The sequence below is a fragment of the [Flexibacter] sp. ATCC 35103 genome (assembly GCF_001975985.1).
Classification (GTDB): Bacteria; Bacteroidota; Bacteroidia; order Flavobacteriales; family Flavobacteriaceae; genus Flavobacterium.
This window is the reverse complement of record NZ_MTQF01000006.1, coordinates 57672-115342: the sequence shown is the minus strand read 5'-3', so window position 1 is coordinate 115342 and position 57671 is coordinate 57672. Positions and strand designations below refer to the sequence as shown.

Annotated in this window: 28 protein-coding genes (2 of these 28 cut by a window edge); 21 read left to right on the top strand and 7 right to left on the bottom strand. The window is 35.8% G+C overall.

Annotated elements, in window-relative coordinates:
• The 16 genes from BXU01_RS13885 to BXU01_RS13810 form a co-directional block, all read left to right on the top strand.
• On the top strand, positions 1-1651 hold the 3' portion of the coding sequence (locus BXU01_RS13885; protein ID WP_255373770.1) for a DUF6298 domain-containing protein. It extends 1508 nt beyond the left edge of the window; the window shows 1651 of its 3159 coding nt (coding positions 1509-3159); its start codon lies beyond the left edge, outside the window; it ends in the stop codon at positions 1649-1651.
• Between the two features lie 131 nt (positions 1652-1782).
• Positions 1783-3189 (top strand): glycoside hydrolase family 140 protein, encoded by a 1407-nt coding sequence (locus BXU01_RS13880; RefSeq protein ID WP_083693973.1) that lies wholly within the window; start codon positions 1783-1785, stop codon positions 3187-3189.
• 156 nt (positions 3190-3345) lie between these two features.
• Positions 3346-4920, top strand: a complete 1575-nt coding sequence (locus tag BXU01_RS13875; RefSeq protein ID WP_083693757.1) for a glycoside hydrolase family 28 protein — start codon at positions 3346-3348, stop codon at positions 4918-4920.
• Positions 4921-4977: 57 nt separating this feature from the next.
• Complete coding sequence (locus tag BXU01_RS13870; protein ID WP_083693756.1) at positions 4978-5895, top strand: glycoside hydrolase family 43 protein; 918 nt, start codon at positions 4978-4980, stop codon at positions 5893-5895.
• Positions 5896-6089: 194 nt separating this feature from the next.
• Positions 6090-7955, top strand: coding sequence for a six-hairpin glycosidase (locus BXU01_RS13865; protein WP_083693755.1), 1866 nt, complete (start codon positions 6090-6092; stop codon positions 7953-7955).
• 161 nt (positions 7956-8116) lie between these two features.
• Entirely contained in the window at positions 8117-10861 is a 2745-nt protein-coding gene (locus tag BXU01_RS13860; protein WP_083693754.1) for a glycoside hydrolase family 78 protein, read from the top strand.
• 114 nt (positions 10862-10975) lie between these two features.
• Positions 10976-12403, top strand: coding sequence for a S9 family peptidase (locus BXU01_RS13855; RefSeq protein WP_083693753.1), 1428 nt, complete (start codon positions 10976-10978; stop codon positions 12401-12403).
• Positions 12404-12783: 380 nt separating this feature from the next.
• Positions 12784-15249, top strand: a complete 2466-nt coding sequence (locus BXU01_RS13850) for a glycoside hydrolase N-terminal domain-containing protein (protein WP_083693752.1) — start codon at positions 12784-12786, stop codon at positions 15247-15249.
• Positions 15250-15534: 285 nt separating this feature from the next.
• Positions 15535-17103: a glycosyl hydrolase family 65 protein gene (locus BXU01_RS13845; RefSeq protein WP_083693751.1), complete on the top strand. Its 1569-nt coding sequence runs from the start codon at positions 15535-15537 to the stop codon at positions 17101-17103.
• 240 nt (positions 17104-17343) lie between these two features.
• Entirely contained in the window at positions 17344-20103 is a 2760-nt protein-coding gene (locus BXU01_RS13840; protein WP_083693750.1) for a glycoside hydrolase family 78 protein, read from the top strand.
• A gap of 137 nt (positions 20104-20240) precedes the next feature.
• On the top strand, positions 20241-21386 hold the full coding sequence (locus BXU01_RS13835) for an exo-alpha-sialidase (protein WP_083693749.1): 1146 nt from the start codon (positions 20241-20243) through the stop codon (positions 21384-21386).
• 174 nt (positions 21387-21560) lie between these two features.
• The gene (locus BXU01_RS13830) at positions 21561-22457 is read left to right on the top strand and encodes a sugar phosphate isomerase/epimerase (protein ID WP_083693748.1); all 897 of its coding nucleotides are present in this window, start codon (positions 21561-21563) and stop codon (positions 22455-22457) included.
• A gap of 86 nt (positions 22458-22543) precedes the next feature.
• Complete coding sequence (locus BXU01_RS13825; RefSeq protein WP_083693747.1) at positions 22544-25276, top strand: glycoside hydrolase family 20 zincin-like fold domain-containing protein; 2733 nt, start codon at positions 22544-22546, stop codon at positions 25274-25276.
• Positions 25277-25441: 165 nt separating this feature from the next.
• Positions 25442-28972, top strand: a complete 3531-nt coding sequence (locus BXU01_RS13820; RefSeq protein ID WP_083693746.1) for a malectin domain-containing carbohydrate-binding protein — start codon at positions 25442-25444, stop codon at positions 28970-28972.
• 215 nt (positions 28973-29187) lie between these two features.
• A complete protein-coding gene (locus BXU01_RS13815) occupies positions 29188-31596 on the top strand; it encodes a sugar-binding domain-containing protein (protein WP_083693745.1) in 2409 nt (802 codons plus the stop codon).
• Between the two features lie 268 nt (positions 31597-31864).
• Positions 31865-33091, top strand: a complete 1227-nt coding sequence (locus BXU01_RS13810) for a DUF4272 domain-containing protein (RefSeq protein WP_083693744.1) — start codon at positions 31865-31867, stop codon at positions 33089-33091.
• A 190-nt stretch (positions 33092-33281) separates the two neighbouring features.
• Here the strand turns inward: BXU01_RS13810 and BXU01_RS13805 are convergent, their stop codons facing one another.
• From BXU01_RS13805 to BXU01_RS13780, 6 genes are all read right to left on the bottom strand, one after another.
• Positions 33282-34613, bottom strand: a complete 1332-nt coding sequence (locus tag BXU01_RS13805; RefSeq protein ID WP_083693743.1) for a hypothetical protein — start codon at positions 34611-34613, stop codon at positions 33282-33284.
• A 30-nt stretch (positions 34614-34643) separates the two neighbouring features.
• Positions 34644-37040 (bottom strand): TonB-dependent receptor domain-containing protein, encoded by a 2397-nt coding sequence (locus tag BXU01_RS13800; RefSeq protein ID WP_083693742.1) that lies wholly within the window; start codon positions 37038-37040, stop codon positions 34644-34646.
• Between the two features lie 320 nt (positions 37041-37360).
• A complete protein-coding gene (locus BXU01_RS13795; protein ID WP_083693741.1) occupies positions 37361-38365 on the bottom strand; it encodes an FAD:protein FMN transferase in 1005 nt (334 codons plus the stop codon).
• Between the two features lie 13 nt (positions 38366-38378).
• On the bottom strand, positions 38379-40577 hold the full coding sequence (locus BXU01_RS13790; protein ID WP_083693972.1) for a PepSY domain-containing protein: 2199 nt from the start codon (positions 40575-40577) through the stop codon (positions 38379-38381).
• 128 nt (positions 40578-40705) lie between these two features.
• Positions 40706-41188 (bottom strand): DUF2271 domain-containing protein, encoded by a 483-nt coding sequence (locus BXU01_RS13785; protein WP_083693740.1) that lies wholly within the window; start codon positions 41186-41188, stop codon positions 40706-40708.
• 71 nt (positions 41189-41259) lie between these two features.
• Positions 41260-42756 (bottom strand): ankyrin repeat domain-containing protein, encoded by a 1497-nt coding sequence (locus tag BXU01_RS13780; RefSeq protein ID WP_083693739.1) that lies wholly within the window; start codon positions 42754-42756, stop codon positions 41260-41262.
• A gap of 1119 nt (positions 42757-43875) precedes the next feature.
• Here BXU01_RS13780 and BXU01_RS13775 point away from each other — a divergent pair.
• The 5 genes from BXU01_RS13775 (at position 43876) to metQ (ending at position 56604) form a co-directional block, all read left to right on the top strand.
• Entirely contained in the window at positions 43876-52509 is an 8634-nt protein-coding gene (locus BXU01_RS13775) for an MBG domain-containing protein (RefSeq protein ID WP_083693738.1), read from the top strand.
• Between the two features lie 54 nt (positions 52510-52563).
• Positions 52564-53487, top strand: coding sequence for a PorP/SprF family type IX secretion system membrane protein (locus BXU01_RS13770; RefSeq protein WP_083693737.1), 924 nt, complete (start codon positions 52564-52566; stop codon positions 53485-53487).
• A 593-nt stretch (positions 53488-54080) separates the two neighbouring features.
• Positions 54081-55112, top strand: a complete 1032-nt coding sequence (metN, locus tag BXU01_RS13765; RefSeq protein ID WP_083693736.1) for a methionine ABC transporter ATP-binding protein MetN — start codon at positions 54081-54083, stop codon at positions 55110-55112.
• Positions 55105-55758 carry a methionine ABC transporter permease MetI gene (gene metI / locus BXU01_RS13760; protein WP_083693735.1) on the top strand — a complete coding sequence of 218 codons (654 nt, stop codon included), beginning with the start codon at positions 55105-55107 and terminating at the stop codon, positions 55756-55758. The genes metN and metI overlap by 8 nt, the downstream gene beginning before the upstream one ends.
• Positions 55759-55785: 27 nt before the next feature.
• Positions 55786-56604 carry a methionine ABC transporter substrate-binding lipoprotein MetQ gene (gene metQ / locus BXU01_RS13755; RefSeq protein WP_083693734.1) on the top strand — a complete coding sequence of 273 codons (819 nt, stop codon included), beginning with the start codon at positions 55786-55788 and terminating at the stop codon, positions 56602-56604.
• A gap of 109 nt (positions 56605-56713) precedes the next feature.
• Here the strand turns inward: metQ and BXU01_RS13750 are convergent, their stop codons facing one another.
• Positions 56714-57671, bottom strand: the 3' portion of a protein-coding gene (locus tag BXU01_RS13750) for an MFS transporter (protein WP_083693733.1). Its footprint extends 269 nt past the window's final position; only the last 958 of its 1227 coding nucleotides appear in the window; the start codon falls outside the window, past its right edge — the gene reads right to left on this strand; the stop codon is at positions 56714-56716.

Sequence of the window (57671 nt, the reverse complement as noted above, 5' to 3'; positions counted from 1 at the left end):
AACTCGTTTAGGAGAACTTCCTGTAAAACCGTTTATTTATGATTTAGGCTCAGAACCTTCATCAAGTCCAGCTGTTGAAGTGGCACAGGAATTAACCAAAAATTCACATGAACCAAAAAAAAGTTTATTAGAATGGATTGCCGAAGTTTCAAAATCAAATCCAATTGATACGAACAATTCAGGTCTGAAAAACGCCAATGATTTAAAATTAAATACGACACAAAATAGTGTTTCAGAAAATAAAGTAATCACTAAAAATGGCTGGCTGACTTATGATAATAAAGTAATTGCCGGAAATAGATTAAGCGTGCCGTGGTGGCGGGGAAGTCTTAGAGATAGTGATATTTCTAAAGCATTGCCAGATGTTACAAGATTTGTTCCGGGAAGAACAGGAACCGGATTTACAGATAATATCAGCGAAGTCACAGATTATTTGAATGCCAATAATATGGTGGCTTTAGAACATAATTACGGATTATGGTACGAAAGAAGAATGGACGATCACGAAAGAGTCCGCCGTTTTGATGCCGATGTCTGGCCGCCATTTTACGAACAGCCGTTTGCAAGAAGCGGTCAGGAATTTGCCTGGGATCAGCTGAGTAAATATGATCTGACAAAATTTAATGATTGGTATTGGGAACGCTTATCACTTTTTGCTGATTTGGCAGAAACCAAAGGACAATTGTTAGTCAATCAACAATATTTTCAGCATAATATTATCGAAGCCGGAGCACATTGGGCGAGTTCACCGTGGCGTTCTGCAAATAATATAAACAGTACAGGTTTTCCGGAACCACCGCCATATGCAGGTGACAAACGTATTTTTATGGCAGAACAGTTTTATGATGTGACCAATCCGGCAAGAAGAAAATTACATCAGGGATTTATCCGTAAATCGTTAGAAAACTTTCAGGAAAACAGTAATGTAATTCAGTTAACAAGTGCCGAATATACAGGACCACTTCACTTTATGCAGTTTTGGATAGATGAAGTTCAAAAATGGAAAGACGAAACCGGTAAAAAAGCAATCATTGGATTAAGCGCCACAAAAGATGTTCAGGATGCTATTTTAAATGATGCACAAAGAGCTAAAACAGTAGACGCAATTGATATTCGTTATTGGTATTATAAAGAAGATGGATCTGCATATGCACCGCAAGGCGGAGTAAATCTGGCACCAAGACAACACGCTAGAAAATTAAAAACCGGAAAAGAAACAGACGATCAGGTGTATCGTGCTGTTAGGGAATATCGCGAAAAGTATCCTGAAAAAGTCATTTTATATTCAACAGACGGATCTTCAAGATTTTGTTGGCCGGTATTAATGGCGGGAGCTTCTTTGCCAAATATTCCAAAAATTGAACTTCCTGTATTTTATTCCGCTTTAAGCGAAATGAAATTAGTTGCCGGAAATACGTTTTCAGACAATATATGGACATTAGAAAATAGCGGAAAAAGTTATCTTTTCTACATCAAAAATGAAAAAGAAATTTCAGTTGATCTTTCTGATTTCAAAGGAGATTTTGAAGTATACGCAATCAACGCCACAACAGGAAATTTTACTAAAAAAGCAAACATAAAAGGAGGAAAAACAGTAGTAATTCCACAATCTGAAATAAAAGAAAAAGTACTTTTTGTAGTCAAGAAATAAAAAGTTTGATAGCCACGAATTCACGAATTAAATCTGCAAAATCTGCGTGAAATAAAGACAAAGATTATAAAAAAATAATTCGTGAATTCGTGGCAAATAAAACAAAAAACATAATTCAAAACCAAACCAAAATGAATCTGAAAATTAAATATCTATACACCCTTTGTATAAGCTTTTTGCTAACAGCGCAAAGCGGATATTCTCAATCTGCGGAAAAAACAAAAGGCACTTTGCCGAAAATTAAAGTTTCAAAAAACCAGCATTATTTCGTAACCGGAGATGAAAAACCATTTTTCTGGCTAGGAGATACAGGTTGGTTAACATTTGGAAAATTAGACAGAGCAGGAGTAGAGAAATATTTTAAAGATAGAAAAGATAAAGGATTCAATGTTGTTCAGGTCATGGTTTTGCATACCTTGAATGTGACCAATGTTTATGGCGATATGGCTTTGATTAGTGAAGATGTTTCTAAACCATTGATAACAGCAGGAAATAATTTTAAGAACCCGCAAGAATACGATTATTGGGATCACGTTGATTATACTTTGGATGTGGCACAGAAAAACGGAATCTATGTTGCAATGGTTCCGGTTTGGGGAACAAATGTTTCAAAAGGAAATAAAGTAAGCAAAGAACAAGCAACAGAATATGCTAAGTTTTTAGCAAACCGATATAAAAACAGAACCAATATTATCTGGCTTAACGGAGGAGATACACACGGAAATGAATTCATGGACATCTGGAATGCTATAGGAAGTACCTTGAAAACAAATAATCCGGATCAATTAGTAACATTTCACCCTTTTGGAAGAACAGATTCTTCTGAGAATTATCACAATGCTGCTTGGCTTGATTTTAATATGTTTCAGTCCGGTCACAGAAGATACGATCAGGATACATTGAAAAATTCTTTTAAAGAAGACAATTACAAATTCGTTCAGAGAGATTTAACTTTAAAACCAAAAAAACCAACACTTGACGGAGAGCCATCATACGAAGGAATTCCGCATGGACTACACGATACTTTACAACCAAAATGGACATATAACGACGTAAGACGTTACGGATATTGGTCGGTTTTTGCAGGAGCTGCAGGATATACTTACGGACATAATGCTGTAATGCAAATGTTCAGAAAAGGCGATAAACCGGCTTACGGAAACAAGGAATTATGGACAAATGCGATTCATGCACCAGGAGCAAAACAAATGGTTTACTTTAAAAAATTAATGTTGAGTTTTTCTTATTTAGACCGAGTTCCGGATCAATCTTTAATCGCAAATCAAGGCGAAAAATACGATTATCTAATAGCAACAAGAGCAAATAATTATGCGCTCATTTACACTTATACAGGTAGAAAAATTGCTGTAAACATGGCAAAAATTTCCGGTGACAAAGTAGCCGCAAGCTGGTACAATCCAAGAAACGGAAAAGAGACAAAAATTGGCATTGTTGCTAATAAAGGAGTTCAGGAATTTCAGCCTTCAGGAGATAAAAAAGATGGAAATGACTGGGTTTTGATATTGAAATCGAAGTAACAACAAAGTATGTCATTGCGAGGAACGAAGCAACCTCACTAAAACAAGCCACAAAGATTGATATTGCAAATGTGGTTGCTTCGTTCCTCGCAATGACATAAAAAGAGAATAAAAAATCCGCGCAATCTGCCAGATCTGCGTGAAACAAAAAATACAATGAAAATCAAATCAATAATAATCATAATCTGCTTCATCACAGGATTCAACACCGCTTTTGCAAACGATGGCTGGTTGAATATCCTAAACGAAGGCGGAAACAACAAAGGAATAAAATGCACCGAAGCTATTCAGAATGCGATTGAAAAGGCTTCTAAAAATGGTGGAGGAACAATTTTTTTTCCTGCAGGAGAATATCTAACAGGCGCTTTAAAACTAAAAAGTAATATTACGATTCATTTAGATTCAGGCGCATTATTAAAATTTTCAGACAATTTTGATGATTATTTGCCTTATGTAGAAATGCGTTATGAAGGATTGGTAATGAAATCTTTCTCCCCATTATTTTATGCAAAAGATGCAGAGAATATTACCATAAAAGGAAGAGGCGTAATCGACGGACAAGGAAAAGCATGGTGGAATGAAGTATACCGAATCGAAACCGCAAAAGGACCAATCGCCCTAACGAAATATCAAAAAATGTGGGACGAACAAAATCAGGGAATTGTTTATTCTGATTATTACAAAAGAACGATTGATAAAAAGTTTTTCAGGCCCTCTTTTTTTCAGGCATACGGCTGTAAAAATATTTTGATCGAAGGCGTTACATTCCAAAACTCTCCATTTTGGACCATAAATCCTGAATTTTGTGATAATGTAACCGTAACAGGAGTCACCATTTTTAATCCGCATTCGCCAAATACAGACGGAATAAATCCTTCTTCGTGTAAAAATGTTCACATTTCGAATTGTCATATTAGTGTTGGTGATGATTGTATTACGATCAAATCCGGCAGGGACGAAGACGGCCGTAAATATGCAAGACCCACAGAGAATGTTACGATTACCAATTGTACAATGTTAAGCGGTCATGGCGGAGTTGTAATTGGAAGTGAAATGTCTGGCGGAATCAAAAAAGTAACGATTTCAAATTGTGTTTTTGACGGTACAGATCGCGGAATCCGTATAAAAGCAGCTCGTGGACGCGGTGGTGTTGTAGAAGATATTCGAATAGATAATATTGTAATGAAAAATATTAAGGAAGAAGCAATTGTATTGAGTCTTTTTTATGATAAAGATACCAAAGTAGAACCCGTAACTGAAAAAACCCCTATTTTCAGAAATATTCATATGAGTAATATTACGGGTTCGAATGTTAACAAAGCAGGACAAATTTTAGGAATTACAGAAATGCCAATTCAAAACATAACTTTCTCAAATATCAATATGGATGGTAAAGAAGGTTTTACTTTAAACACAGCAACAGAGGTAGAATTTCATGATGTAAAAGTAAATGCCACAATAGGTTCTTCTTTTAAAATATCAGATTCTAAAAATATTATTTTAGATAATGTAGGTTCCTCAACTCCGGTAAAAGGAATTCCGGTGATTAAGCTGGAGAACGTTTCGAATATGATGATTAATAATAATTTTCCATTTAATGCAACTGATATTTTTATTGAAGCCGATGGAAAAGAAACAAAGAATATTTTCCTGAAAAACAATGTCTTTAACAACGTAACAACGACAGTTAAAAAAGGAAAAGATTTAGATAAAAAAGCAATTTCAGAATAAAAATTGGTGGGACATCTTTTAAAGTTTTAAACTTTGAAAGATTAAAGAGAATACAACATGAAAAAAACATTCATCATAATAATCCTTTTTGTTTTTGCAATTTCTTATTCGCAGAAAAAGAAAGAAATTTATCTGTTCACGTCTTTCAGAGAACCTGCAACCGAAGGTTTATATCTGGCGTACAGCGAAGACGGTTACAACTGGAAAGGACTTGAAGGATCTTTTTTGAAACCTGAAATTGGTGCAAGCAAAATCATGCGAGATCCTTCTATCACAAAAGGAGCTGACGGAATATATCACATGGTTTGGACGACAGACTGGAAAGGTGGAAACGGTTTTGGATATGCCAGTTCTAAAGATTTGATTCATTGGTCACAACAAGAATATATTCCCGTAATGAAAAATGAACCGGAAGTCGTAAATGTTTGGGCACCGGAAATTTTTTATGATGATGTCGAAAAAGAATACATTATTATTTGGGCATCAACGATTCCGTTTCGATTTGAAAAAGGAGTAGAAGAAGAGAAAAACAACCACAGAATGTATTATGTAACGACGAAGGATTTTAAAACTTTCTCAGATACGAAATTATATTACGAACCTGGTTTTAGTGTCATCGATTGTGTGATTGTAAAAAAAGGCAAAAAAGAGTATGTTTTGGTTTTAAAAGACAACACAAGACCCATGCGAAATATAAAAGTAGCTTTTGGAAAATCACCTTTAGGACCATTCAGTAAAAGTTCAGAACCATTAACAGAATATTTATCAGAAGGACCAACAGTAGTAAAAGTGGGAAAAAATTGGCTGTTATATTATGATAATTACGGTTCAAAAAATTATAAAGCTTTAAGCACATCAGATTTTGCACATTTTGAAGATGTTTCCTCAAAAATAAGTCTTCCAGAAGGTCATAAACACGGAACGATTACCACAATCTCTGAAGAAGTTTTAAAAGGATTAATAGAAAACAAATAAAAAAAAATCTGCCAAATCGGCTAAATCTGCGAGAGTAAATTTTTTTCACGCAGATTTAAATTGATTAAAGCAGATCAAACTGATTTTTTAATTTTAGTGTGTATTAAATAAAAGAAGATTAGATTTTTTTTTTAAATATCTGCATCCATCAGCTAAAATTTGCAAAATCTGCGTGAAACAAAAAAAATAAAACAATGATTGCTTTCCAAAACATAAAAACCAACTTATTAATTACAGCCACAATTCTATTGACTTGTACAGCTGCAATTGCGCAAAATGATACTGTGCGTTATGTTGGTAAAACGCTTTCAAATGTCGATTATCATCACGGTCAATTAAGTCCGGCAGTTGGCGTTCATGCAACGCAAATTATGCGTGCAAGCCGTGAACATCCTGAAAAAGCTGATGGTTTTGGCTGGACATACAACCACCAACCTACAATGGCATATTACAATGATACTTTTTATCTTCAATATCTGAGTGATCCTGCGGGAGAACATATTCCGCCGAGCCAGACCTTGATTATGACTTCAAAAGATGGTGTGACGTGGAAAATGCCAAAAGTAATTTTTCCTATTTATCACATTCCTGACGGATGGAAAAAAGAAGGTGTAGAAGGAGTTGCTAAAAATCTGGATGCGATTATGCACCAAAGAATGGGCTTTTACACGTCTAAAGACAAACGACTATTTGCTTTGGCGTATTATGGAATTGCGATGGATGAAAAAGACGATCCAAACGACGGAAAAGGAATTGGACGCGTAATTCGTGAAATCAAAAAAGACGGAACTTTTGGCGAAATCTATTTCATCAGATATAATAAATCGTGGGATAAATCGAAATCATCTTTTCCTTTTTACACACAGGCAAAAGACAAAGGATTAAAAAAAGCGTGCGAAGAAATCCTTTCAGATCCTTTGATTTTACAGCAATGGGTTGAAGAATCAGATCGCGATGATGAATTGATTCCGCTAAAAAAGCCCTATAAAGCTCTAAGTTCTTATCATTTACCAAACGGAAATGTAGTAGGTTTATGGAAACACGCTTTGACTTCGATCAGTAAAGATGGTGGAAAATCATGGGAATATATACCCGTTCGTGCTCCCGGTTTTGTAAACAGCAATGCTAAAATCTGGGGCCAAAAAACATCTGATAACCGTTATGCAACCGTTTACAATCCATCAGAATATCGCTGGCCTTTGGCTATTTCAACAAGTGATGACGGGTTGAATTACAAAGACTTATTATTAGTTCATGGCGAAATAAGTCCAATGCGTTACGGCGGAAATTATAAATCTGCAGGACCTCAATATGTTCGCGGAATTTCAGAAGGAGACGGAACTCCGCCTGACGGAAAACTTTGGGTAAGTTACAGCGTAAACAAAGAAGATATTTGGGTCGCGTCAATTCCTGTTCCGATTGTAAGCGCGGTTAGTGAAGATGTAAATGATATTTTTAATAATCTACCTGACGGACAAGAATTGAAATTATGGAATACCTATGATTTGTCCTGGGCATCTGCCAAAATAGAAAAGAAAACTGACGGTAAAAAATGGCTGACCTTAAGAGATCAGGACTTTTTTGATTATTCGCGTGCAGAACGTGTTATTCCGTTTGCAGAAAAAATGGAAGTAACTTTTACCGTAAAACCAGAACAAAATAATCACGGTTTATTACAGGTTGAATTTCAAAATAAACAAGGATTACCGGCTGTCAGACTAACTTTTGACTCAGACGGACAATTAAAAACAAAAACAGGAGCCCGTTCTAATACCATTGCGAAATACGAAGCAGGAAAAGAGTATAAAGTAACCTTGAAACTAAACGTTAAAACCCGTTCATACACCATAAAAGTAAACGACGAGAAAGAATCGACCAGAATATTCTATGCTCCGGTAGATGGTTTTGAGCGAATTATGTTCCGTACAGGCGAACAAAGATATTCGCCAAATCCGGATACGGCGCCAGATACAGATGATTATGATGATCTGCCTCAAACCGGAAAATTAATCCCGGAAGCCGTATTTAATATTCAATCGTTGATTACGAAAAAGTTATAAAAATAGAACGCGGATGATACGGATTCGTTAAAGCGAAGACGCAGATTTACACAGATTTTTTACTATTTATTATTGATATTAAAAAACAAATAATCCATTTTTATCCGCGTTTTTACGAAGTGAATCCGCGTCATCCGCGTTCTAAATCTCAACAATAAGAAATGAAGAATTTAAAATATATATTGTTCCTCTTTTTAACAACATTAGTTTCTAATGGACAAATTTCTGTCGTGCATCTAACCTGCGAAATGACTGAAAACCCGTTAGCTGTAATTCAGAATCAACCAAGATTAAGCTGGCAATTGATCTCAAATGAATCAAATATCTCTCAAACAGCATATCAAGTTTTAGTTGCTTCTTCTGAAGAAAAATTAAAGAAAGACGAAGCAGATGTTTGGGATAGCAGAAGAGTAAATTCAGATAAAAATCTTCGAATAACTTACGGCGGAAGCCCATTAAAAAGTGAAACCAAATATTTTTGGAAAGTAAAAGTTTGGGATCAGAATTATAAAATTTCGAAATGGAGCAAAATAGCTTCTTTTAGAATTGCACCTGTAGATGCAGATTTAAGTCCAATCTGGATTGGAGCAATTACAAAAGCAGATAGTCATTTGCAGGAAGGTAGAAATTACCATTCGGCAACTTACAAAAGAGAAAAAAAAGATGCCATAATAAATGCTTCAGATTCATTGTCTCGCAGAAGTATTATGCTTCGTAAACCATTTTCGGTTAAAAAAGAAATTAAAGAAGCGGTTGTTTATATTTCCGGATTAGGGCATTATGAATTAAGGATAAACGGAAAGAAAATAGGCAACAGCGAGTTTGCCCCTTTATGGACAGATTACGATAAAACGGTTAATTATAATACTTATGAATTATCTGGAAAGCAATTAAAAAATGGTGAAAATATAATTGGCGTTCTTTTAGGAAACGGAATGTACAATACGCTTGCCGAAAGATATACTAAGTTTTTTGTGAGTTTTGGTCCGCCAACTTTATTTTTCAAAATGAAAGTAACTTATAAAGACGGTTCTGAGGAGATTATAAAATCTGATCAAACCTGGAAATACAGCAAAAGTCCCATTATCTATAACAGTATTTTTGGAGGCGAAGATTATAATGCCAATTTAGAGCAAAAAGGCTGGGATTCGAAAGGATTTAATGATTCGAACTGGAAAAAAGTTGTTATTCAGGAAGCACCAAAAGGAATTTTACGAGCTCAGACAGCTCCACCAATTACGATTCAGAAACAATATAATATTAAAGAAGTAAAAGAGCTAAAACCGAACTTTTATGTTTTTAATATGGGACAAAATCTTTCGGGATTTCCAACCATAAAAGTAAAAGGTAAAAAAGGGCAAACCGTTCGGGTTTGGGTTGGCGAAGGTCTAAATGATGACGGAACTATTAGTCAGGGAAGATCAGGAAAACCGTATTATTATGACTATACTTTAAAAGGCGAAGGCGTAGAAGAATGGCAGCCAAAATTTAGTTATTACGGATTTCAATATGTTCAGATAGAAAACATTAATTATAAAGAAACGAAAGATCAGAATTTACCAACATTGGTAGATTTAAAATCGAATTTCATTTATAATTCAGCTGGAGAAGCAGGAACTTTTGAATCTTCGAATGTAATTTTTAATAAAGCACACGAACTGATTAATAATTCTATAAAAAGTAATTTTCAAAGTGTTTTCACCGATTGTCCGCAACGCGAAAAATTAGGTTGGTTAGAAGAAATTCACTTAAACGGGCCGGGACTAATGTTCAATTATAATCTCGAAAGTTATATTCCGGCAACGATGCAAAATATCGCAGATGGACAAAGAGAAAATGGTTTGATCCCCACAATTGTTCCAGAATATGTAGTTTTTGGAGGCGATTTTACCGATTCACCAGAATGGGGCGTAACCGGAGTAATTCTGCCTTGGATGTATTATGAATATTACGGAGACACTTCTTTATTGGAGAAATATTATCCGGTCATGAAAAAGTACGTTGATTATTTAAGCACAAAAGCAAAAGATCATATTGTTTCGCACGGTTTGGGCGATTGGTACGATTACGGAACGCATGCAGCAGGATATTCAAAAAATAGCCCAATTGCACTTTCGGCAACTTCACATTATTTTTATGGAGCAAGTTTAGTGGCAAAAGCAGCAAAATTATTGAACAAAACAGAAGATATTTCGAAATATGAAATCCTTACTGCAGATATAAAAACTACTTTTAATAAGGAGTTTTTTAATCCGGAAACCAAACAATACGGGACCAACAGTCAGTTTAGTAATGCCGTTCCTGTTTTTATGGATATCGTAGAACCGCAATATAAAGCTGCAGTTATGGATAATTTATTGAAAGATATAAAAGCAAAAGGAGACAGATTAACCACGGGTGATGTTGGAAACCGTTATTTATTTCAGGCTTTGGCACAAAATGGCGAAAACGAAATGTTGTACAAAATGAACAATCATTATGACGCGCCGGGTTATGGTTTTCAGATCAAATTTGGCTTGACCACTTTAACCGAACAATGGGATCCGCGAAAAGGAAATTCATGGAATCATTTTATGATGGGACAAATCGAAGAATGGTTTTATAAAAGCTTAGCCGGAATTGTGCCAGATGATAAAAATCCGGGTTTCAAACATTTCTTTATTCAGCCGGAAGTTGTAGGCGATATGACTTTTGTAAAAGCGACTTACAAATCTATTTATGGAAATATTGCTTCTGAATGGGAAAAGAAAGACGGAAAATTAATCCTGAAAGTGGAGATTCCGGTGAATACATCAGCAACAATAAAATTGCCAGTTTCGGTAAATTCAGAAATAAAAGTGAACGGAAAAACAACTAAAAATTTAAATTTAGGTTCAGGAAAATATACAATTGAATGTAAAATATAAATAAAATAGCCCACGAATTAAACGGATTAAAACAGATTAGCACAGATTATTTAAATAATATAATTAAAATCCGCTCAACCCGCGTCATCCGTGTGCCATGTCAACAATAATAAAATGAAGAATATTACAAACATAAAATTCGCTATTCTGCTCTCAATCTTTGTATTGACATTCTCAAATGCGCAAATAACTTCTGATGAAAATTACAGAAAACCAGTTTCAGAAACCCTCAAAAAGATTGAAACTATTTTTCATGTCACAATCAATGACGACAGAGGTTTATTGAAGGGAAAAGAATTAGATTATGCCGATTGGAGAATTGAGCCGGGAAATTTGCCCATTTCTTTAACGAACATTTTAGCTCCTTTTGAATTGATGTATTTTAAACAGCCGGACGGAACGTATATCATCAGAAAATATGAAAACCATAAAGTTTCTGTTGATAAAGGAAAAGAACGTCTGGATTATTTAACGACTTTATATTCGAATGTAACCGAATGGGAAACTCGTAAAAAAGAAATAAAAGCGTGTATGATTACGTCTTTTGGATTGGATAAAGCACCAGGAATGCCAAAGTCAAAACCTATTTTAACGCCAAAAAGAGTTTATAAAGATTACAGTATCGAAAATATCGGATTGGAAATTCTGCCGGGAGTTTATGTAACAGGTTCAATTTACAAACCATATCCTTTTAATAAAAAAGCTCCGGTAATTTTAACTCCGGACGGACATTTTGGTGACGGAAGATATCGAAAAGACGAACAATATCGTTGTGCAATTATGGCTAAAATGGGCGCAATTGTAGTAAGTTATGATTTGTTTGCATGGGGAGAATCTTTGCTTCAGTTTCCTGAACAAACACACAGAAATAGTATTGCATCGACGGTACAAGTTTTAAGCGGAATTCGATTATTGGATTATTTATCAACTCAAAAAAATGTTGATATGTCTCGCGTTGGCGTTACAGGCGGTTCCGGCGGAGGATCGCACACGATGTTTTTGGCGGCAATTGATGACAGAATTACTGTTTCTGCTCCGGTTGTAATGGTTTCTTCTCACTTTTCCGGTGGATGTCCTTGCGAAAGCGGCCGCGGAATACACCTTTGTGGAAACGGAACCAATAATGCAGAAATCTCAGCGATGATGGCGCCAAAACCACAATTAATAGTTTCTGACGGAAAAGACTGGACTTTGGCAGTTCCTGAATTGGAGTTTCCTTTTATTCAAAGAACCTATGAACTTTACGGTAAAAAAGATTTAGTAGAAAATGCGCATTTTGCAAAAGAAGGACACGATTTCGGGGTTTCAAAACGTATGGCTTTGTATCCGTTTATGGCAAAATATTTAGGTTTGGATTTGAATAAAGTAAAAAATGAAAAAGGCGAAATCGACGAATCGACTTGCGTGATAGAACCTTATGATAAATTATATGTTTTTGGTAATAAAGCTGAAAATTTACCTAAAAATGCGTTAAAAGATATCGACAAATTATATGAAATGTTTGGCGAGAAGAATAATAAGATTTACGAGGTTAAAAAATAGCCACGAATTCACGAATTATTTTTTATCTCTATAATCTGCTAAATCTGTGAGAGTAATTTTTTCACGCAGATTTAGCAGATCTGACAGATTTTAATTAGTAAAAATACTTTAATCCATGACTAAATAATTAGAGAAAAACAATAAAGTTTGTAGTTAAGAAATAAGAAAAGTTGCCACGAATTCAAGAATTATTTTGTCACAGGTTACAATGATTAGAAGAATTTTTTTATCTCCATAATCTGCTAAATCTGCGAGAGTAATTTTCACGCAGATTTAGTAGATTGAGCAGATTTTCAATAATTTACAAAATAAATTTGAGAAATTAAACACAAAGATAAATTAGAGTTAATTCGTGAATTCGTGGCAAAAAAAACATAAGCATGAAATTAAAAATTAAAATTACAGCGATTTGTATTGGACTTTTTTCGCTTACAGCAATGGCGCAAACCAATAACGAATTAAAACTCTGGTATGATAAACCAGCTGCAATCTGGAACGAAGCTTTGCCTTTAGGAAACGGACGTTTGGGCGCTATGGTTTTTGGTGATCCGGCAGTAGAGCGTTTGCAATTGAACGAAGAAACGATTTGGGCAGGTTCACCAAACAGTAACGCGCACAACAAATCAATAAAAGCGTTGCCAATTGTACGTCAGTTAATTTTTGATGGAAAATTTGATGAAGCTCAGGAATTGGCTACGCAGGATATTATGTCGCAAACCAACGACGGAATGCCATATCAGACTTTTGGAAGCGCTTATATTTCGTTTCCGGGACATCAAAAATATACCAATTATTACAGAGATTTAGATATTGAGAATGCTACGGCAAAAGTAAAATATACGGTTAATGGAGTTGAGTTTACAAGAGAAGTTTTAACCTCATTTTCAGATCAGGTAATTGTTGTGAAACTTTCGGCAAGTCAGCCGGGACAAATTACTTGTAATGTTTTTATGAATAGTCCGCTTGATAAAACGGTTTCCGCTTCAGATGGAGATCAGATTTTGCTTTCGGGAATTGGAAGTAATTTTGAAAACCAAAAAGGAAAAGTAAAATTTCAGGGAAGATTAACGGCTAAAAATAAAGGCGGAGACGTTTCTTCAAGCAACGGAATCATTAGTATAAATAAAGCAGATGAAGTAACGCTTTATATTTCGATCGCGACGAATTTCAAAAATTATCAGGATATTTCAGAAGACGAAGTGGCGAAAAGCAAAGCATATTTGGCGAAAGCGGAAACTAAAGATTTCGATAATATCAAAAAAAATCATACTGCATATTATCAAAAATTCTTCAACAGAGTTTCTTTTGATTTAGGAACAAATGAATTGGCAAAGAAACCAACAAATGAAAGAATTAGGGATTTCTCTAAACAATTCGATCCGCAATTGGCGAGTTTATATTTTCAGTTTGGGCGTTATCTTTTAATTTCTAGTTCACAGCCTGGAGGACAACCGGCTAATTTACAAGGTATTTGGAATGATATGGTGACGCCGCCGTGGGATAGTAAATACACCACAAACATAAATGCCGAAATGAATTATTGGCCGGCAGAAGTCACCAATCTTTCAGAAATGCACGAGCCTTTTATTCAAATGGCAAAAGAGTTGAGCGTTACCGGACATGAAACGGCAAAAATAATGTACAACGCAAACGGTTGGGTTTTACATCATAACACTGATATTTGGCGAGTAACAGCTCCGGTAGATTATGCAGCATCAGGAATGTGGCCTACGGGCGGAGCCTGGGTTTCTCAGGATTTATGGGAAAGATATTTGTATACAGGAGATAAAAAATATCTTGCAGAAGTTTATCCAATTATAAAAGGAGCAGCAGATTTTTTTCTTGATTTTATGGTCTTGGATCCCAATACAGGTTATTTGGTAGTTGTGCCGTCAAGTTCGCCAGAAAACACACATGCCGGAGGAACAGGAAAAGCAACAATAGCTTCGGGAACTACAATGGATAATCAATTGGTATTTGATTTATTTACCCACGTTATTGAAGCTTCAAAATTGGTTGCTCCGGATGAAGCTTACGCCAAAAAAGTAAGTGAAGCTTTGGCAAAAATGGCTCCAATGAAAGTAGGACAATACAGTCAGTTGCAGGAATGGCAAACCGATTGGGATAATCCGGAAGATAAACACAGACATATTTCGCATTTGTATGGCTTGTTTCCGAGTAATCAGATTTCGTCAATCAAAACGCCTGAATTATTTGAAGCTGCCAAAAACACATTGAATTACAGAGGCGATGAATCTACAGGTTGGTCGATGGGCTGGAAAGTATGCTGGTGGGCAAGATTGCAAGACGGGAATCACGCTTATAAATTATTACAGGACCAATTGCATTTGGTAACTGCTGAACAAAGAAAAGGTGGCGGAACGTATCCGAATATGTTAGATGCGCACCAACCATTTCAAATTGACGGTAACTTTGGCTGTACTGCCGGAATCGCCGAAATGCTGATGCAAAGTCAGGAAGATGCGATTCATTTATTGCCTGCTTTACCAAGTGTCTGGAAAGACGGAAGTATAAAAGGTTTGGTTACAAGAGGTGGTTTTGTAATTGATATGACTTGGAAAAACAATAAAATTTCTGAACTGAAAGTGTATTCTAAAATAGGAGGAAATTGTCGATTGAAGTTAGAAAATAGCTTAAAAGCAGGTAAAGGAATTTCGATGAAAAAGGCAAAAGGTAAAAATGTAAATCCGCTGTTTTATGATGTTGAAGTTAAGAAACCAATTATCTCAGATAAAGCCAGTTTAAAGAAAGTGGTTTTGCCAAAATATAATGAATATGATATTGCAATGAAAGCAGGACAGACGTATATTTTTTATGGAAATTAATTTAGCGCAATTAGACCTGACAGGTTTTTAAAACCTGTCAGGTCTCGATATAAATAAAGTTTAATTTTTCATTCTGAGGAACGAAGAATCTTCGTTGCCAGATCGACATAATTGGCGATTTTGATTGCGAGAATGGATTGAAATCTATTACTATAATATAAACCGTTCCTATGAACTTTATCTTCTTTGTGAAAATTCCGGAGGAATGATTCATATTGTAGCAACGGATTTTAATCCGTTGAAAAGATGTGTTGAAAAAAGAATTTTAAAAATAATAATTTGAATATGTTACATCATTTTAAATACAAAATAATTGCTTTTATAATCTTGATTTCAACTTTAAACATAAGTTGTAAATCAGGAATAAATTCATCTAAAAAAAGTTTGGCAGTTGTCTTAAAAGAAGAAAATTTCAAACATTATGTTGATTATTTCAACACGATGGAAGATGAGAATATAAAAGGAGCAATTCCGAATGATTCTGCGTGGGTTTGGATGGAAAAGAATATTCCGTTGTTTGAATGTCCGCAGCAAAATTTTGAAGAGATTTATTATTTCCGTTGGTGGAGTGCGCGCAAACATATCAAGAAAACGCCTCAGGGATTTGCGATTACAGAGTTTTTGGTAGATCGTTCTTATGCCGATAAATACAATATGATTAGTTGTGCTTTGGGACATCATATTAATGAATTTCGATGGATTCATAATCCGGAATATTTGGAGCAGGATGTTCATTTGTGGTTTAGAGGAAATGACGGCAAACCAATGAAAAAGCTCAGAACTTTTAGCAGCTGGACGTCTGATGCATTGTACAACAGATATTTAGTAAATAAAGACGATAAATTTTTGTTGGATATGTATCCTGATTTGGTCGCAGAATATGCGGCTTGGGAAGGTGATAGAAAACGTAAAGACGGATTGTTTTGGCAATTTGATGTAAAAGATGGAATGGAAGAATCTTTAAGCGGAGCCAGAAAATTTAGAAATGCGCGCCCAACGATTAACAGTTATATGTTTGGAAATGCAACAGCTTTGGCGAAAATAGCAAAGCTAAAAGGCGATACAAATCAGGAAACTTATTTTGAAGCTAAAGCAGATACACTTCAAAAATTGGTTGAAACAAAACTGTGGAATACTAAAAGTGAGTTCTTTGAAACGTTTACTGAAAAAGATACATTAGCACAAGTTCGGGAAGCGATTGGTTTTATTCCGTGGTATTTTAATCTGCCTCAGAAAGACAAAGGTTTCGAAAAAGCGTGGGAACAAATTAAAGATGAAAAAGGATTTTCGGCCCCATTTGGGTTAACAACGGCAGAGAGAAGAAGTCCGCGTTTTAGAACACACGGAACTGGAACTTGCGAATGGGACGGCGCTATTTGGCCTTTTGCGAGTTCACAAACATTGACGGCTTTGGCTAATGTTTTGAATAATTACGATCAGAATTTTGTTGCCAAAAGCGATTATTTCAAACAAATGGATTTGTATGTGCAATCACAATATTACAGAGGAAAACCCTATTTGGGAGAATATCTGGACGAAACAACAGGATATTGGTTAATGGGCGACAGAGAACGCAGCCGTTATTACAATCATTCGACTTTTAATGATCTGATGATAACTGGAATAGTTGGTTTAAGACCAAGAGCTGATGAAAAAATTGAAGTAAACCCATTGATTCCGCAGGAAAAGTGGGATTGGTTTTGTTTAGATAATGTTTTGTATCACGGTAATATTATTACTATTCTTTGGGATAAAACCGGAGAGAAATATCATAAAGGAAAAGGATTTAGGATTTTTAAAAATGGTAAGGAAATTGCTGTTTCTGAGAAATTGGAGAAGTTAGTTTCGGAGTAAATTATTGGCCCACGGATTTTGCGGGTTTAACGGGTTAGCGCCGGTTTTTCGTTTGGTTTGTCATCCTGAGCGAAGTCGAAGGACACGCAAGAAACTCTACTATCAAAATCGCCAATCTTTATCGATCTGCGTGTGTCCTTCGACTTCGCTCAGGATGACATAAAATGAGAATAAAACCTGCGTCAATCCGTCAAATCTGCGGGCAAAAAAACAGTATAGCATACCACTAAAACACAAAACATGAAAAAGTTTTTTTTACACATAACATTCATCATTATAATACTGATTTCAATTTCGGCGAAAGCCCAAAATAAAATCAGCGTTACCAATTTGCAATGCGAAATGCTGAACAATCCGGAAGGAATTGACGTTGTGAAACCAAGATTGAGCTGGCAAATAAATGCAGATATCAACGATGTAAAACAAACGGCGTATCAAATTATTGTGGCTTCTACTTTAGAAAATTTAAATTCGAATAAAGCTGATTTATGGGATAGCGGAAAAATTGAAAGTGACGCATCGGTAAATATTATTTATAGCGGAAAAAAACTGGACGACAGACAAAATGCGTTTTGGAAGGTAACGGTTTTTACCAATAAAGGAGAAATTCAATCGAAAGAAAATGCTCATTTTAGTATGGGAATTTTAAATTATGCCGATTGGAAATCAACCCGATGGATTGGGTATGAAAAAGCTTCGGTAGGAGACAGTATTTCTCAGTATTCGAAATTGTCTGCCAGATATTTAAGAAAAGAAATCAACTTAAAAAAACAAATCAAAAATGCCAAGGTTTATATCATGGGCATGGGTTTGTATGAATTATATATCAACGGAAATAAAATTGGTGATCAGGTTTTAGCGCCGGTTCCAACGGATTATACCAAGAATGTCAAATACAATGTTTTTGATGTGACTTCGCAATTGAAAGAAGGTAAAAATATGTTGGGAACAATTTTAGGAAACGGACGTTTTTTTACCATGCGTCAGGATTATAAACCGTATAAAATTAAAACTTTTGGGTATCCAAAAATGGCTTTGCAATTGTTCGTTGAATATACCGATGGAACAAAAGATATCATTAGAACTGACGACACTTGGAAAGTAACCACAAACGGACCTATTTTATCGAATAACGAATATGACGGCGAAGAATATGATGCCCGCAAGGAAATGAAAAATTGGAATACGATCAATTTTGATGATAAAACTTGGTTAACGGCAGAATATGTTCAGGAACCGGGAGGTTTTTATGAAGCCCAAATGACGCCAAATATGAAAATTATGGGCGAAGTAAAACCCATTTCTATCAAACAAACTCTTAAAGGAACTTACATTCTGGATATGGGACAAAATATGGTGGGATGGCTGCAATTAAAAGTAAAAGGAAAAAGCGGTGATAAAATTACCTTGAAATTTGCCGAATCATTACAAGCAGACGGATCTTTATATATCGAAAATTTACGCGACGCCAGAACTACTGATGTTTATACTTTAAAAGGCGAAGGTGAAGAAATTTGGGAACCAAGATTTATATTTCACGGATTTCGTTTTGTAGAAGTTTCAGGATTTCCGACAAAACCAACTTTGGATGATTTTGTTGGAAAAGTAGTTTACGATAATATCAAAACCATTGGAACTTTTGAATCATCTGACGCAACTATGAATCAGATTTTTAAGAATGCCTATTGGGGAATCAGAGGTAATTATAAAGGAATGCCAATCGATTGTCCGCAACGTAATGAACGTCAGCCCTGGTTAGGCGATCGTACAACGGGTGCATATGGCGAAAGTTTTTTATTTGATAATCAGACTTTGTATGCCAAATGGCTGGATGATATCAAAAATGCTCAAACAGCAGATGGCGGAATTCCGGATGTTGCACCGGCTTTCTGGCGTTATTACGGTGATAATGTGACTTGGCCCGGAACATATATTACGGTAGCAGATATGCTGTATCAGCAATTTGGTGATAAAAAAGTGATTGAAAAACATTATTCCTCCATGAAAAAATGGGTGGTGTATATGGAAGAAAATTATCTGGTTAAAGATTTAATGACCAAAGATAAATACGGAGATTGGTGCGTTCCACCGGAATCTTTAGAATTAATTCACTCAAAAGACTCTGCAAGAACTACCAATGGAGAATTAATTGCCAGTGCTTTTTATTATCATTTACTGCAAAAAATGAAAAAGTTTGCAGCAATTAATGGAACAAATTCTGAAGATATTCAATATTACGATTCCCTTTCTGAAAAGATAAAAACGGCTTTTAATGCGAAGTTTTTTGATCCAAAAACAAATAAATACGCAAACAATACGGTAACAGCAAATTTGCTTCCGCTGGCATTTGGGATGGTTCCTGAAAACCTGAAATCAAAAGTGTTTGATAATATTGTGCATGAAGTCGAAGTCACATACAAAGGGCATATAAGTACCGGAGTTATAGGAACTCAGTTTTTAATGCGAACATTATCTGAATACGGACGACCAGATTTGAGTTATAAACTGGCATCGAATAATACGTATCCAAGTTGGGGATATATGGCTAAAAATGGCGCGACGACAATCTGGGAATTATGGAACGGGAATACGGCTGATCCTAAAATGAATTCTCAAAACCATGTCATGTTATTAGGGGATTTGTTGATTTGGTATTATGAAAATATTGCCGGAATCAAAAGTAATCCTCAAACTCCGGGTTTCAGGGAAATCATCATGAAACCTGATTTCGAAACGGGATTAACATTCGTTAATGCTTCATATGAATCGATTTATGGAACCATAAAAAGCAACTGGAAAAAATCTAAAAACAATTTGCAATGGAATATTACAATTCCTGCCAATACTGCTGCAAAAGTGTATTTGCCTGCTACAAATGCTTCAGATATAGTTTTGAATGATGAAAAGCTGACTAAAATAGTCATATCTTATAAAATAGAAAATAATAAACAAGTCTTGACATTGCCTTCAGGTTCTTATGCAATAAGCGTTAAACGTTAATTTTAAATAATTCGGGATAGTACAGGATACATCTTTAATTTTTTAGTGTTATTTTTACACTTAATAAATAATTTTGCTTTAAAAATTATTAGGAATGCATTAAAAATCAAAAATTTTAATTCAAAATAAAATTAAGAATGAAGATAATAAAGTTAACATTTGTCTTGTTTGGGGTTTTGCTTTTTGTGAGCTGCAAACCCACTTTACAGAATAAGACCTGGAAAGAAGGTATTTTAGTTGATGAATTTATTTATGATAAAGCGCCATATCCTTCTTGCCACGCTGTTACGATTGTCGAAGCTTCAAATGGAGATTTAGTTTCCTCCTGGTTTGGCGGAACTCACGAAAGACATCCTGACGTTTGTATCTATGTAAGCATCAAACCAAAAGGGAGTGATAAATGGAACGAAGCCACTAAAGTTGCTGATGGAGTAATGAAAGAAGGCCCGAGATTACCAACATGGAATCCGGTTTTGTATCAAATTCCTGGTGGAGACTTAATGCTTTTCTATAAAATAGGACCTAAACCATCTGAATGGTGGGGCGTGATCAGAACTTCATCTGATAACGGAAAAACATGGTCTGAGGCACAAAAAATGCCTGATGGTTTCTTGGGACCAATCAAAAATAAACCAGTTTTATTAAGCAACGGAACTTTATTGTGTCCGTCAAGTATCGAAGGCGACGGCTGGAGACTTCGAATGGAAAGCACGCCTGATTTTGGAAAAACATGGATTATGGGCGATACTTTACCTAGAGGAAAACAAAAAATAAACGCGATTCAGCCTAGTATTTTATTCCACAAAGATGGCCGTATTCAGGCAATTGGAAGAACCAGAAACAGAGCCATTTTTAGCACATTTTCTAAAGATAACGGAAAAACCTGGTCAGATGTAGAATTAATTGGTTTACCCAATAACAACTCAGGAACTGATGCAGTAACTCTAAAAGACGGAAGGCATTTATTAGTTTACAATCATGTTCTTCCTCCGGGAACAGAGGCAAAAGGCCCAAGAACTCCTTTGAATGTTTCAGTTTCGAAAGATGGGATTCACTGGAATGCAGCCTTAGTTTTAGAAGATTCAAAAATCAGTCAATATTCTTATCCGTCCATGATTCAGAGTTCTGACGGAATGGTACATATCGTTTACACCTGGAGAAGGGAAAAACTGAAATATATAAAAATCGATCCTGATAAATTGAAAACACTCCCAATCAAAAACGGAATCTGGCCCGGAGACGAAAACAAAGTCGTAACGGCTGTTAAGGCAGAAGAAGAGTAATTTGAAAAAAAAATATTTACCACAGATTAAAAAGGATTAGAATGATTTTTATTTTATTTAATCTCCAAAATCCGCCAAATCTGCGAGAGTTAATTTTTCTCGCAGATTTGGCGGATTAGCAGATTTTTTAATCAATTAAATCCTTTTTAATCTGTGGCAAAAAAATAAACAATTATGAAGTCAACTAACATTCAGAAAAAATTAATTATTGCAATACTTGTTGTTTTATCAGCTACGTTCAATAGTTGTGCAACGGCTCAGTCTTCTAATAAAAAGCAACAATACAAAGTTGCGGTTTGCGACTGGATGATTTTAAAAAGACAAAAATTAGGTGCTTTTGGTTTAGCCGCTGAGATAAAAGCTGACGGTATAGAACTGGATATGGGAGGTTTGGGTAACAGACCTACTTTTGACAGTAAATTAGGAGATCCGGTAGAAAGACAAAAATTTCTTGATAAGTCGAAAGAATTGAATGTGGGAATAAGTTCAATTGCCATGTCCGGATTTTATGCACAGTCTTTTGCAAAAAGAGAAACTATTGTGCCTATGATCGATGATTGTGTAAAGGCAATGAAAGACATGAAAGTGAAAGTGGCTTACCTTCCGTTAGGAACAGAAAGTGATTTGGTTAAAAATCCGGAATTACGTCCTGTAATTATCGAAAGATTAAAATGGGCTGGAAAACAAGTCGGTAAAATTGGCGGTGTAATTGCCATTGAAACGTCATTAAATGCCACCGAAGAGAAAAAGTTATTGGAAGAAATTGATTCGAAGTATATTAAGAGTTCGTTCAACTTTGCAAATGCGGTAGATAACGGAAGAGATATTGTTTCAGAATTAAAGATTTTAGGCAAAAAACATTTAGGACAAATTCACGCTTCAAATACGGATAAAGTCTGGTTAGAAAATGACAGTGCGATCGATATGCCAAAAATTAAAAATGCACTTGACGAAATGAAATGGAGTGGATGGCTGATTGTAGAACGTTCCAGAGATGTGACTCAGGTTCACAATGTAAAAGCAAATTATGGCGCAAATGTGGCGTATTTGAAAAAGATTTTTCAGAACTAAATATCGATAATGGTAGACCTGACAGGTTTTTAAAACCTGTCAGGTCTAGAATCGAATAATGCACCAAGAATAAAAATTACAATACAATGAAATATTTTACTTTACTTTTTTTAGGCTTCTACACCACTTTCGCAACAGCACAAAATGTCACTATTGTTAGTGATATAAAATCGCCGAGAGCTAATTTTGGAGCTGAAAAACTATCTGAAGTCTTATCAGGAAAAGGTTTTAAAGTAGCTTCTTCGGATAAAATCATTAAAAACTCAAAAGATAAAGTAATTGTAATTGGCGAAAAAGGAACTGATTTTTGGAAACAGCATTCAAAAACTGCTAAAATCGACGACAGTAAACTGACTAAAAAAGAAGGTTTTCAAATTCGTAGCCAAAAAAATATCATATATATAGAAGGAACTGATGCTTCAGGTGCATTGTATGGTGCAATGGAACTGGCAGATTGTATTAAGGCTTCTGGTTCGATTCCGTCAGAAATTAATATCGAAGACAGTCCGGAAATGGTTTTAAGAGGCGCTTGTATCGGAATGCAGAAAACGACTTATCTTCCGGGAAGAGATGTTTATGAATATCCGTATACGCCGGAAACCTTCCCTTGGTTTTATGATAAAAAACTATGGACAAAGTACTTGGATATGATGGTCGATAACAGAATGAATTCATTGTATTTATGGAACGGACATCCGTTTGCTTCATTAGTTAAACTAAAAGATTATCCTTTTGCTGTGGAAGTAAGCGACGAAGATTTCAAGAAGAACGAAGAAATCTATAAATTTCTGACCGAAGAAGCCAACAAAAGAGGAATCTGGGTGATTCAGATGTTTTACAATATCATTGTTTCCAAACCTTTTGCAGAACATTATAATATTAAAACACAGGATCGATCGAGACCAATTACGCCTTTACTTTCAGATTATACGAGAAAATCTATCGCAGCATTTATCGAAAAATATCCAAATGTAGGTTTGCTGGTTTGCCTTGGCGAAGCAATAAATACAATAGATGATGATGTCGAATGGTTTACCAAAACGATTATTCCGGGAGTTCAGGACGGATTAAAAGCGTTAGGAAGAACAGATGAACCGCCCATTATTTTGCGTTCGCATGATACTGATGGACCTTTAGTGATGGAAAAATCGCTTCCATTATATAAAAATTTATATACAGAAAGTAAATATACCGGCGAATCCTTAACAACTTACACGCCAGGCGGACCTTGGGGTGAAACGCATAAACAATTAAGCGCTTTAAAATCGATCCATATTGAGAATGTTCATATTCTGGCAAATCTGGAACCTTTTAGATACGGTTCGCCAGATTTTATCCAGAAAACGGTAAAAGCCATGCACAGCGTACACGGAGCAAATGCGTTACACTTATATCCTCAGGCATCCTATTGGGACTGGCCTTACTCAGCAGATAAAACTAAAACAGGTGAACGAATTCTCGAAATGGATCGGGACTGGATCTGGTACAAAGCCTGGGCAAGATATGCGTGGGACAGTAAACGGGACAGAAATGAGGAGGTTAAATTTTGGGATAAAGATCTGGCTGCTAAATACGGAACAGACTCTGAGGCAGCAAATAACATCTTAAAAGCTTACGAAGAAACGGGAGAAATTGCTCCAAAAACCTTAAGACGTTTCGGAATTACCGAAGGAAACCGCCAAACTTTATTGTTAGGAATGTTCGAAAGTCAGTTGGTAAATCCTGCAAAATGGAGAGTTTATCCGGGATTTCATGAATCATGCGGACCTGCCGGTGAGTTGCTTTTGGAATATGCCAAAAAAGAGTGGAATCACGAACCACATTCTGGCGAACTTCCAACGCAAATTATTGCAGAAATCACAGAACATGGAAAATTAGCCGTTGAAGCGATTGACAAAGCAGAGTTAAAAGTAACCAAAGATAAAGAAGAGTTTTTACGTCTTAAAAATGATATATATGCTTATAAGGCTTTTGCTTATTTCTTTTCAGAAAAAGTAAAAGCGGCGTTATTGGTTCTGAGATACAGTTATTCTAACGAAATTACTGATCTTGATAAAGCGCTGCCACATCTGCAAAAAAGTATCGAATATTATGAATTATTGGTCGATCTTACAAAAGATACGTATTGGTATGCCAATAGTATGCAAACTGCCCAACGCCGAATTCCGATTGGTGGTGATGACGGAAATAACAAAACCTGGAAGGAATTATTACCACATTACGAACGTGAATTGGTTAATTTTAAACGAAATTTAGAATTACTAAAATCATCCAAAGATGGTAAAATAGAAACCAAAGAAGGTAAACCTTGGCAATCTGCAGAGGTAACTTTACTAAGTGAAAGCAAAGGAACTTACGCCGTAAAAAACGGAACAAAAGTATACGCAACCCCAATTTCTGAAATTGTAAAAGTAGCTCCGGAATTGCAAAACCTAAAAGGGATTACTTTCGATGAAACAGCACAAAATGAGAATGGAACTCATTTAAAATTTAAAAATACCAAAGCCGTAAAACTGGTTGTTGGCTATTTTAATTCAGATCAGAAAAGGTTTTTATTTCCGCCAAGTTTAGAAACTGATGCCGCCGGAAATGCACACGGTCAGGCCGAAGTTATTTTAGCGAGCGCCATGAACCTCAAAGAATTACCAAGAGTTAATATTCACACCTATACTTTTGAACCTGGCGAAAATAAACTGGACTTAGGCAAAGGAAGAGTTTTGATTTTAGGTTTTATAGACGCCAATCAAACCATAACACCACGCGATGTTGGTTATATCGATGCAGGAGAAAAAGGTGCGATAGACTGGTTGTTTTATTAATATTTTGGGCGTGTCCCTACGGGTCGGGCTTTCGGCTATATCTTTTATTTGCTAAAGCTTCATAAAAGGATACCGCCTCAATCCCTCACGCAAACCAATCTTTGTCTAGACGTACTGACAAAAAAACTAAAATGACCTTACATCACTGATATGGTTTAAAAAGATATGAAGAAAATAGTTTTTTTTATTTTTTATTTAAGTAGTTGCTTTGTTTGGAGTCAAAGCAATAAAGGGTCAGCGGAATTTCGTAAAGAAGTTTCGCTGAACTCATCTTGGGCGACTACTGTTTTGGATGAGCTTCCTGTAAAAGAAGCAGATTTTGTAAACAATCCAAAAATTGGTGCAAATTGGCAACAAGTAAATATGCCGCACAATTGGGATCAGTATTACGGTTTCAGACGAACAAAACATGGTAATTTGCACGGAACTGCCTGGTATCAAAAATCAATTCAACTGGATAAATGGACTAAAGGGAAACGACTTTTTCTTTATTTTGAAGGAGTAAATTCATACGCAACCGTTTGGGTAAACGGCAAGAAAGCAGGCGAACACAAAGGCGGCAGAACCACTTTTACACTAGATATTACTCCGTTTGTAACTTTCGAAAAACAAAATAATATCGTTGTCAAAGCTGCACATCCGTCTTTTATTGCAGATCTTCCATGGGTTTGCGGAGGATGTTCCGGCGAATGGGGATTCTCTGAAGGTTCACAGCCAATGGGGATTTTCAGACCAGTTACTTTAGTCGTTACAAATGAGGTCAGAATTGAACCTTTTGGCGTTCATATCTGGAATGACGCTTCGACTTCTAAACAAAAAGCGATTCTGAACACTACAACCGAAATCAAAAATTACGGAAACTCAAACCGAAATTTAATTCTGGAAAATGTTCTTTTTGATGCTTTAGGAAAAAAAGTAGTTTCAGTAAAAAGCGAGATCAAAAATAATTCAGGCGAGACAAAAGAAATCGTACAAACACTTCCTGAAATTCTGCAGCCAAAATTATGGTCACCATCCAATCCGTATTTGTATGAATTGGTAACTACTGTTTATGAAAACGGGAAAAAAATAGACGAATTAAAAACGCCTTACGGAATTCGTTGGGTAAGCTGGCCAGTAAGCAGGGACGGGAAAGACAACAGGTTTTACATCAATGATGAACCTTTATTTATCAACGGAACTTGCGAATATGAGCATTTGATAGGCAATAGTCATTCTTTCTCAAATGAGCAGATTCATTCCAGAATCGAACAGATAAAAGCAGCAGGATTCAATGCTTTCAGAGAAGCGCATCAGCCACATAATTTACTGTATCAAAAAGAACTGGATGAAAACGGAATCTTGTTTTGGAGTCAGTTCTCAGCACATATCTGGTACGACACGCCGGAGTTTAAGGAGAATTTTAAAACATTATTACGCGAATGGATCAAAGAACGCAGAAACAGTCCGTCGGTTGTGATGTGGGGATTGCAGAATGAAAGCACTATTCCGAAAGAATTTGCTGAGGAATGTACTAAAATCATTCGCGAAATGGATCCCATTTCTGCTTCGCAGCGTATTGTAACCACTTGTAACGGAGGCGAGGGAACAGACTGGAATGTGGTACAAAACTGGTCCGGAACGTATGGTGGTGATCCTTTAAAATATCATCTCGAAATGAGTACACAACTCTTAAACGGAGAATATGGTGCATGGAGAACAGCAGATTTACATACAGAAGGCGAGTTTGACCAAAAAGGAACCCTGAGCGAAAACAGATTTTCGCAATTAATGGAAATCAAAGTCCGTGAGGCCGAATCTGTAAAAGATAAGATTGCTGGACAATTCAACTGGATTTTTGCTTCACACGAAAATCCCGGACGAGTTCAAAACGGTGAAGGTTTTAGGGATATTGACAAAGTTGGTCCGGTAAATTACAAAGGACTTTTTACCATTTGGGGCGAACCTCTTGATGCATATTATATGTATCGCGCCAATTATGTTTCGAACAAAAAGAACCCTATGGTTTACATTGTTTCGCACACGTGGACAAGTCGTTGGGATGTGGCAGGAATAAAAAATGGCATTGATGTTTACTCTAATTGCGATGAAGTCGAACTATTTAACGATGTCAATAAAATCTCTTTGGGCAAATTAAAAAATCCGGGTTTAGGCGAGCATTTTCAATGGAATAATGTCCATATTCAGTACAATGTTTTATATGCTGTAGGATATGTAAATGGTGTGGTTGTAGCCAAAGATTATATTGTGATGAATACGCTTGAAAAAGCGCCAAATTTAAAGGCGTTATACACGGATAAATCAGATATTTTAGAACCTAAAAAAGGATATAATTATATTTACAGGGTCAATTGCGGAGGTTCTGAATTCACAGATTCTGACGGAAGAATATGGTTGTCAGATACGCATAAAAGCGGTCAAAATACCTGGGGTTCTTTATCCTGGACAGATAAATTTGAAAAACTACCGAATTTTTATGCCAGCCAACGCAGTACTTTTGACCCAATATCAGGTACAAAAGATCCTGAATTATTTCAGAATTTCAGATATGGAACCGATAAGTTGAGTTATGAATTTCCTGCACCGGATGGCGAATATCTTGTTGAACTCTATTTTACAGAACCCTGGTACGGAACAGGTGGAGGTTTAAATTGCAAAGGCTGGCGTTTGTTTGATGTGGCAATCAACAATAAAGTAGTTTTGAAAGATTTAGATATTTGGTCAGAAGCGGGGCATGATAAAGCGCTGAAAAAAACATTTGTAGTAAAAAGCAAAAACGGTTTAATTAATATTTCATTCCCAAATACAAAAGCGGGGCAAGCGATTATAGCTGCGATTGCAATTGCTGCCAAAGACAAAAACGTGAAACCGGCAAAGGAATCACCAAAAAATATTGAGAATATTGTTTTGAGTTCGGGTGATAATAGTACTCTTAAAATCGGATCGTGGCTGGATATTAATTCAAAACAATATTCAGATTCAGAAGTTGTTTTTACACAATTACCTTCAGAGGTTTTTGTTGCTGATTATTTGCAGTTTTCCTCTCACTCGAAAGCTTCGGGTTCGTTTACTGTCAAAGAAAATTCTGATGTTTATATTCTTATAGATCAGAAAGAAAATAAAACAATAGACTGGTTATCGGAATATAAAAAATCTGAAGAAATTGCTAAAAACAGTAAGAACACGAGATTTAGTATTTTTTCTAAAAAAGTAAAAAAAGGAGATAAAATTTCTTTTGATCATTCAGAAGTTTTGGGTTCCGTAATCGTAGTTCCAAATTATGATATGGGCGAAAAAGACGATTCGAGACCTGTAGTTGTTATTGAAGCAGAAAATGCCAAAACAACGGGAAGCGGAATTGAAAAAGGAAATTTTAAAAAAGCGGATTATATCGAGTTTACAAAAAAAACAAATAACAGTATTGAGTTTGAAGTGAAACCTGGAGTTGCCGGAATTTATTTGATGCGTTTTCGTTTTATGAATCGGAATGAAAATCCGTTAAAAGTAAAATTCAAAATGGAAGATGCATACGGAATTTTAATGCGAAATGATACGATTGAGTTTTTTCCTTCGGCAGAAAAATGGAAGGTATTAAACACTACTTCCGGTGGATATATAAATGCAGGAACGTATAAAATCACGTTAGAAGGAGAAGATCTAAAAGGATTGTTATTGGATAATTTTGAGTTTCAATAGGTTTTTTTTGAGGGACAAAGGTTCAAAGGGACTGAGGGAGAAAGGGATTGATAAAGATTTGATTGTAGAGATGCACAGCAGTGCATCTACGTGCCAATTGTCTATAACGTGTGTTAGACGCACTGCTGTGCGTCTCTACGGAAAACATCACGTTTGTCAGAAATGACAAGATTGGAGAAATTTGGAATTTTAAAAAATGATTATTTAAATATATTATGATTTTAAAAAAGATAATAGTTGCTTTAACAATATTGTTTTCAATATCAATTTTTGCACAAAAACAAGCCAGAATCATCGAAGATTTCAATAAAAACTGGAACTTCAAATTGGGTGATTATCCTGAAGCGGTTAATACCAATTTCAATACATCAAGCTGGAGAACGGTTCAGTTGCCTCATGACTGGAGTATCGAAGGTGCTTTTAATAAAAACAATCCAACAAAACAGGCGCAAGGTTTTTTGCCGGCCGGAAAAGGCTGGTACCATAAAGTATTTACTGTTCCTGCAAATTGGAAAAACAAAAGTGTTTCTGTAGAATTTGATGGTGTTTTTAAGAATAGTGAAGTTTTTATAAATGGTCATTCTCTTGGAATGCGACCAAATGGTTATATTTCTTTTGGTTATGATTTATCAAAATATCTAAATTTTGGAAAAGAAAATATCATTGCCGTAAAAGTTGATAATGATGCACAACCCAATTCAAGATGGTATACGGGTTCAGGAATTTATAGAAATGTACGTTTAGTTGCCAGCAATAAATTGCATGTGGCAAAATGGGGAACTTATGTTACAACTCCTGAAGTTTCTACAGAAAAATCAAAAATACATGTAGAAGTTACAGTTGATAATGACAACGATATTGCAAAAGAATTTAAGCTGGTTACTTCAATTTTGAATGCAGATAATGTGGAAGTTGCTAATTTTAGTTCGACAGAAAAAATAGCGCCAAAAACTACTGAAAAAAAGATGCATGATTTAAGTTTAAATCAGCCGAAATTATGGAGTACAGAAAATCCATATCTGTATAAAGTAGTGACCACAATTTATGAGAAATCTAAAATAGCAGACAATTATGAAACTCCGCTTGGTTTCCGTTTCTTTAGTTTTGATGCTGAAAAGGGATTTTCATTAAACGGAAAACCAACCAAAATACTAGGCGTTTGTTTGCATCACGATAATGGTGCTCTGGGCGCTGTAGAAAATATTCATGCGGTAAAAAGAAAATTAGTTTTACTGAAAGAAATGGGGGCGAATGCGATTAGAATGTCACATAACCCGCATTCTTTAGAAATGATGCAATTGTGTGATGAAATGGGATTTATTGTTCAGGATGAGGCTTTTGATGTCTGGAAAAAGAAAAAAGTTACAAACGATTATCATAAAGACTGGGACGAGTGGCACAAAAAAGATTTAGAAGATTTTATACTAAGAGATCGCAATCATCCATCTGTAATGATGTGGAGTATTGGCAATGAAATCAGGGAACAATTTGACAGTACGGGAATTGCGATTACAAGAGAATTGGCAAAAATCGTAAAATCTCTGGATACAACGCGTCCGGTAACTTCGGCTTTGACGGAGAATGTTATTGAGAAAAATTTTATTTACCAATCCGGAGCTCTGGATCTTTTGGGTTTTAATTACAAACATGAAGATTATAAGGATTTTCCGGAACGTTTTAAAGGACAAAAAATACTAGCTTCAGAGAGTGTTTCGGCATTGGAAACGCGCGGACATTATGATTTTCCGGATGGAATAAAAGCGTGGCCTTCAAAACACGGCGCTCCGTTTGACGGAAATGCAGACTGGACGGTTTCGGCTTACGATCAGGTAAAATCGTATTGGGGCGCAACGCATGAGGAGAATTGGAAAACCATCAAGAAACAGGATTTCATGGCGGGAACTTTTATCTGGACAGGTTTTGATTATATTGGGGAACCCGACCCATATCCGTATCCGGCGAGAAGTTCTTATTTTGGAATCATAGATTTAGCGGGATTTCCTAAAGATGTGTATTATATGTACCAAAGCGAATGGACTACAAAACCGGTTTTGTATATTTTTCCGCATTGGAACTGGAAACCGGGTCAGGAAGTTGATGTTTGGGCGTATTATAATAATGCTGATGAAGTAGAATTATTTTTAAACGGAAAATCTCTGGGTAAAAAAGCGAAACAAAATGATGATTTGCACATTTCATGGCGTGTAAAATTTGAATCGGGAACGCTTAAAGCAATTTCCAGAAAAAACGGAAAGGTGGTTCTGGAAAAAGAAATTCGTACCGCGGGAGAAGCTTCTAAAATAGATTTGAAAGCAGATAAAATGGTTTTCAAAAATGATACTTATGATTTGGTTTATGTTGCAGTTTCTATTACAGATAAAGAGGGGAATTTGTTACCGAATGCTGATGATTTAATAGATTTTGAAGTTACCGGAGGCGGAAAATTAGTTGGGGTTGATAATGGTTATCAGGCAAATTTAGATTCTTTTAAAGCGAATTCCTGTAAATTGTTTAATGGTAAATGTATTGCGATTATTCAGTCGAATGGGAGGAAAGAGAATATTCAGTTAAAGGCTAAAACAGGAAGTTTACAGACCTCTGTAATTGAAGTAAAAGTGCAATAAAGTTTTTTGAACCATATAAGTTATATAAGATGATTTAAGTTTTCTCTTGTAACTTATATGGTTTGTTTTATGTATTAGCTAATCCAGTTTCGCCATTTTTCTTAACGGAATAGAGTGTTAATTGTTAAGGATAGTATGTTTTGCCTTAAAGTAAAAGTAGAGAATTAATTTAAAAAGACACAAATACATTTGAGAATGTAAAAATTATGTTTGCATTTTTTATAGAATTAATCTTATATTAGCATAGATAATATTTAAAAGCCGTAAAATGATTTGTACCATTTATTCACACCAATTAGGTCTTGAAAGAATAAAAGAAATACTTCAGTCCAATATTACCAATGCAAAAATTTCAAATACAAAGGATGATGATGAATCTGATATCATCGAGATAGAAATTAAAGAAGGAATTTTAAATGCTGCGCAAAAACTAGTAATCTCTTATCGGGAACGCGCCGTACCTTCTTACCAAATCCCTGAAATTGATGATTCTGCCTTAACGGCAAATCTAAAGGGTCTTTATGGTTTTGTAGATTCGCTGCCAACCGCAAATGAAAAAGTCAAAGATTTATTTCTTCAAAAAATACTTACCATCAATTGTGAGTTTTCGATTACTCAGGAAACAGCGGAAGTAAAAGATTTAAAATCAATCATAAAAAATATAGCAAACGAACTTGATGCTGTTTTATTTGTTGAGCCGGATACTGTTATCAGTAAATCTAAGGGACAACATTTTCTGGATAAAAATTTAGATTTGATTATTGATACTGAAGGAAATTGTGAAATTGAAAATTTAGATGTAAAAATCAATTCTATTTATTTTGATGGAGATCAAAGTGAACTGACACAGGATCAAATGGAGAGAAAAGAGAATAACGAAAAAATTCTGGAAACTCATAACATTAAAATCAACAGAAACTTACCTTGTATCGAATCTGAAAGTGAGACGACTTTAAGAACTCCAAAAGAAATTGCTCAAAGAGTTAGTGTTCTGGCAGTAGTAAATTTAGTTGCATTTAATAGTATTTCGCCGGAAGAAGCTACAGATTATTTACAAAATTATAAGCTTTGGGAGTTTACGACCGAAAAAGAAAAGGAATTCCTGGCAAATCCTACAGATGACAAAAAGGCAAACGAAAGTTGGAAATGTGAGGGAATCTGGGTTTTGATGTGGGCTTTGAATAAAATTGATACACTGGATTTTCCTAATGAGTTTTGCGATATCGAAAACATAGATCCTGATGATTATCCGGTTGGTGAGGATAAAGATCCTACTATTTTTATTGATTCGATAACTGCAATACGTTCTAAAAGTGAAATTTTAGATGCCAATGATTTATATTACAGATTTAATTGGGCTTGTGTTGATGAAAGAATTAATGGCAGGGAAATGGAAGCTATTAATCCCGGAATTGTTTACGAAAGACAATATGCCTTAAACTGGCTTATAAATTATATGGAGCAGGATTGGGATTATATTACTTGTGATACCTAGGATTTAAAATATAGAGAAAAACCTTCTTAAAAAATAAGAAGGTTTTTTTATGGGCAGTTTTTTTCATAATTTGAATGTCAGGTATTTAAACAAACATTCCGCTCCATATGACTGAAGCGGAATGTTCTAATTAAAAAAAAATCCAAGTAATAAAAATTGGTGCGTTTAGCATTGCTGCTATTTTATGTTTCTAGAATACTCCAATATAATGGTTTCCAGGTTTGTTTACCAGTTTAGCTCCTTTAGTAACGGCTCCTGTTGGAATGTCGACGATATAAAGGTTTCCGTCTTTTCCAACGGGTGTAACGGCAATGTATAAATCGTTTCCGTCAACTACAAAACCTTGGTATTGACCAAAATCTAAATCGGTATCATAAGTAATACCTTCTACTTTTTTAGCCGTTTTTGCGTTAAGATCAATTCTTGCTACAAAACCTTGTCCGTCAGCACCATCATGCGTATAAACTGCATAAGCGATACCGTTCCCTGCATATCTCCAGGCATCAATATAAGATCCTTTAACGCCAAGAGCAGCATCTAAACTAAAAGAATAAGCGTTGTCATATTGATTGTTTTGGTTGATTTTTAAAATATAAGAACCATTTTTTGTATCTCTTTGTGTTGCCTGATAAATGTTTCCGTCAGTACCTACAAAACTGTTAAAACTACGGTAACCGCTTGTATCACCAAAAGCAACTGTAGAAGTAATCACTTGCGGATTCTCTAATGAAGGATAATCTACCACTACAGATTTAGAACCTAAACGCTCAAATGAAGCTTCGTTTAATCCTGTAGTTGGATTCGTTTTACGCATCCATGTACCAATGATTAATTTATTACCTGCTTTGTTAAGTGTTGGAGCATCTAAACGAAAAATGTGATGACCTTGTGCTTCTTCCTGAGCAGATAATGCAATCTCGTATTGTTTGAAAGCTGTAATTAAAGTTTGTTGCATGTTTAGCGATAAAACAGTTGCTGTACCTCTTGTACGCTGATATACTTTATTGGCATCTGTAACTATTGCCGGAGTAGTTACATTTACGGCAACGCCTGTTTTATCTCCGTCAAAAAGTTTTACCCATCTTGGCGAAGTTCCTGCATATTGCGAGATATTCACTGTAGATCCTGATTGTGCAAAATTTGCAGCGCCATTTACTTTATAAGTCATGAATTCGCCACCGTTTGCACCTGTATAAGTAATGTTAAAAAGTGTGCTTCCGTCTACAGAAGATTGCAAACGTGCTGTTCTGCTGGATTGTACAGGAGATCCGTTATCATAAACATTAATAGAGAAATTAGGATCTTTTGCATTTTCTTTAGTTACAGAATATACTTTTGTTCCACCGTTTCCGTCTCCCGGCTCAGTTTGCATTAAAGCTCCTGCAAGGGTAATCCAACGGCCTTCGGTTTCAGGATTTACCGGATTTTCATTGTTGTTATCGTCACTGCTGCAGCTTATTGTTAGTGCAAATGTGGTTAAAACCAACCCACAGGCAAGTAATTTAAATGTACTTTTTTTCATATTTATAGCATTAAAAATTAATTAATTAGATTAAAACTTGTTGAGTATATAATTCAGTTTTACATAAAAAGCTCTTCCGGGTTTCTGAACTGCGAAGTTGTCGTAAACCTGTTCGTCTGTGATATTTTTAGCATCAAAACTTACTATAAACCTTTTGTCCGGAAATGTGTAACTTAAACCTAAGTCATGTGGAAACTGAGAGGTTGTTTTGTCTATTTCTAGCCAGGTTGTATAAAATTCGCCTACGTAACCAAAGTTGTAATAGAGATTTAGTTCTGAGTTTTTCTGAATGATATCTTTTAAATTATATTGTGCATTTCCGTTAACGGTAAAATAAGGCTCGTTTGGCAGTTGTTGATTATAATAAAGAAGTACATTACCGTTGCTGTCGTATTTATCTTTGAAAAGCGAATTGAACTTTGACATGTTCATAGAGACAAATAACCTGCTGTTATAAGAGTATTCTAATGAAGCTTCGAAACCTAAAGATTGTGCTTTTCCTAAATTTACTGCTGGCGATGACTGCAATGCTTCATTAAGGCGAATGCTGATCTGACGAACGATTTTATCTTTTGCGTTTCTCCAAAATCCGGATCCTCCAAATGAAAATTTGTGATCGTTGATTTTATAAGGACCAAATCGAAGACCTACATTCAAGTTGTCGCTTTGTTCCGGTTTTAAAGAACTGTTGCCGGTAAGATTTTCTCCCGGATTACCAAATATTTCATTTTCAGACGGAAGTCTGATGGCTTTTTCGGCAGATAATGAAAACATTAATTTTGGAACTATAAAATAAGATGTAGCCAATCCGTAACCATAAAATGAAGTTGTATTTTTCGAAACTACTTCAATGATATTATTCTGTCCGTTTTCTGTAACAATTCTGGGATCCCTTTGTTCTGTTCTTTGTTCGTAATGTTTCCCGAAGATGTTTGTTCTTAAGCGCGATTCAAAAGCCTGAAGTTCATATGCCAGTGATAAAACACTTTTTTGAAGATCCCTTGTTGGAAGAAAACTGCTTGCTAATGGTGATAATTCGTCATAATCGTTTCTGTCAACCGTATAAAGCATACTGCTAAAAACAAACTTGTGGTTGTCATTTAAAGTATAATTTAAACCGCCTCTTGTGCTAAAAATTTTACTGTCGATATGCTGAATTGTTTTTGCTCCTTGCTGAGCGCCCGTAGAAGATAAAATAGGATTACCATAAAGACCCAATGCTTTTTCTCCAAACCAGTTATAATTCCATTTTACAGTATCGTTTATTACCTGATTTCTTTGGCTCATTACAGAGTTTACCGTAAACTCAAGTCCTTTTACAATAAAATCTTTTTTTGCATAATTTAAGCTTACAACTTGGGCATTTGCTTCGGTAAATCTTCCTTTATATGGTTTTGTCATCGACTGACCGTGCTGGATTTCATTAAAATCGTCTGAGGCATTAAAACCTACTAAGAACGTGTCTGCCCAGTTTACATCAGTAAAACCAGCTTCAATACGTCCGCCGTAAGACCTGTACGCATCGTTAAAACGTTTTGCCCTTACATAATCATAGCGTCCGTTAGGTAAAATGTTGTAGACAAATTTCCCCCAAACTTCATAATCGTTATCAGAGTAATTGTAAAATCCGGATCCTTTTAATGTAAATCCGTTTTTATCTCTGTAAGTTGTATTAAAATTAGATTGAACAGTATTGAATGAGCCATAAGAAACAGAAGCACTTAGGGTATTTTTTGCTCCTTTCTTTAATATTAAATTGATTGCACCGCCTAATGCATCATCAGCTAAATGTGCCGGAATTACACCTTTGTAAACTTCAATCCTTTCAATTAATGCGGGCGGAATACTGTTTAAATTAAATGATGAACCGTAAGTAGAAATCGGGATTCCGTCTATAAATATTCGGATAGCATTTCCTGACATTCCGTTTAGGTTATAATTTACGCTTGATCCCAATCCTCCGTTTTGTCTTATTCGAACACCTGCAGATTGACTTAGTAAATCATTGGTCTGGATATTGCGTTTTGCTGCTTCCTGGGTTTCTATAACATTTACAGAGAAACCTTTATCCATAATTTCTTTTTTTACAGTTGTTTTCTTGACAACTACTTCATTTAAGATTTTAGGATCATTTGTTTTTTCTAATGAGATATTTATATGATGAGAAGGGCGATTTAAAACTAAATTTGCAGTTTTTGTTTTAGCTTCGAGCGATGAAATTTCCAAAGTATAATTGCCGTATGCTAATCCTTTTATTTCAAAATGCCCCTGATTGTCAACTATAGCGAATTTTTGTGTTCCTGAAATCATTACCGAAGCTCCAAATGCTGATTCAGAACTTCCGAAAGTTACTTTTCCCGTAATTTTTCCGGTTTGAGACCATACAGAAAAATTCACAACCAAAAGAACATATATTAAAAACCTCATAACTAATTTGCTTATCAATAAAGGCGCAAACTTATGTTATTGTTTATATTTAATCTAAATAAAAGAATTAGAAGATTGTTAGAATTACATTAGAAGTTCTAATGTTGGATTTTTGTTCTGTAAATGTCAGTTAATAAGGAATTTGAATTTTTTGCATTATTATGAAAGACAAAATTCAGCTTCATAGAATTGGGTTTTAACCGGAGTTTATTGTTATGTTAAAAAAAAGGCTTTAGCCAAATTATGAATTTTAGCTAAAGCCCTTAATATTTTATTTAATCTCAGACTAAAGCAGGAGATTAGTCAAACAAAATGATGAACTATAATTTAGCCTTAAATTTCGTGATTTTAAAGTTTTTTGATTTCACGATTTTACCGTTATCGGTAATCATAAGGCAACTGTATTGCGGATATTTTTTTAGCAGCATAAGACCTTCTTTTTGTCCTAAAACCATTAATGAGGTACTTAAACCATTTGCTGTTTCTGCGTTGGGACCAAAAACAGATACACTGCACAATCCAGTTGCAGGATACCCTGTCGCAGGATTTATAATGTGTGAATATCGTTTACCATTAAAAACAACAAACTTTTCATAACTTCCTGAAGTTGTTACGGCACCATTATTTAGCGGTACTACGGCAAATAATGTATCTGGATGAAACGGATTTGTCATACCAATATTCCAGTCTTTTCCGTTGGGTTGTTTTCCCCATGCGGTCATATCTCCGGAACCGTTTACAATTCCGGCTTTAATACCTTTGGCGAGCATTATGTTTCGGCATTTATCTGTTGCATATCCTTCGCCCAAAGCGCCAAAACCAATTTTCATTCCTTTTAATTTTAGAAAAATCGTTGACTGAACTGTATCTAAAATGATGTTTTTATACCCTACTTTTTCTACTGATTTTTGTATGGCTTCCGCCGAAGGCATTTCGGTCATTGATCCGTCAAATTTCCAGATTCTGTCCATTGCGGCAAAACTCACATCAAAGCCGCCCTTTGTAGCTTTAGAAAATTGTATGGCTCTTTGGGTAAGTTCAAAAACTTCGCGATCGACTTTTATGGGTTTAATTCCCGCATTCTGATTGATTTGCGAAACTTGCGAATTCGGTTTCCAGTCGGATATCAGATTTTCAATTCGGGTAATTTCTGCTATAACTTCATCGATATTTTGCTCTGCAGCAAGAGAATCTGTTGCGACGATTGTAATATCAAAACGTCCGCCCATAAGCAGCGTTGTTCTTTTTCGTAAAACTTGTGCGTTGCAGGATACTCCGCAAATTACGAACAGAATTAAAAAATTATTTAAGATTGATTTATGCATTAATTTTTTTAATCTAGTAGCAATCCGTTAATAATTGACCATTGTCTTTATAATCTGCAATGCTCTTTATTTTTCTTTCGGCACATAATTTTTCCAGTATTGCTTCAACATCTTTTTGCATGGCAAGCGAACCACAAATCATGATGACACCTCCATGTTGTAATAGATCAATAAAGAAATCAGTATCGCGTTTGATTAAATCCATTACATAAAAATGTTCTGCTTCGCGTGACAGAGCGAGATGAAAACTTTTTAGTTTTTGTTTCTGGATTATTTCTGCGGTAAACTTCTTGTATCCGGAAACAGTTTCTGTTTCCATTCTGAATCCGGCATATAAATGCGTTTCAGTTTTTGTTTTATTTTGCTCAATCATTCCCAGAAAAGGAGCGATACCCGTTCCGTTTGAGATTAAGGCTGTTTTTTGCGCTTTTGCAGGAAAATGAAATGCTTTATTGTTGATGATTCCGGCTTTGATAACATTGCCCGGAATCAGATTGTTTAAAAATTCAGAACCTAATCCGTTTGGATGCAATTTTACGACCAATTGTATGTTTCCGGAATGTTTCCCAATAGAGTAGAGGCGTTCTCTGGTATCGTTTGCAGGATAAATGGCCAGTAAATCACCTGAATTGAATTTAGCTCGCATATTTGCTCTCAAAGTCAATATAAAAGTCTGTTCGTTCTCAGAGACAATTGTTTTATCTAAAACCATCAGTTTTTGTAAACCTTTAGGAACATGATTGTACAAAGATGGTGTTGTTGATAATGGAATTGCGGTTTCTTTGCTCCATAATTTTATCCATTCTACAAATTCAGCAGCCGATTTGTCGTTTACTGTCTGTACTTCTAAAAGGCGTTCTGCCCAATTTTGACGGGCTAATTGCTTGTCAATTTCAAAAGCAAATTCACAAAAATCAGGATAGGCTTTTGAACCAAACCCAACTACAGAATAGTTGATTTTTTGTTTTTGTGGATTTTTGTTCAACAAAGAAATAAATTTACTTCCGTTAGACGGAGCGTCGCCCAATCCGTGTGTTGAAGAAAAAACGATAATATGCTGTGCTTTTGGGAAAACAGTAAAACTATTCAATTCACAGAGAAAAGCTTTTTTACCGCTACCAATTAATTGTTTCAGGACGGCATTTGCAAATCTTAAGGTGCTTCCGTTTTCAGATCCTGCTAAAAGTATAAATTCACTTTCACTGGCTTTGAATTTATTTTTTATTCGGCTGGATCTTCGTTTTAATGTAATCGCAAAACCGGAATAAATAAAAAACAGAATATTAATAGCTGCAATTGCAAGTATAAAAGCCCAGATTGCATTTGTTCTTCCGGTATGAAGATTAAGACTAAAATCAGCTAACTGAACCTTTATTGGAGAACGTTTTTCTGTGACAACAGCGCCTGTAACCTGATTAACTTCAACTTCACGGTCTTTTAGCTCAATGATATAATATTCTTCGGGATCGTCAGTAAAAGGGAACTCAATTTTTTTGACATCAGCCAGAAGTGTATGTGTAAATATAGATTCTTCTTTTTCCTTTTTTAGAGCTGCCGGATTTGAAGGAGTTGTTTTTTGCTGCTCGTTTTTTTCTTTATCCATAAAAAAAATGAACCTTTCCAGGGATAAATACGTTCCGGTAAGGGCTATAATCAGGATTGGAATCAAGGCGAGTCTACCTAATACAACATGATAATACTGGGCAAAATATTCTTTGACTACTTTCGAGAAAAAATTACGGATTCCTCTTTGTCTGTTCAGCACTAAAGCAAAACCTGAAAGAGCAATTAATAGCAATAAAAAAGAAATTACCCCAACAACGAATCGTCCGGTTTCATGCAGAAATAAAGAACGATGAAATCCGGTAACCCATTGAATAAATTCACTTTTTTTTATTGGTTTACCTAAGGGTTTGGCAGTTTTGGCATCAATATAAGAATTGATATCGTTGCCATCCTGATCAATTGCCTGCAGGGTTACAAATTGATTGTGATCTACACTTAATTCGGTTATTTCAGGATATGCTTTCTTTAATGCAGGTAAAGTTTCTGCCAGCGTTATTTTGTCGAAATCAGCTGTCCGGTACGGAAGTGTTTTTTCCTGCATTGCATCTACTGCTAGAATAATACCTGTTGCTGATGCTGCTATTAAGAATAAAGAAGAAAACAAAGCCAGAGCTAAGTGTGTGTAACGCCAAAAGGAAAGAGTCATGAAGTGTAATCTATTGAAATGTAATTGCGGTTTTTTGCCACAGATTAAAAGGCTCTTACAGATTTTTTTGTACTGCATGAAAATCTTTTTACTCTGTGGCAATTTTAACAAAGCTGTAGAACGATTTATTAAATCTTATTTAATCGAACGTATCTAATATAGCCTTTTCCTTCTGTTTTATCAGCCAGCCCCTGTGTTGTAAGAGGGATTTCAAGATCACTTACATAATATTTCTGATCTTCTACTGCTGATTCAAATCTTAATTTATATCCTTTGTTAATTTTAGAATCATCAATTTCGATTGTAGTAATGCTGCGATCTCCACCTGTAACTGATGCTCCGGTTCTGGCACTGATATCAGCAGGTTTTTGAGTTTGAAATTTATTCCATTCTTTCAATGATTTGTACCATTTTTTATCGTCGCCCATTACGTAAAGCGTTTTTTCGTACTCACCACTAGGGTTGATTAGTGAAACTACTATGTAAGCACCTTCTCCCATATAATTGGCCATTTGCAGCATGCATTTGTATTTGCTTGCCTGAGCATTTGCCTGAAAAGATATAAGACAAATAATTGCGATTGTAAGTGCCGTTTTAAATATTGATTTCATATATGAATTTTGAATTTTGAGTTGTTAATTGGTAACTGTAAATTTTGCCTTTTGTAAATAACTCTCAGGAACTATTTTAAAAACTCTACAGAAACATTGTTTTTAGTTAATGATTCATTTTCTTTTGCCAGTGCATAAGCACTTTCATCAAATTCTGTATTGATATCTTTTTTAGCACCAATAGAAACCAGATATTTTAAGATCGAATCCTCTTTTGCAATCATTGCAGCTTTGTGCAAAGCAGTCATACCATCTTTGTTTTTAGCATTGATGTCGATATTCAGGTTTGCTAATTTCTTAACTAAAGTAAGATCATTTTTAGCGATTGCGAAATGATATAAAGTATTACCGTCTTTTTGCGCAGTGGCAAGATTAAGTCCTTTTTCCTGTAGAAGTTTTACTTTGGCATCAAAAGGATCTTTTGCAGCATTTGCTTCACCACGGCCTGCTGGTCTGTAAGATTGTACCAGATATAATCCTAAATTATTTCCGTCTTTATCTTTTACGTTTATATCTGCACCTTTGTTTAAAAGAATTGCAACTGCCTCAGGACTTCCTGATCTTACGGCCATTGTTAAGGCTGATTCTCCTTTTAGATTTTGCGAATTGATGTTTTTTACTTTTGAAAGCAATAGTTCAAGAACTGCAGTTTCTCTGGCTCCGGCAGCAATCATCAAAGGAGTGTTTCCTTCTTTATCGACTTTGTTTACATCTGCGCCTTTAGACAAAAAGTAATTGATTATTTCTGTCTGGTTTGGTTTTCCGGCAAGAAGATGAAGTACATTTTCACCAGATTTACCGGTAACAGTAGGTTTAATTTTAACTTCTTCAACTAAGTATTTGTAAGTTTCGATTGTATTGGTTTCTCTACGGCTTCCCTGTGTCGCAATAATAAGTGCATTATCAGTGTATTTAACTCCTTTTTCTAATAGTTTTTTCAAAAGAGTTATATTTCCGGTTCTCGCAGCATAATTAAAAGCAGTATTTCCGTTGTTGTCAACATCTTTCAAAGACATTCCTTTGGTCAGGAAATAGTCAGTAAGTTTCAGGTCTTTATCAAACGGAATTGACATCAGTAATAGGTTTGCACCATCAGAATATTTTTTCTTAGGATCTACTCCAGCTTTAAAAAAGGCTTCGCAAACCGCAGAATTTAATAATCCGTTTGATGCTGCAAAAGCAAGCGGAGTAGTGCCGTGACTGTCTTCAAAATTAACATCAGATCCTTTATAGATAAGATATTCTACCAGTTCTGTATTTCCTCTGTAAGCAGCCCAGTGCAAATAGATACGATTGTCATGTGTAGATTTAGTAACTGGATTTCCGGGTTGATCCAGTAAAAATTTTATACTTGCCAGAGGTGCATCATTGTTGATAGCAACTGTTGTAACATCAAAAGCGTTTGCATTGGCTTCTGATGGATTGTTTCCTTTTGCTATTTCATTTTTGACTGCGGTGACATCCGGTGCCGTTTTCCAAAAAGATTGTTCTAGTAAAATATTTTTTTGTTGGGCACTAACAAATAAAGTTGCGGCTAATGCAAAAGAGATAAAAATATTCTTTTTCATATTGAGGTATTTACTGTTTTAAATTCGTTTAAGGTTGTTTTATTTACTAGAAGTGGCTTATAAATTCAAAGCTATTTAGAACAAATAAAAATAACGCAAATGTAAAAATTAATATCAGTAAATCAATTTATTTAAAGAAGAAACTCTGATTTTAATCAACTTTTAAGATTTTGGACCCAATTTATATGTTGCAATTTCCATTTTAAAGGTTTCTTATTTCACTTTTATAAATTAAATAAAAACAAAATTTATTTGTAAAATCTTTTTGAAAGAATGGTTTCAAAAATAGTTGTCTTTATGTATTAAAAAGATCTGGTAACCATTATTCTCATTCCACATCTTAAAATAATCTTATTAATTTTTCTAAAATATTATTAAACTAATATTCTAATTTCTCAGAAAAATAAGATGATTTCAAATCTCTAAAATTGTTTCAAGTTATAAAATGAAACAATATAGATAAGTGACCACATATTAATTAATCTATCTTTATTTTATGATAATCAGTGTTTTAGGTTTGTTCAGTGTTTTCATTATTAAGGTTTGAAATCTATCTTCTTTATCAACTTACCTTGTTTATGTATCAAAATCATCTCTGTTGAGATATTAAAATTTGCCTGAAATTATTCGAAGAAAAGGGTTGTATGCGTAACGGACCTAATTAAAACTTATTGCCTTTTTTAATAATTCCTGATTTAAAAATGAATGAAAACATTTCTCTTCTGAGGAATCGATATTCAGGACATATTTCTAAAATATAAAATTTTAAAAAATGTCTTAAACTGTTATTCTTAAAACGTATTGTGGTAAAAAACAAAGTCTATTAACAATAATATTTGACTTAGTAAAAATATTAATAATGATTATCATATAATATTTATTCTTAAGTGTTTATCATTTAATATTAATTGTTTTGTGAGTACCATGTTTTATTTTGTAGAATGAAACAAGGAGTGACAGGGTTAAACTCAATAAAAATGGTTATGTATTAAATTCAATATTTAAGATCTGATATGTGATTTTTTGATTAAACATTTAAAATTATTTAGCATGATTAGAACCTTTACTTTTACACTTACAAGAAAATCATTTTTGTTTTGTTAGATCGCACTTTTATCAGTGTTTCAATCAGTTATTGCTCAGGCTCCAGTTATAACCAATTTTAGTCCAACTAGTGGGTCGATTGGGACTACAGTAACAATAAACGGATCTGGGTTTAGTGCAACAATAGCTGAAAATATTGTGTTTTTTGGTGCTACTCAGGCAACTGTTACAGCTGCAAGTACAACTAGCTTGACGGTTACAGTGCCTGTTGGGGGAACTTACCAGCCTATATCAGTATTAAATGGAGCGACTGTTTTAGTGGGATATTCTGCGATTCCATTTCATACAACTTTTACACCAAGTAAAGGAAATATAACTATCGATGATATTTCAAATCAAGTAGGCTTTTCAGATGCAGGTACTGCAGTGAATATTACAATAGGTGATTTTAATGGTGATGGTAAAGCAGATATTGCGGTACTTACTAACGCTGCAGGTGGTGGCACGACAAGAATATCTATTCACCAAAATAACTCTACAAGTGGCTCTATTACTGGTAGTTCTTTTTTGGTTAAAAAAGACTTCGCCATAGTATCGGTAAATCCTCTTGGTATTGCGGCAGGTGATTTGGATGGTGATGGCAAGCTAGATTTAGCAGTGACATCTAGTACTTCTAATAATGTTGAAATTTGTTTAAATACGTCATCAATTGCTACGATAGATTTTGCTATTCAATCTACACGTTATCCAACAGGTACAAATCCTTATAGTGTTGCTATTCGAGACATTGATGGAGATGGAAAAGCTGATTTAGTGACAGCTAATAAAAGTGATGCTTCGATATCAGTTTTACGAAATACATCGAATGGAATTGGAAATATTAATTTTGCTTCTAAATTAGATTTTCCAACTGGAACTGATCCTGTTGCTGTGGCAATTGCAGATTTGGATGGAGATAGTCTTGGTGATGTGGTAACAGCCAATTCTACTGCTAACACAATATCAGTATATCATAATACATCTGTAAGTGGTATTATTAGTTTTGGAAGCCAAAGTACTTTTCCAACTGCTACAACTCCTTACAATGTTGCAATAGGAGATCTTAATAATGATGGTAAAGCAGATATAGCTGTTCCTAATAGAGATAGTAGTTCAGTGTCGATTTTCCGTAATATATCATCTGGTGTTGGGAATATAAATTTTGCCCCTAAAACGGATTTTATATGTAATTCAAATCCTACAGGTATCGCAATAGGAGATATAGACGGTGATGGAAATCCAGAATTAGCGATAGGAACTCGTAACGCTGTTGATAATTTTATTTCAATTTTGCGTAATACGTCACCTCTAGGCACCTCTATTAATTTTGCATCTAAAGTTGATTTTACCATTCGTCCCAATACATATACTATAGCAATTGCTGATTTTGATGGAGATGGAAAGAATGATTTAGCTGCAACTAATTATACATTTGGCAGTACATCCGTTTTTCGTAATAACCCATTATTTGGACCAATTGTTCAGGCGACTAACGTTATTTTTACCGGAACAACAGGTACCACAACAACAGCAAGCTGGACAAATGGTAATGGATCTTCAAGAACAATATTTATGTATGCCGGAGCAAGTGGCAGCCCGGTTCCTGTAGATTATACAGCTTACACGGCTAATGCTGCTTTTGGCGCTGGAACTCAAATAGGTACATCAGGTTGGTACTGTATTTACAATGGTATAGGAACAACTGTAAATATAACGGGTTTAAATCCAGGAACTACTTATCAGCTTATGGTAGTAGAGCGAAATGGTTCAGCAACTGATGAGTTATATTTATCTACAGTAAGTACAGGAAATCCTGCCGGAGTTACAACACTTAATAATCTAGCAACATTAAGCAATTTAGCTATAAGCCAAGGTACATTAAACCCTGTTTTTGCAACAGGTACGACTATATATACGGCTAATGTTGCCAATGCAATTACGAGCTTAACAGTAACACCAACGACTACAGATACTAATGCAATAGTAACTGTAAATGGAGTTGCTGTTGTAAGCGGAAATGCTTCGGGAGCTATCGCTTTGGCCGTTGGTCCAAATGTTATTACCACAATTGTGACGGCCCAGGATGGTACTACAATTGATACTTATACAGTAACAGTAACCAGAACCGAACCAACTATTGTAGCAACCGGAACTTTATCTGCATTAAGTACAACTTATGGTACTCCATCAACATCGGGGACTTTTAATGTTTCCGGAACAGATATGGCAGGAGGAATTTTAGTTACGCCACCTTCAGGTTTTGAAGTAAGTACAGACGATATCACATTTGCAAGTACCGTTACAATTGGAGCAGCTGGTATTATTGCATCTACACCAGTATATATTAGATTAAAAGCGACTCCGGTAGGAAGTTATTCAGGCGATGTAGTTTTAACGAGTAATAATGCGACAACTGTTAATGTATCTACAGTTTCAAGTACAGTTACACCTGTTGCGCTTACCATCACAGCGGATAATCAAACTAAAGCTTACGCAGATGCAAATCCAATTTTAACGGTAAGTTACAGTGGATTTGTAAACGGAGATACCGCAGCGAGTTTAACCACAGCGCCAACAATTACTACAACAGCAGCTACAGCAAGTCCTGCCGGAACGTATTCGATTACGGCAAGTGGCGCAGTAGATCCAAATTATACCATTAGTTATGTTGCAGGAACCTTGACGGTGACACCTGTAACACTTACCATCACAGCGGATAATCAAAGTAAAGCTTACGCAGATGCCAATCCGACTTTAACTGTAAGTTACAGTGGATTTGTCAACGGAGATACCGCAGCGAGTTTAACTACTCAGCCAACCATTACTACAACAGCAGATAACACGAGCATTGTGGGAACATATCCAATCACGGCAACAGGAGCCGTAAATGACAATTACATCATCACTTATGTTGCGGGCAGTTTAACGGTAACGCAAGCCACTTTGACTATTACAGCCGATGCGCAAACAAAAATATATGGATCTGCAAACCCGACCTTAACGGCAAGTTATGCAGGATTTGTAAATGGTGATACGGCAGCGAGTTTAACCACTCAGCCAACGATCAGCACAACAGCAGATAACACGAGCATTGTAGGAACGTATCCGATCACGGCAACAGGGGCAGTGAATGATAATTACACGATCAGTTATGTTGCGGGCAGTTTGACAGTAACGCAAGCCACTTTAACTATTACGGCCGATGCACAGACAAAAATATATGGATCTGCAAACCCGACCTTAACGGCAAGTTATGCAGGATTCGTAAACGGTGATACGGCGACAAGTTTAACGACTCAGCCAACGATCACTACAACAGCGGATAATACCAGTATTGTGGGAACATATCCAATCACGGCAACAGGGGCGGTAAATGATAATTACATCATCACTTATGTTGCGGGCAGTTTTACGGTAACGCAAGCCACTTTGACTATTACAGCAGATGCACATACAAAAATCTATGGATCTGCAAACCCAGTCTTAACGGCAAGTTATACAGGATTTGTAAATGGTGATACGGCAGCAAGTTTAACTACTCAGCCAACCATTATTACAACAGCAGATAACACGAGCATTGTAGGAACGTATCCAATCACGGCAATCGGAGCTGTAAATGATAATTACACGATCAGTTATGTGGCCGGAAGTTTGACGGTAACTAAGGCCACTTTAACTATTACGGCTGATGCACATACAAAAATATATGGATCTGCAAACCCAGTCTTAACGGCAAGTTATGCAGGATTTGTAAATGGTGATACGACAGCAAGTTTAACTACTCAGCCAACCATTACTACAACAGCAGATAACACGAGCATTGTGGGAACATATCCAATCACGGCAACAGGAGCTGTAAATGACAATTACATCATCACTTATGTTGCGGGCAGTTTGACGGTAACGCAAGCCACTTTAACTATTACAGCCGATGCGCAAACAAAAATATATGGATCTGCAAACCCGACCTTAACGGCAAGTTATGCAGGATTTGTAAATGGTGATACGGCAGCGAGTTTAACCACTCAGCCAACGATCAGCACAACAGCAGATAACACGAGCATTGTAGGAACGTATCCGATCACGGCAACAGGGGCAGTGAATGATAATTACACGATCAGTTATGTTGCCGGAAGTCTGACAGTAACGCAAGCCACTTTGATTATAACAGCTGACAATAAAAGTAAAGTTTACGGAGATACAAATCCTGCCTTAACAGTAAGTTATACCGGATTTGTAAACGGTGATACGGCAGCAAGTTTAACCACTCAGCCAACAATCAGTACGACAGCGGATAATACCAGCATTGTGGGAACGTATCCGATCACGGCAACAGGAGCTGTAAATGACAATTACATCATCACTTATGTTGCGGGCAGTTTGACGGTAACGCAAGCCACTTTGACTATTACAGCAGATGCACAAACAAAAATATATGGATCAGCAAACCCGACCTTAACGGCAAGTTATGCAGGATTTGTAAATGGTGATACGGCAGCAAGTTTAACCACTCAGCCAACCATTACTACAACAGCAGATAACACGAGCATTGTAGGAACGTATCCAATCACGGCAATCGGAGCTGTAAATGATAATTACACGATCAGTTATGTGGCCGGAAGTTTGACGGTAACTAAGGCCACTTTAACTATTACGGCTGATGCACAGACAAAAATCTACGGATCAGCAAACCCGACCTTAACGGCAAGTTATGCAGGATTTGTAAATGGTGATACGGCAGCGAGTTTAACCACTCTGCCAACGATCAGCACAACAGCAGATAACACGAGCATTGTAGGAACGTATCCAATCACGGCAACAGGGGCGGTAAATGATAATTACACGATCAGTTATGTAGCTGGAAATCTGACAGTAACTAAGGCCACTTTAACTATTACGGCCGATGCACATACAAAAATCTATGGATCTGCAAACCCAGTCTTAACGGCAAGTTATACAGGATTTGTAAATGGTGATACGACAGCAAGTTTAACTACTCAGCCAACCATTACTACAACAGCAGATAACACGAGCATTGTAGGAACGTATCCGATCACGGCAATTGGTGCCGTGAATGATAATTACACGATCAGTTATGTTGCGGGAAGTTTGACGGTAACCCAGGCGGCTTTGACCGTAACAGCTGACAATAAAAGTAAAGTTTACGGAGATACAAATCCTGTCTTAACAGTAAGTTATACCGGATTTGTAAATGGGGATACGGCAGCGAGTTTAACGACTCAGCCAACAATTACCACAACAGCGACCATAGCAAGTCCTGTTGGAACATATCCAATTGCAGTAAGTGGAGCAATAGATTCTAATTATATAATTACTAATATTGACGGAACTCTGACTGTAACTGCTACAACTTTATTGACAATTGTTGCAAATAATCAAAATAAAATATACGGGGATGTAAATCCTACTTTGACAGTTAGTTATGTTGGATTTGTAAACGGTGATACTGAAACCAGTTTAACCACGTTGCCAACAATTAGTACGACAGCTGTTCAAAGTAGCCCAGTTGGATCCTATCCAGTAACAGCAAGTGGTGCAGTTAGTCCAAATTATACGATCGCCTATACTGATGGGACTTTAACAGTTAATCCTGCAGCTTTGACTATTACGGCAGATGCGCAGACGAAAATCTACGGATCAGCAAACCCGACCTTAACAGCAAGTTATACAGGATTTGTAAACGGTGATACCGCTGCGACTTTAACAACTCAGCCAACGATCAGCACAACAGCGGATAACACCAGTATTGTGGGAACGTATCCAATCACGGCAATCGGAGCTGTAAATGATAATTATACGATCAGTTATGTTGCGGGAAGTTTGACGGTAACCCAAGCCACTTTGACTATTACGGCCGATGCCCAGACAAAAATATATGGATCAGCAAACCCAACCTTAACGGCAAGTTATACTGGATTTGTAAACGGTGATACAGCGACAAGCTTAACTACTCAGCCAACGATCAGCACAACAGCAGATAATACGAGCATTGTGGGAACATACCCGATCACGGCTGTTGATGCAGTAAATGATAATTACACGATCAGTTATGTTGCGGGAAATTTGACAGTAACTCAGGCAGCTTTGACTATTACGGCTGATGCGCAAACAAAAATATATGGATCAGCAAACCCAGTCTTGACGGCAAGTTATACTGGATTTGTAAACGGTGATACCGCTACGACTTTAACTACTCAGCCAACGATTAGCACAACAGCGGATAACACCAGCATTGTAGGAACGTATCCGATCACGGCTGTTGGTGCAGTAAATGATAATTACACGATCAGTTATGTTGCGGGAAGTTTGACAGTAACTCAGGCAGCTTTGACTATTAGTGCTGATGACCAAACGAAAATCTATGGATCAGCAAACCCAGTCTTAACGGCAAGTTATACTGGATTTGTGAACGGGGATACTGCGAGTAGTCTAACCACTCAGCCAACGATCAGCACAACAGCGGATAATACAAGCATTGTGGGAACGTATCCAATCACGGCAACAGGAGCTGTAAATGATAATTATACGATCAGCTATGTTGCGGGAAGTTTGACTGTAACGCAAGCCACTTTAACCATTACTGCTGATGCGCAAACAAAAATATATGGATCAGCAAACCCAACCTTGACGGCTAGTTATGCCGGATTTGTAAACGGTGATACCGCTGCGAGTTTAACGACTCAGCCAACTATCAGCACAACAGCGGATAACACCAGTATTGTGGGAAGCTATCCAATCACGGCAATCGGAGCTGTAAATGATAATTATACGATCAGCTATGTTGCGGGAAGTTTGACGGTAACACAAGCCACTTTGACCATTACTGCTGATGCGCAAACAAAAATATATGGATCAGCAAACCCAAACTTGACGGCAAGTTATGCAGGATTTGTAAACGGTGATACCGTTGCGAGTTTAACAACTCAGCCAACCATAAGTACAACAGCGGATAACACCAGCATTGTAGGAACGTATCCGATCACGGCAATTGGTGCAGTGAATGATAATTATACAATCAGTTATGTTGCGGGAAGTTTGACGGTAACTCAGGCAGCTTTGACTATTACTGCTGATGCGCAAACAAAAGTTTATGGATCAGCAAACCCAACCTTGACGGCAAGTTATGCAGGATTCGTAAACGGTGATACGGCGACAAGTTTAATCACTCCGCCAACCATTTCTACAACAGCGGATAACACCAGCATTGTTGGAACGTATCCGATCACGGCAATTGGAGCGGTAAATGATAATTACATCATCAGTTATGTTGCAGGAAGTTTGACGGTAACTCAGGCAACTTTGACTATTACGGTAGATGCGCAAACAAAAATATACGGATCAGCAAACCCAACCTTGACGGCTAGTTATACAGGATTTGTAAACGGTGATACGGTAGCGAGTTTGACCACTGCGCCAACGATCACTACAACAGCTGTTACAGGAAGTACTATTGGTACATATCCAATACTAGTGAGTGGGGCATTAAGTACAAATTATGTAATAAACTATATCAATGGAAATCTAACCGTAACAACGGCTTCCTTAATTATTACAGCAGATAATAAGACAAGAGCCTATGGTACTCCGAACCCTACGTTAACTGCAAGTTATAGTGGTTTTGTAAACGGTGATACTGCTGCAAGTTTGAGTGCATTACCAACTATTGCTACAATTGCAAATGCAACAAGTCCAGCCGGAGTTTATGCGATTACGGTAAGTAATGCAGTAGATTCTAATTATAGTATTACTTATGTTACCGGAATATTAACTGTAACATCACCAAACGATGTTAACCTAGCAAGTCTGACTATTAACAATGGGGTTTTAAATCCTGCTTTCTCACCAGATGTACTTTTATATAATGTAACTGTAGGAAGTAACGTTGACACAGAGACAATAACAGTAGCATCTGATGATCCTTTGGCAACAATAACGATCAATGGAGTTACAATTTCAAATGGTGGATCTATAACGCCGGTTTCTTTATTGTCAGGGCAAAATATTATGGTTATCAAAGTGACTTCGGCAGATGGTTTAACAACGAAAACGTACCTGCTGAACATTACAAAAGAGAGTTCAGATACTGCATCTTTATCTGATTTAACGATTAGTGAAGGTACATTAACGCCGGAATTCCAAACAGATGTCTATAATTATAGTGCAGCTGTTAAATATGATGTAAACTCTATAACAGTTACTCCTACAGTGACAGATCCTGCATCCAAAATAACTGTAAACGGATTACCTGTTTCAAATTCAGCTCCAAGTATGCCAATAGTGCTGAACTTGGGTGAGAATATCATTCAGACAATAATCACGGCTCAGGATGGTGTAACAAAAGAAACTTATACCATTACAGTATATAAAGGTGCTTCACCGGATCAGGTTACAGCAAATAATATTCTCTCACCAAATGGAGATGGAAAAAATGATTTCTGGGAAATTAAGGACATCCTTCTATATCCAAACAATACTGTAACGGTATATGACAGAGCAGGTCGAATAGTATATTATAAAAAATCATACAGTAATGAATGGGACGGATCTTACAGCGGATCTCCGCTAAGCAATGATACCTATTATTATCTGATTGATCTGGGAGATAATTTACCTAAAATCAAAGGATTTATTACCATGCTTGGGGATTAAAGCCCAGGGTTAAAAGTTAAAATAATAAAATTGTTATATCATAACCATATAGATATGAATACAAGTAAAAAAATATTTATGAGATTATTTGCTATGAGACCAATCTCGTTTTTGAGTGTACTATTCTTGTTTACAAACCTGGCTAATGCACAATTAAACAAATTTGAAGCCATGTATTACCAAAATCAATATTTAGGGAATCCTGCAATGGCGGGGTTAAATAAAGGTGTGAATTTAAATATTGGCTATCAGAGACAATGGGATCAGGTACCCGGAAATCCGGTTCTAATGTATGCAACAGCTGAATATAATCCGGATAGCAGACTTGCCTACGGTCTTAATTTTAATAGTGACAGAGCAGGTTTGATTACCAACTCAAGAATTTTGGGAACTTTTGCCTATCATTTGCCAATTGACGGAGAGGATCGCAAAATAAATTTTGGACTTTCGCTTGGAGCCCGATTTCTATCTCTTGATAAAAGCAAGATTAATGGTAATATTGACGATCCTTCGGTTCAGAATTTTGATGAAGGCGGAGCTTTAGATGGGGATTTTGGTATTTCATATACCTCAAAATTATTAACGATTCAGGCTGCTGTTCCAAATTTAAACAATGTTTTTTTTGAAAATGATAATGGTGAAAGAAGATACGTAGACAATCAGGTATTTTATTCTGCCATAAGTTATAAGCTATATGTATCCAGCAGGATCAATGATTTTAATATTGAACCTCTTGTCGCTTTTAGAGGGATCAGAGGATATAAGGATATAGTAGATATAGGAACAAATTTTAATATGCCCGAGTACCATATGAATATATCTGCCATGTATCATACGAATGAAGTAATTTCAGGTTCTTTTGGGATTTCACTTGAAAAATTAGGAATCTTCTTGTCCTATTCCAATTATATTGGTAATTCAGGTGCTTTTGCAAATGATGTTTTTGAATTGGGACTTCGTTATAAATTTTTAGAATAGTGGTTTAGTTATTTATAAAAAAGACTTTGGACTTTTATTGAACACTTTGGTTATTTTTTTTTGAGAATTAGCAAACCCTATTTATTATAGGGTTTGCTTTTTTTATAATGGGTTTAAAAAAAATGAGAAATTGATTATTCTCGAAATTTGTTTTAAATCTGTAATGTATGTCGATATAAAAATAATGTTTCTTATGAAAACCAGTGTAATAGCCCTGATGGGAGCGGCATCCTTTGCTTGCTTTCTTTAAGCAAGTAAAGATATAGCGGACAGCAGGAAACAGCTCAAGATGTTTAAAACAGTCTATTAAATTGATAGGGTTAAAAAAGTTTATGATTTTTGCATTGAAATTCAAATTATCTCTTTAAATTTGCCGCAGCAATGAAAAACGATAACCAGAATACCAATTATTATAGCTGCAACAATTGTTGTGGAACTATGCGATGGTATAAACTGGCTTATATATAAAAATAAGATTATTTATTTCTAAAGCCTTTCAATATTTATGAAAGGCTTTTTGATTTTATTTTGGCAATTTCAGAAACGCTAAGTATTTATGTCTGTGGATGTCAGACTTAACTTGAATTAAAAAAATGATTGAATTAAAAAATGTCACCAAGAATTTTCATCAGAAAAACCGAATTGTTTCGGCTTTGTCAGATGTTTCGCTTAAAGTTCCTCCAGGAAAAATATTTGGTGTAATTGGAACTTCGGGAGCTGGGAAAAGTACCTTGATTCGTTGTGTGAATTTGCTTGAAAGACCAACTTCAGGAGAAATTATCGTAGACGGAAAATCTTTGATACACTTATCAAATGCACAGCTCGCGATTGAAAGAAGACAAATAGGAATGATTTTTCAGCATTTTAATTTGCTTTCATCACGTACAGTTTTTGAGAATGTGGCTTTTCCGTTGGAACTTGTTGGAGTTTCAAAAGGAGATATTCAGACCCGTGTTTTAGAATTACTGCAATTAGTAGGTTTAGCCGAAAAAGCAAACGATTATCCTGCAAGCCTTTCAGGAGGTCAAAAACAAAGAGTTGCCATTGCCAGAACATTGGCAAATAACCCAAAAGTATTGTTGTGCGACGAAGCTACAAGTGCACTTGATCCGGCAACTACAAGATCTATTTTAAATTTATTAAAAGATATTAATCGTCGTTTAAATATTACGATTCTTTTGATTACACACCAGATGGAAGTTGTAAAATCGATTTGCGATGAGGTTGCAGTAATCAGTCACGGAAAACTGATAGAGCAGGGAAGTGTAGGCGAAATTTTTGCAGATCCTAAACATGAATTAACAAAAGAATTTATTGCTTCTTCACTTCATCTGGATATTCCAAGAGTGTATCAGGAAAGATTACAAAAAGAGGATGGCGAAGGATTGAATCCCTTATTAAGGTTAGAAATGACAGGAAAATCAGTTAATGAGCCGGTTATTTCTGAAGTTTCGCGATTATTTGATACTAACTTTAAGATTGTTAGTGCACAAATGGATCAAGCCGGAGATGTAAATTTTGGTGTGATGCTGATCGAATTGTCCGGTAAGCGTGAAAATTATGAAGCTGCAATTGAGTATTTTATTTCTAAACATATTAAAACAGAAATTATAGGTTATGTCTGATTCTATTATTGACTTATTATTAAATGGTACCTGGGAAACCATCGTGATGACATTTGTATCGGGATTTTTTGGTTTTGTATTGGGACTTCCAACCGGTATTTTGCTTTTCCTTACCAGAAAAAATCAAATCCTCGATCAACCGGTTTTAAACAGGACTTTATCGGTTTTAGTGAATGTTTTTCGTTCAATTCCGTTCATTATATTAATTGTCTGGATGATTCCGTTTACACGAGCATTAGTAGGAACTTCTATTGGTGTAAGTGCAGCATTGGTTCCGTTGAGTATTGGTGCAGCTCCATTTATTGCCAGACTTGTAGAAAATAGTCTTTTAGGATTGCCTTCAGGATTAATCGAAGCAGCAAGAGCTTTGGGCGCAACACCTTTCCAGATCGTATATAAAGTTTTGCTTCCGGAAGCTTTGCCATCTTTAATAAATGCAGCTTCTATAACATTAATTACCCTTGTAGGTTATTCTGCAATGGGTGGCGCTGTTGGTGCGGGTGGTTTAGGACAAGTAGGATATCAATACGGATATATTGGCTACGATGCAGTAACCATGAATTCGGTTTTAGCTTTACTGGTACTTTTGGTATTCGTTATTCAGTTTGCTGGTGACTTTTTATCCAAAAGATTTGACCATAGATAATTAAATTAAAAATTAAAAAATAAGAGAATGAATACTAGATTAAATTTTTTGAAAATAGCCGGGATTGTTGCTTTGACATTATCATTGGCAAATTGCGGAAAAAGCAAAAACAATGATCCGCACCACATAAAAGTTGGAGTTGCAACGGGACCGGAATATAAAGTAGCAGAAGCAGCTAAAAAAGTAGCAAAAGAAAAATACGGATTAGAAGTTGAATTGATTTCTTTTAACGATTATGTAATTCCTAACGAAGCTTTGAGTCAGGGAGATATTGATGCAAACGCTTTTCAGCACAAACCATATCTTGACGAACAATCTAAACAACGCGGATATAAATTGGCAATTATTGGGAAAACATTTATTTACCCAATTGCAGCATATTCTAAAAAGATAAAAAATCTTGCAGAATTAAAAAATGAAAGCACTATTATTATCCCAAATGATCCAACAAACGGGGGACGTTCGTTATTGTTATTAGAGAAAAATGGTTTATTGAAACTTAAATCTGGAGTAGGCTTATTGCCTAAAGTTACTGATATTGTAAGTAATCCTAAAAATCTTAAAATTCTAGAATTAGAAGCACCACAATTGCCACGAGCACTTGATGATGATAACGTAACAATTGCGATTATCAATAATACTTTTGCTTCTCAGGCTGGATTAATTCCATCTCGCGATGCTTTGTTTGTTGAAGATAAAGATTCGCCATATGTAAACTTAGTAGTAAGTCGTGAAGACAATAAAAATGAAGAAAAAGTAAAACAGTTTTTACAGGCTTTTCAATCTGCAGAAGTAGAACAAGCAGCGATTCGTGAATTTAAAGGCGGAGCTGTAAAAGGCTGGTAATAAAAATACATTGCATTTTGATAAAAAACAAAAGCGCTAAATCAGTAGATTTAGCGCTTTTTTTAATGTAAAATTTGAATTAGTAAGCAAAAATTTAATCTTCTTATGTTTAATTGTTTTGAGGTTTTTTGTTTCCTTCGATATTGGGAAGTAAACTCGTCAAAATTCCTATCAAAGGCAAAAACGCACAAACTTTAAAAACATATTCGATACTGGTATTATCGGCTAGTTTTCCTAAAATTGCAGAACCTAATCCGCCCATTCCGAAAGCTAATCCAAAGAAAAGCCCTGCGATTAATCCAACTTTTCCCGGAACAAGTTCTGTTGCATAAACTAAAATTGCTGAGAAAGCAGATGAGATGATTAAACCAATAATTACGGATAGAATTCCAGTCCAGAAAAGAGAAGCATAAGGAAGTAACAATGTAAAAGGTGCAACGCCTAATATAGAAATCCAAATGATATATTTTCGTCCAAAACGATCTCCTAATGGTCCGCCAAATAATGTACCCGCAGCTACAGCGCCCATAAAAGCAAAAAGGTACACTTGAGATTCCTGTACAGACAAATGAAATTTATCGATAAGATAAAACGTGTAATAACTTGTCATACTTGCCATATAAAAGTATTTAGAAAATATCAGTACCAATAAAATAACCAATGAAAAGACTACTTTTTTTCTGGAAAGTGAATGATGAACTTCCTCTTTTATTGCAGTTTTATTTAATGCTTTAAGGTTTAAATGTTCCTGATACCATTTTGCAACTCCTGAAAGAATAACAATTCCTAAAACCGCAGCAATACAAAACCAAATAATATTAAATTGTCCGTAAGGTACCACAATTATCGCCGCAAGTAAAGGTCCGACAGCACTTCCTGCGTTTCCGCCTAATTGAAAAATAGATTGTGCCAAACCTCTTTTTCCTCCGGAAGCCAAATGTGCCACCCTCGAAGATTCAGGATGAAATATAGAAGATCCAATACCAATTAAACTTACGGCAAGTAAGATATTAATAAAACTGGAAGCTACAGCTACAGCCGCTAAACCTATTAGCGTAAAAATCATT

Bases quoted from the DNA above. Each gene is read 5' to 3' on its own strand.
- BXU01_RS13880 (WP_083693973.1), top strand. From the start codon at position 1,783: ATGAATCTGAAAATTAAATATCTATACACCCTTTGTATAAGCTTTTTG.
- BXU01_RS13875 (WP_083693757.1), top strand. From the start codon at position 3,346: ATGAAAATCAAATCAATAATAATCATAATCTGCTTCATCACAGGATTC.
- BXU01_RS13870 (WP_083693756.1), top strand. From the start codon at position 4,978: ATGAAAAAAACATTCATCATAATAATCCTTTTTGTTTTTGCAATTTCT.
- BXU01_RS13865 (WP_083693755.1), top strand. From the start codon at position 6,090: ATGATTGCTTTCCAAAACATAAAAACCAACTTATTAATTACAGCCACA.
- BXU01_RS13860 (WP_083693754.1), top strand. From the start codon at position 8,117: ATGAAGAATTTAAAATATATATTGTTCCTCTTTTTAACAACATTAGTT.
- BXU01_RS13855 (WP_083693753.1), top strand. From the start codon at position 10,976: ATGAAGAATATTACAAACATAAAATTCGCTATTCTGCTCTCAATCTTT.
- BXU01_RS13850 (WP_083693752.1), top strand. From the start codon at position 12,784: ATGAAATTAAAAATTAAAATTACAGCGATTTGTATTGGACTTTTTTCG.
- BXU01_RS13845 (WP_083693751.1), top strand. From the start codon at position 15,535: ATGTTACATCATTTTAAATACAAAATAATTGCTTTTATAATCTTGATT.
- BXU01_RS13840 (WP_083693750.1), top strand. From the start codon at position 17,344: ATGAAAAAGTTTTTTTTACACATAACATTCATCATTATAATACTGATT.
- BXU01_RS13835 (WP_083693749.1), top strand. From the start codon at position 20,241: ATGAAGATAATAAAGTTAACATTTGTCTTGTTTGGGGTTTTGCTTTTT.
- BXU01_RS13830 (WP_083693748.1), top strand. From the start codon at position 21,561: ATGAAGTCAACTAACATTCAGAAAAAATTAATTATTGCAATACTTGTT.
- BXU01_RS13825 (WP_083693747.1), top strand. From the start codon at position 22,544: ATGAAATATTTTACTTTACTTTTTTTAGGCTTCTACACCACTTTCGCA.
- BXU01_RS13820 (WP_083693746.1), top strand. From the start codon at position 25,442: ATGAAGAAAATAGTTTTTTTTATTTTTTATTTAAGTAGTTGCTTTGTT.
- BXU01_RS13815 (WP_083693745.1), top strand. From the start codon at position 29,188: ATGATTTTAAAAAAGATAATAGTTGCTTTAACAATATTGTTTTCAATA.
- BXU01_RS13810 (WP_083693744.1), top strand. From the start codon at position 31,865: ATGATTTGTACCATTTATTCACACCAATTAGGTCTTGAAAGAATAAAA.
- BXU01_RS13805 (WP_083693743.1), bottom strand. From the start codon at position 34,613: ATGAAAAAAAGTACATTTAAATTACTTGCCTGTGGGTTGGTTTTAACC.
- BXU01_RS13800 (WP_083693742.1), bottom strand. From the start codon at position 37,040: ATGAGGTTTTTAATATATGTTCTTTTGGTTGTGAATTTTTCTGTATGG.
- BXU01_RS13795 (WP_083693741.1), bottom strand. From the start codon at position 38,365: ATGCATAAATCAATCTTAAATAATTTTTTAATTCTGTTCGTAATTTGC.
- BXU01_RS13790 (WP_083693972.1), bottom strand. From the start codon at position 40,577: ATGACTCTTTCCTTTTGGCGTTACACACACTTAGCTCTGGCTTTGTTT.
- BXU01_RS13785 (WP_083693740.1), bottom strand. From the start codon at position 41,188: ATGAAATCAATATTTAAAACGGCACTTACAATCGCAATTATTTGTCTT.
- BXU01_RS13780 (WP_083693739.1), bottom strand. From the start codon at position 42,756: ATGAAAAAGAATATTTTTATCTCTTTTGCATTAGCCGCAACTTTATTT.
- BXU01_RS13770 (WP_083693737.1), top strand. From the start codon at position 52,564: ATGAATACAAGTAAAAAAATATTTATGAGATTATTTGCTATGAGACCA.
- metN (WP_083693736.1), top strand. From the start codon at position 54,081: ATGATTGAATTAAAAAATGTCACCAAGAATTTTCATCAGAAAAACCGA.
- metI (WP_083693735.1), top strand. From the start codon at position 55,105: ATGTCTGATTCTATTATTGACTTATTATTAAATGGTACCTGGGAAACC.
- metQ (WP_083693734.1), top strand. From the start codon at position 55,786: ATGAATACTAGATTAAATTTTTTGAAAATAGCCGGGATTGTTGCTTTG.